This is a genomic window from Desulfurispora sp., from assembly GCF_052744395.1.
Genome location: NZ_JBRAJI010000007.1, coordinates 1 through 55,588, shown reverse-complemented (window position 1 = coordinate 55,588; position 55,588 = coordinate 1). Strand labels below are relative to the sequence as shown.

The following is a 55,588-nucleotide window of genomic DNA, read 5'->3' as shown; positions in this document are numbered from 1 at the left end:
ATCCACCCGGTCGCCCGGTCGGAGCAGGCCGGCCAGGCCGCTGACTTCATTGACCGGCACGGTGAGCGCCCTTTGTCCGGGCGGTATCTGCAGGGCCAGATCGCTGGACGGATCTTGCTCCCGGTACAGGCGGTCGGTCAGGATGGGCTCGCCCGGATACAGCTCGCTGCGGCACACCTTGCCCACCACTTCGCTTAGTTCCATGGCCGTACCGGGTTGAATCATTTCCACAGGGATGTCTTTGGTTTGTACCATCTGTTCGGTGATCATGGTGCGGGCGGCAATCACCTGCCGGGCCACCACCACCGGTTTGTAGTTGCCCGAAGCGCGGTAGCTTTCCTGCAGGTTTTGCAGGTACCGGTAAACGCCCAGCGCGGCCAGCAGGCCAAAAGCGATTGCCAGCAGGAATACCAGTTTGTTGCGCATTATTGCTCCTCCTGCGATAATCCTTATTCCATCAGTTTGACCGCCTGCAGTCCGTATGTTTTCTGGCCGGGCGTGATGCTGGCCTGGCATAGATCCGGGGGAAAGGACTGCAGAAAATAGCCATGCACATAGCTGCTCCGGCCCTGGCTATCCACTCCGGTAAGCAGGAACAGAGCAAAGCCCACAATGCGCACGGTATTGCGGCCCTGGTTCATGGTGGCCGGGTCGTACACCGGCACCACCACCACCCGGGGACAGTCTGCGCGATAGTTCTGCGGTGTGCAGTGGTGGGTATCCTGGCTGAGGCGGTAGGTAACTCCTTCCCAGGTGGGGCCTGATATATTGCCCGGCTCGGTTTCCACCTCGTCGCCCACCCCCAGACGGTAGGGGTAACCGTACATGATATTCTGGCGGTAGTTATCTGTGCCCCTTCCTCCCAGAGCCAGCGCGCCGTAGTTACCTTGCTCACCACTGCCGGCTCCCAGCTTGAGAGTATACTCTACGCCAAACCTGAGCTCCTGGTCGGGAATACTAAAGGGGACCACTCCGATGGCCGAGCTGACCCCGCCCGGGGCCGCTCCGGCACTGGCGGTGACCGTGGTGGAGTCAAAGCCCAGGGCCCGGGCGAAAATATAATCAACCCGGCGGCTGGCGCTGACCCGTAGCACGGAATAATTTCCCTGTGCGGTCACGGTTACCCCGGCCTGCCCGGCCGGCACGCCGTTGTATTCCAGATAATCCTGGGCGATCTGGATGGCCCGGCCGGTATCGGGCAGCGCACTGGCTCCGGCCAGAGCGGCGGCGTCGCAGGCACTGGCCAGCCGGCTTTTGGTCAGGATGACCATTCCCAGGTCGGTGACCAGGGCCAGGGTGCCCAGCAGGGCGGTCATGGCCAGTGATACCAGCACCAGGGCCAGGCCCTTTTCTTCACGGATAAATTTACCGGACGGCATGGTCGGTTACCTCACTCTATGCGCATGGTGGTCTGAGCAGTTACTGTAAAAGGGTTGGGCATAATCTGGCTGAACAGAGGCGTGTACAAGACGACCGGATAGGAAACCGTGATGGTGAGGGGCACCCCGCTGGTACGGCTATTTTCTGCGGCCGGACTGATCTCCACCGCCAGGTCCCGGGCGGTCAGCCAGGAAGCGGCGTCCTCTACCCTTTGCCGGATGGTGGAGTCGTCCTTTTGCGCGGAGATGACTGTGCTGCGGGCCGCTTCGCGCGCTGCGCTGGTCACCGACAGGTAGGTGAAAAAGATGCGCCCGAATTCAATGGTAGCCATGAGCAGCAAAATGAGCAGCGGCAGAATGATGGCTATTTCCACCAGGGTTTGTCCGCGCTGATTGGTCCCGAGTCGTTGGAAATGCCTGCGCAATTTATCCTCACCTCATCAGGTAGGTAGCCAGTGTGCCGGCGGCAATGGCCAGGCCATAGGGGAAGGTGTCTCCGGCCCGGGCGGTAGCCAGATCGCCCAGGGCGCCTTTTTTCGGGGTACCCGGGACGAACAGCAGCAGCACATACTGCAGCGTCAGCCAGAACCGCCGCTGTTTGGTCAGCTGGATGGCGGCAATGAGGCCACCCGCCAGAGCGGTGAGCAAAAAGCACAGCCAGACAAAATCCGCGCCCTGCCAGGCGCCAATTACCGCCAGCAGTTTAACATCGCCGGCCCCCATGCCGCCCAGCATAAAAGGAATGAGTAGCAGCGCCAGGCCCAGCACGGTCCCTTTGGTGCTGAACAAAAGTCCGCTTAAGCCGGCAGTAAAAGTGTGATAGAGCAGGGCGGCCGCCCAGGAGGGCAGGAGAACCGCGTTGTATATTTTGCGGTATTTCAGGTCGGTATATATGGAAATCAGGATGGTGGCCAGCAAAATGGTTGCGGGAAGCATTTGATCATCCCCCGTGGGCAATGGACCCTACTTAGCACACTAAGTAGGGTCCATTGCACTGAATAGAGTTTGCTGTACATTATTAAAGGAAGGGGTGCTGCTGCTGATTATTGCCCACCGCCACCACCGGCCGGAGTCAGGTTGTTGTTCACCTCATTAAACTTGTCCCGCAGTCCTCCACCCAGGGTGGTGAGGGCGAGGACACAGACCACGGCAATCAGGGCCAGAATCAAGCCGTATTCGGCCATGCCCTGGCCGCTTTCGTCCTTCAGCAAGTGCAGAAACATTTCTTTCATGTGTTTTATACCTCCTTAATTGGTTTGCTGTTTTTAGTGACTGCTCCTGATTTGTTCCGCAACGGGCAGGATGCCGGAGGGTATGTTGTAGACCATCAGTTTGAATGACACCAGGATAGAAACCACAATCAGGGCCAGGATGAGTCCGTACTCGGAAATGCTCTGGGCGCTGTCATTGGTCCACAGGTCGATTAACCCACTCAGTTCCAGCACCACCTCTCTTCAATTGTCCGGTCTGGCTAAACATTATTCTAGTAATTAATGGATTTTTTTACATGATACAACAGTCTCAGTTTTCCGGTCGCCCTGGTCGGGTTTTTTGGGGACCAAAGTCCAAGCAAAAGCCCCGTCCGGAGGACAGGGCTTTTAGAGGGCGACAAGTTTTTCTTTGATGGCATATAAGGCGGCCTGGGTGCGATCGCAGACCCCAATCTTTTGAAAGATGTTGGTCAGGTGATTTTTGACAGTTTTTTCGCTGATATATAGAGTTTGGGCGATCTCCTTGTTGCTTTTGCCCCGGGCCACCAGCTGCAGCACCTCCATTTCCCGCTCGGTCAGCACCTGCTGTTTTCTGGTGCTTAATGGGCTGGTGGACAGGCGGCTGAGTTCGGCCAGCACGCGGGCGGTCAGGGAAGGGGGAATAAATGACTGGCCCCGGGCCACGCCCAGAATGGTTTCAATCAGCCGGTCCGGATGGACATCTTTGAGCACATACCCGGAAATGCCGTGCTTAATCATCTCAAAAAGGTAGTCTTCCTGGTCGTGAATGGTCAGGGCGATGATCCCGATGTCCGGTTGCTCTTCCTTGATGATCCGGCAGGCCTCAATGCCGTTCATCACCGGCATATTAATATCCATGAGCACTATATCCACCTGGTGGTGCCGGCAAAAGTCAACCGCTTCCTGACCATTGACCACCTCTCCCACTATTTGGATGCGGGGTTCTATGGACAGGATTTTGCGCAAACCTTCTCTGATCAAAGCATGGTCGTCGGCAATGAGCAGTTTTATGGACATGCTCCTATCCTCCCAAGTTGTCATTAGCAGGCACCCAGAAGCTGAGTTCGGTTCCCTTCCCCGGGGCGGAATGTATGCTGATACCTCCATTTAGCAATTGCAGGCGCTCTCTGATGCCCCGCAGCCCAAAACCGCTGCCGTCCGGGCGGGGCAGTACTGTTTCCGGGGTAAAACCGCAGCCATTGTCTTTAACCGATACGTTGATTCTGGATTGGGCCAGCTCCAGCTTTACCAGCACAAAAGAGGCCCCGGCGTGCTTTTTGATATTGTTCAGGGCCTCCTGGATAATGCGGAAAACGGCCACTTCCAGTGTGGTTTCCAGGCGCCGTTCCTGGCCCCTGAGGACGAACTCGTAATTAATATTGTCCCGGGTTTTGAATTCTTCCAGGTACCTTTTTACGGCCGGCACTAGACCCAGATCATCCAGTACCATGGGGCGCAGGTCAAAGATAATTTTGCGCACATCCTGTAGACTTTGCCGGACCAGACTTTGCAGGGCGGTGAGTTCATTGCGCACCAGTTCGGGATTGAGTTCCAGCAATTTCAGACAAAATTCGGCCCGCATGACAATATTGGCCAGAGACTGGGCCGGTCCGTCGTGAATTTCTCTGGCCACCCTTTTGCGTTCTTCCTCCTGGGCCAGAATGATGGACAGGCCCAGCTGCTGTATATTAGATATATTTCCCAGTTTTTCGCTGAGTACGGTAAGATCATGGCGCAAAAGCTGCATGGCCATGCCCACCTGGGAAACCATCCTTTCCGCTCGCTCCACGGTTTCCTGCAGGCGCCTCAGGCTGAGCTCCAGGTGGTCTCTTTTGAAGCGCAGGGTTTTTTCTTTCTCCCGCAGCTTGATTAGCTCAATCTGGATGGACTGGGCGGTTTCGTAGGCGTTTTTGATGTCTTCTTCCGAATAGTGCTTAAAGTTGCGGCTCACTTCCATCAGCCGCAGCCGGGCCCTGCGCTCGGCTACTTCCAGCCGGTCCACTTCCTGAATGGTTATGCTTACTTCCTGGCGGATTTGCTCGATATCCTGGCGCACCCGCTGGTATTCCTGGCGGGCGTTTTCAGCAATATTGTAAATCTCTTCCTGGCTGTTTTCAATGATATTAATCAAGTTTTTGATTATTTTGTCCAGGGCGTTGATGTCAACTTTCATGGGTCTACCTTCCCTGAAAAATATCTTAAAAAAGTATTCTCATCAAATCACAAATATCCTTTTTGCGGATAAAAGGAAGTATGCCGTGGGTAACACTTCGGGATAAAGGAAAAGGCCCGCAGCAGTGCGAGCCTGGGAAAAATATTACAGTTGAGCCGGTGGATCAAAAATTTTCCCGGGGTTCAAGATCCAGTTGGGGTCCAGGGCTTTTTTGATGGATTGCAGTATCTTGAGTTGTACCGGATCGGCATATTTGCTCATGGCCTCCTTGCGCTTGGCGCCAATGCCGTGTTCGCCCGACAGATTGCCGCCCAGACGGTAAACCATGCTGTAGATTTCATCCAGGACTTTTTCTTTTAAATCGTGCCAGGTGGGTTCGTCCCGGTCTTCTTTCAGCAGGGTGCAGTGGATGTTACCATCGCCGGCATGGCCGCAACTGGGAATTTTAACCGCATATTTTTCCGCAATGCGCTCAATTTCCTTCAGGGCTTCGGGTATTTTACTGATGGGCACCACAATATCTTCCATGCAATAGACTGGACTGAGCATGCGCAGCGCTTCGGCATAGCATTTACGGGATTTCCAGATTTTTTCCTGGGCCGAAAGGTTGTCGGCTACAAATACTTCCAGTGCTCCGTTTTCCAGGCAGAGGCGGCCAATGGTTTCGTAGTCATCCTCAACTTGTTTTTCTGAAGATCCGTCAACTTCGATGATTACATAGGCTGCTGCATCGCTGTAAGGCAGCTGGCGGTTCAAGTACATTTCGGCCGCTTTGATAGAATATTTATCCATAAACTCCAGACAGGTGGGAATAATGCCGCCGTTGGCCATGATTTTGGGTACAACCTCGATGGCTTTTTCCATGCTGTCAAAGGGCACCAGCAGGTCGGCAGTGTATTTGGGCAAAGGCATTAGTTTTAAGTAGATCTTGGTAACTATACCCAGAGTGCCTTCCGATCCCACCATCAGGTGCACAATGTCATAGCCGGTGACGTCTTTTACGCACTTGCCGCCAAAAGTGGTGATTTCTCCCTGGGGGGTGACAATTTCCAGTCCATAGACGTGGCGGGAGGTGCAGCCGTATTTTACCGCTTTATTGCCACCGGCATTTTCAGCCACGTTGCCGCCGATAAAGGAACTGTCCGCACTGCAGGGGTCACCGGCGTATAACAGGCCGTGTTCCATAGCCGTTTTTTGAATTTCTCCGGTGGTCACCCCCGGTTCTACCACCATAAAAAGGTTTTCCCGGTCCAGTTCCAGGATTTTGTTCATTCTCTCCAGGGAGAGGAGAATGCCGCCCAGCATGGGCACGGCACCGGCCGAGAGCCCGGTACCGGCGCCCCGGGGAGTAACCGGGATTAATTCTTGATTGGCCAGACGCATGATCGCGGCAATTTGAGCAGCCGTTTCCGGCTTGACCACCACTTCGGGCATCTTTTGCCACATGGCTTCCGAGACCTCATCCCGGCTGTAAACTTCCATTTTTTCTTCATCCACAACCACGTTTTGCGGTCCTACGATTTCTTGCAGCTGCTGTAAAATTTCCCTGGTTACCGGATTGTATTTGTATGGATGGGCCATGGCCATTTCCTCCTTTAGCAGGCAGCTTTAGCTTTCTTCAGTTCCCTGATTAAGGCCGGCAGTACATCAAAAGCATCGGCTACAATGCCAATATCGGCTACTTTAAAAATTTGTGCCTCGGGGTCTTTGTTAATAGCGACAATAATTTCCGAGGTCTGCATACCAGCCAGGTGCTGAATTTTACCCGATATGCCCACGGCAATATACAGGCGGGGGGCTACCGTCTTGCCGCTCAGGCCGATCTGGTGGGGGTAGGATATCCAGCCCAGTTCTACGGCATCGCGGGTGGCGCCCACGCCGGCCCCCAGCACGGCGGCCAGTTCTTCCACCAGCTTGAAGCCTTCTCTGTTTTTCAGTCCCTTGCCGCCGGCCACAATAATGTCCGCTTCCTGGATATCCACTTCCCGGCTGAGATCGCGGATGAATTGTACAAACCTTTCCGGAGTGTTAAAAATAGCGTCTGCATAGCATTTTTCAATAATTTCCCCCGTCCGGCTTTCATCCCGGGCTGCCGGCGGGCAGGATTTGGGCCTTACAGTGGCCATTTGGGGTCTGGTGCAGGGAGTCTTGATGGTGGCCATGATATTGCCGCCAATGGCCGGGCGGGTTTGCAGGAGGATTTTTTCCTGCGGGTCAATATCCAGCACAGTGCAATCGGCTGTCAGCCCGGTGAGCAATTTGGCCGCTACCAGGGGCATTACGGTACGCCCGGTGGTGGAGGCGGCGGCCACGACAATGTCGGGTTTTTCTTCCAAAAACAGTTGGACCAGGGCATTGGTATAAGTGCCGGGCAAAAAGTTGGCTAAAGAGGGGTGTTTAATATAAAACACTTTGTCGGCTCCCCGGTAAAGCAATTCGGACAGGTTGCGCACCTCGTCTCCCAGGATCACACAGGCCAGGAATGTCCCCAGCCGGTCGGCCAGCGTCCGCCCCCGATTGAGCAGCTCGTAGGTAACGCTGCGGATCTGGCCATCTTTTTGTTCACCCAGTACAAAGACGCCGCTGTATGGACTGGTACTCATTATTCTGGCTACCTCCTTATGACTTGCATGTCGATTTAAATAATTTCTTTTTGGCGCAGATGGTCTAGCAATTGCTGAATACTGCTGCCGCTGCCATCCTCCCGCAGCATGGCTGTATCGCGGGCCAGCCTGGGACTGAAAATCTTCACCACCCGGGTGGGTGAGCCAGTGAGGCCCAGCTGGGACTTCTCCAAACCCAGGTCTTCCGGACCCCAGATGGGAATTTCGGTTTGCCGGGCCCGGATTTTACCATTTAGAGTGGGCAGACCGGGGATGTTAATATCTTTGACCACTGTGATCAGGGCCGGACAGGGTACACTGACCACTTCAAAACCACCCTCGACAATGCGCCTTACAGTTAACTGGTAACCATGACCGGTTTGGTCAAGATCAATTTTGCTGACATAGGTTTGCACAGGTATGTTCAGCATGGCTGCCACCATGGCGCCGGTCTGGCCGGTCTCGCCGTCTGTGGCCCGTTCACCGCACAGGACAAGATCTACCGGTCCGGCTTTGTGAATGGCCGCGCTGAGTACCCGGGCGGTAGCGATGGTGTCCGAGCCGGCAAAGGCCCGACCCGAGATCAGTACAGCCTGGTCGGCGCCCATGGCTATCGCTTCGCGCAGTGCCTTCAGGGCCGATTCCGGCCCCATGGAGATGGCGGTTATTTTGGTGCCGGGCAGGGCATGCTTTATGCGGATGGCTTCCTCCAGAGCGTTTTCATCCAGAGGGTTGATCACATTGTTTTTATTGGTGCGGATCATTACCCCGGTTTCCGGATCCATTTTGACATTGTCCGTGCCCGGAACTTGCTTGATCAGTACAGCAATGTGCATAGAAATTTACACCTCCAGAAGGTTAATCATGAGTTGTCTGTTTAATCAGGTATATAGATGTGATGGTCATACCACATGGCGGTAATATGCCGGTATTTTTCCCGGGTTCATGTTACAGGTCATGAGCGTATGAACGTACTATACTATGATTTTTATGCCGGGTGGCTGGTCAATCATCCGTACAGTCTTACTGGTTGCCTTGAAGAGCAGAAGCCAGGAGTTCTACAGTGTGCAGGATTTTGACCGGCATATTCTGCTGGGCCAGCCCATCAGCTATTTGCATCCGGCAGGCACCGCAGCCGGTGACTACGGCGTCAGCCTGGCTGGCGGCGATATTATTAATTTTTTGTTGCAAAATCTGTCGCGACAGCTCGTAATGGGTTAGGCTGAAGGAGCCGGCACCGCCGCAACAACGTTCTGCTTCCCGCAGGGGCACAAATTCCACGCCGGGAATTTGTTTAATCAACTCAATAGCCTGCTCTTTCACTCTCATTCCTCTGGTCAGGTGACAGGGGCTGTGATAGGTAACCTTGAGCTGGAGTGGCTTCAATTTCTGCCTGTCCAGGGGGGCCAGGGAACTAAAAAATTGACTGACATCACAGGTTTTGGCGGCCAGCTGCCGGGCATTTTCATATTCTGCCGGGCTGTCCTGTAAAAGTTCCGGGTAGTACCTGGTAAAGGCTTCACCACAGGTACCGCAAACAGTGACGATGGCGTCCAGATCACTTATCTGTGAAAAAATATCGATGTGCGAGCGGGCCATTTGTCGGGCCGTTTCCCGGTCACCGTGGATTAACAGCGGGGTACCGCAGCAATGTTGCTGTGGGGGTACAACCACCTCAATTTGGTGGCTTTGCATCAGCTCAAGCATAGCAGTGCCCACGCCGGGGTAGATGAAGTTGGTAACACATCCGGCAAAAAAGGCCACCCTCAGGCGGGATGGACTGACCTGCAGACATTCCGGGGCCTGTTTTAAAAAGGGGACGGCCGCCAGGGGAGGCAGCACTCTCCTAAAATCCAGGCCGCTGACAGGCAGAGGAAAGCGCGCCTTCATACCGCCAGGTACCTTTTTAAAGAAGAGTCCCTGGGCTTTACATAAGGTTCCTGCCGCCAGCTGTGCATACAGGGGATGAGATAATATTTGCATGGCAAACCTTTTCCCGGCGGGCAAACCTAGTTCCCTGACCAGAAAAGCTCTGGCGGCCAGGATGATCTGGTCGGCCTGGACACCACACGGGCAATTTTCACTGCAGGCCATGCAATTTAGACAGAGCTCAAAAAGACGTTGCATATTGCGGTTAAGTGCTTTCTGGTCTTTATTAAAGATTAATTGCGCCAGGTGGATTTTGCCTCTGGCTACCCCCATCTCATTTTGGACTGTCTTATAAATGGGGCAAACCGCCTGACAGTTGCCGCATTTCATACACCGGTGTGCTTCTTCTGTCAATAAAGCCAGGCTATGATCCTTAACCATATTTATATCCCTCATTGTAGATAGAAGGCGGGAAGATTTTGCCCGGGTTGAGCAAACCATCCGGATCCAGAGCTTTTTTTATACTGGCCATTACATCCAGCCCGTTTGGTCCCAGTTCGTTAATCATAAAGCGGGCTTTGGCCAGGCCAATACCATGCTCGCCCGAAAGGGTGCCCCCCAGGGCCAGTGCTTTTTGAAAGATTTCCTCAACTGCTTTGTGTACTCTGGGCATTTCTTCCTGGTTGCGGCTGTCGGTAAGAATAGTGGGATGCAGATTACCGTCTCCGGCATGACCAAAAGTACCAATGGTCAGGTTATACTTGCGGGCAATTTCTTCAACTGCCAGCAACATATCGGTAATTTTGCTGCGGGGTACGGTAGCATCTTCCAGAATGGTGGTTGGTTTAAGTTGGGCCAGGGCCGGCAGGGCGGCCCGGCGAGCAGCCCAGAGTTTATCCCTCTCCTGAGTGTTTTGGGCCAGAGTGACCTGGCCGTTGTTTTGTTTAATCACCTGCAGGACAATCTGTTCTTCCCGCTGGACTACCTCGGGCATACCATCAACTTCAATGAGCAGTACAGCTCGGGCTGCGGTAGGCAGCCCTACGCGGGCATAGCCTTCCACTGCGCGGATGGTGGTTTGATCCATAATTTCCATTGTAGCAGGAATTACCTTGTGCCGGATAATGTCCCGAATGGTATTGCCAGCGTCGCGCAGGTCGGCATAAACAGCCAGCATGGAACTGCGCGCCTCTGGTATGGGGATGAGCCGGACAATTATTTGGGTGATTATTCCTAAAGTGCCCTCCGAGCCAGTAAATAGCCGCACCATGTCGTAACCGGTAACGTTTTTTACAGTTTTGCCGCCGAAAAACACTGCCCGGCCATCGGCCAGCACTACTTCCAGGCCCATAACATAGTGCTTGGTAACACCGTACTTGAGCCCCCTTAAACCACCCGAGCATTCAGCAACGCTTCCCCCCATGGTCGCTGTGTTAACCGTACCCGGGTCGGGAGGGTACATCAGACCATGGGGTTGGGCGGCATTGTTTAAATCCTGAATGATCACCCCCGGCTGTACGGTTGCTACCAGGTTATCCGGGTCGATTTCCGGTATTTTATTCATCTTTATGGTAGATAAAACAATGCCACCATGTACAGGCACACAACCGCCGCTCAAATTGGTGCCCGCACCACGGGGGTATACAGGCATTTTATAGCGGCGGGCAATTTTGACTACATCGATCACTTGTGAGGTAGAGCCGGGTGTGACCACAACCTCAGGCAACCGAACCGGCAGGTCTGGAGTAGCATCGTAGGAGTAGCAAAGCAGGGTTTCATAAGAAGTATGCACATTTTCCTGCCCCAGAACTTTAACCAGTTCTAAAGTAGCTGCATCAATATTGGACAAGTTTATGCTCACCTGCCTTATATTTCAAATTAGGTAAAGTGTTTCGGTGGCATGTGATATGGTGGTCAGGCCACCTGGTATATAGAGGTATTCGGCACCCCCAGAAGAAATCCTGCAGGGTATTGGCGACTAATTCAAAAAAAATTTTGTATTATCTTTTGCTCAAACTGCAGGAAAATGTGAAAATTTATAGAATAACAAAAAGCGTGATGATATGGTGGTCATACCAAAATACCACATGGTCAATAGTTAATATGGTCGCCTGGCGTTAACTGCTGGTGGGTTTCGGTGGCAATTTAAAATATTGGGATTGCGAGGTGGTGTGTTACTAGATAGGCGCGTAAGCGCGTGAAAACATTGGGGGAAAAAGTAGATGCGGTTGGGGGAAAAGTTAGTGCCTTGATTTGTTAAAAAAGGAGGTTGTCTGGCAATGACCTGGGAAATGGTGACCAATCCACTGGGTAACATAGCTCTTTCGGCACTGGTGGATGCACTGCCCATCTTTTTCCTGTTTTTTGCCCTGGCCATCATGCGTATGAAAGGTCACTGGGCGGGTTTGATTACGGCACTTATTGCTATTGGCATAGCCATCATGGTACACCAGATGCCGGCCGGACTGGCCCTGGGCGCTGCAGCCTACGGGGCATTGTTTGGGCTCTGGCCGATCGGTTGGATTGTGATCACGGCAGTCTTTTTGTATAATTTGACGGTGAAAACCGGGCAGTTTGAAATCATTAAGGATTCCATTGCTTCAATTACTGATGACCGGCGTTTGCAGGCTCTGCTGATTGCTTTTTCCTTTGGAGCATTTTTAGAAGGGGCGGCCGGTTTTGGCACACCGGTGGCCATTTCTGCGGCCATGCTGGTCGGCCTGGGATTTAACCCGCTGTACGCTGCCGGGATTTGCCTGATTGCCAATACTGCTCCGGTGGCTTTTGGCGGTGTGGGCATTCCCATTATTACTGCCGGGGCGGTAACCGGTATTGAGGCCATGCAAATCAGCAAGATGGTGGGCCGCCAGCTGCCTTTTTTGACTGTGATGGTACCCTTCTGGCTGGTATTCATTATGGCCGGCTGGAGAAAGACCATAGAAGTATTGCCGGCCATTCTGGTTTCCGGGGTATCCTTTGCCCTGGGTCAGTGGTTTTCGGCCAACTATCTGAGCCCCATGTTGCCCGATATTATTGCCTCTCTGCTTTCCATCATTTCCCTGGTTCTGTTTCTGCGGGTTTGGAAACCCAGGAGCGTGTGGCGGTTTAAGGATGAGCCGCCGGCTACTTTGCAGGTAAAAAGACATAGTCCGGGAGTTATTTTCAAAGCCTGGTCGCCCTTTATTATACTGACCGTCCTGATTGGCGACTGGGGATTAAACAATGTCAAGGCTTTGCTGGATAAATATACCTTGAAATTCCCCATGGCCATAGACCAGTTGATCATTGCCGGGGGCAAGCCGGTGGCTGTAGTATTCAAGTTCAACTGGTTGCAGGCTACGGGAACCTCCATCCTGCTGGCAGCGGTTATTACCGCACTGATCTTGCGGATCAGTCCGGCTATGTTCTGTCGCACCTTCTGGGAGACCTTGAAGAGCCTGCGGTTTGCTCTGTTGACCATAGCCAGCGTGCTGGCCTTTGCCTATGTAGCTAACTGGTCGGGCATTACACCTACCCTGGGCCAGGCCTTTACTGTTACCGGCGCGCTGTTCCCCTTTATGTCCGCCTTTCTGGGCTGGCTGGGTGTTTTGATTACCGGCAGTGATACCTCGGCCAACGCACTGTTTGGCAATATGCAGAAGGTCACCGCCGAATCCATGGGCATTAACCCGGTGCTGGCAGTGGCTACCAACAGTTCGGGCGGTGTGGCCGGTAAGATGATTTCGCCCCAGAGTATTGCTGTGGGCTGCGCTTCCACCGGCCTGGTGGGTAAGGAAGGGGATTTGTTCCGTTTCACCATCGCCCACAGTATTTTGTTTACTACCTTTATTGGTATGCTGTCCATGCTGCAGGCGTATGTCTTCCCCGGCATAATTCCGGAAGCCATAGCCCAGGCCAAAGCGGCAGCGGCCACAGCCGCCCAGGGTGCGACCACAGTGTTGTTAATCACTGGAATAATTGTGGCGGTGCTGGCGGCAGTTGCTGCCCGGCAGTCTGAGCAAAGGGCATAAAGGGCATAAGGTATAATAAGCAACAAGCAACAAACCAGCCTCCGCCCAAACGGGGGCTGGTTTGCTGTTTGGTGGCACCAAAAGCAAATGGGCCACAAAGGAGGTATAAGAAGGTTTCGGGAGAAACCCTCTGGTTTTGGGCGGCAATTGGGCGGCAACCGGCCTCAAAGCAAAACAACAAGGCTTCCGGCTAATATTCCGGAAGCCTTGTGTTTCCTGGTGCCGAAGGTGGGAGTCGAACCCACACGGGGGGTGAGCCCCGGCGGATTTTGAGTCCGCTGCGTCTGCCAGTTCCGCCACTTCGGCATTTATATAAATTGGCTTAAAGCAATTCATAGTATAACAAGTAACCTTTTTACTTGTCAAGGTGGTTAATAATTTTCGTGGTGGTTAATAATTTTGCGCCCGGCAATCGCTGCCAATCGTGCTGCTTGTTGCTAGATCATGCCAGCAGGATAATTGTTTAGTATGTCGAATGTTTAAGTGCTAAACTAATTTTGTATAGATTGTCAACGCGGCGGCTGGTCCAGCGGTTTTTTCCAGTAGATAGAAAGGGGTGATGGTTAACTGTCACCTTTAGATAAATTGAGCGATCTCGAGCTGGTGAACAGGGCGAAAAAGGGAGACCATGCGGCATTTTCCGTCCTGGTGCAGCGTTACGAAAGTAAAATATACAATCTGGCCTACCGTTTTGTAGGTAACCATGCCGATGCTGGTGATTTGACCCAGGAGACCTTCATCAAACTGTATCAATCCGTACATACCTACCGGGGCGATGCCAGCTTTGCCACCTGGCTGTACCGGGTAGCCACCAATGTTTGTCGTGATGAACTGAGAAAGCAGCAAAGGCAAAAAAAAATATCGCTTGACGAAATGATCGAACAGCCCGGTTTCGCGCTTTCTTCCGACAACGAACAGGAGATGCCCGAAGAGGTGCTGGAAAAAAAAGAACTACAGGAACAAATGCAGAGCTTTTTGCTGGAACTGAGCGACGAATATAGAATAGTCTTGATCATGCGGGAAGTGCAGCAGCTATCTTATGAGGAAATTGCGGCGGCTCTGGATTGTTCGCTGGGCACGGTAAAATCTCGTTTAAACCGGGCCAGACAGGCGCTAAAACGAAAATTTCTTGGTCAAACCAGGGAACATTTAGCCGGGACTGCACGTCTAGCCAGGTAAAGGAGGGATGTGGTATGGACTGCAACCGGATCAGCGAATTGCTGTCCGAGTACATCGACCACCGGTTGCCCCCCTCCCTGGCTGCAACAGTTGAGGAACACCTGGCCCGCTGTCCGGGTTGTCGCAAAGAATACGGGGAATTGCGGCAGGTTGTGGATATGCTGCGCGATTTGCCCGTGATCATACCGCCGCCCGAATTCCATCACCGGCTGCATCAGGCCCTGCAGGCCCGGTATGCCATGACCGGTATCAATACCGCGTCTGGCTTTTGGAGCAGGGTGGCCCAGAGCAAGTGGTTTAAAACCGCAGCGGTGGCGGCGGTGGCTCTGTTATCCTTCGGCATGCTCAATCTGGCTGATTTCTGGCGGGAGCCCGCTTCCCGGCCGGCGCAGCATACTGTGGCGGTAAGTCCGGGCCAGGACGGGAGCAAGCAGCCGGCCGGGTCTGGTTCCGGCGCTGCGGTGCAGCAGCCTGCTGCTAAAGGAAACACTGTGCCGTCTGTCCAGGAGCCGGGGAAAGCCCCCGGGAAGAGCGAGAGCCGGAGTGTGGCTCTGCATCCCGGAACGGCTCAGGTGCAAAATGGGCAGCGAGAGAGTTCCACCGGCCATAAAACCGGCAGTGCGGCCGGTCCGCAAAGCGCTCCTGCCGGCCCGCAGACAGCGCCCGCACCGGAGGGTGCCCCGGCTAATCCGGCTGTGGTTGCGCCCAAGGTGATCCGGCAGGCGGTATTGAGCCTGGCGGTGAGTGATGTGGACGAAGTCACCGAGGCGGTTTCCGAGCTGGCCTGGCGCAACGGCGGTATGGTGGCGGTGCAGGGGGACAACGACAATGCCAGCATGGTGCTGAAAGTGCCTGTGAGCAAGTTTGACAAGGTGTACGGTGTGCTGCAGAATATGGGCATTGTCATGGACAAGAAAATGGTTGGTCAGGATGTGACAGCGGATTACTACCAGGCGGTGAACACCCTGCAGGAGCTGGAACAAAAACAGTCGTCCGGGCCGGGTGAGGCCCGGGTAGCCAGCGCGGCGCCGGAAAACCTGCAGCAGGAAAAGGCGCTGGCCGAGAATAAGCTGCGCAGTCTGGAAGATGCCGTGACCATGGCCACCATTCAGGTAAAGATCAATGAATAAGTTAACCCTGGAATAAGGTAACCCCGGCGGTGTTTTAAGCCGCCGGGGTTTTAATGTCATTCCAGGGTGGCGCAGTGCAGAGCCGCGCCCAGTGCCCCCACGATCTGGGGGGCAGGGGGTACATAGACGGTGGTTTCCAGCATTTCGGCGAGCAGTTGGACCAGACAGGGGTTCCGGGCCACCCCGCCGGTGAAAACCAGGGGGGGCGTAAAACCAATTTTTTTCAGCAGGGCGGCTGCCCGCTCGGCCACCGCGCGGTGCAGGGCCAGGGCGATGTCCTGGCGGGGTGTGCCCCGGTGCAGCAGGGAGATGGCTTCGGATTCCGCAAATACAGTGCACATATTGCTGATCTTGAGCCCGGGCTGGCCGGTGAGAGCAGCCGGGCCAATTTCCCCAATCGCAAAGCCCAGGGCCGCGGCCATCACTTCCAAAAATTTACCTGTGCCGGCCGAACATTTATCATTCATCACAAAGTCGACCACGGTTTTTTGGGGACTGAGCAGGATGGCTTTGGTATCCTGACCGCCGATGTCCAGGATGGTGCGCGCCTGGGGAAATAAATGGACCGCGCCCAGGGCATGGGCCTTGATTTCCGTAATGATCTCCCGGGCAAAGCTGGCCCGGGCGGCATGCCGTCCGTAGCCCGTGGCCACCACTGGCGCGTTGAAGGGGGCCAGCAGGGCGGCCGCGGTTTCATTGGGCTGGTACCCGGTATCCACCACCCGGGAATAGATGATTTGTTCGTTTTCCAGCACCACGATGGCGATAGTGCGTGAACCAATATCCACCCCTGCCCGGCGCATAAATATCCTCTCCTGCCTTTACTTCAAAATTTCCAGGAAAGCCTCAACTCTGGTTTTGAGTTGTTCCGTGTCTTCCTGGCCGTAGTCGGTTTCCAGTTTCAGCAAGGGTATGCCGGCCTGACGGCAGGCTTTTTCCACTCGGTTGGCTTCAATGCTGTAGGGGTCGCAGAAGGACAGGCTGACATGGATGACGCCATCGGCCTGATACTCCTGCACCAGTTCCATGATGCGCTGGGTGCGGTCGGTGTTGGGCGTGAAGACAGCGCAGTTGATGTTCAGGTATCTCCGGGCCAGGCCGGCGTAGGCTTCCTCCAGGCTGCTGGCATCTTCCGGTACCAGGCCTTCGAAATAGCGCAGGCCGGTGCACATTTCTTCCGCCACAATCACTGCTCCGGTGCTTTCAATAATGTGGGGCACCTTCCAGTTGGGAATGGCCATGGGAGTGCCGGAAACAATGAGGCGGGGCGCCTTTGCCGGAGCCACTCCGGTGCCGGCCTTAACTCTTTCTTCCAGCTCATCGCACAGCCGGTTGACCTGCTGGGTAAACCTGGCCACATCGTCGTACATGGCGATTTGCTCTATCAGCAGGCTGTCCTTGCCGCTGATGGGAGCGGGTCTGTGGCGGCGCAGGCCGGCCAGACGCAGCAGGGCCCGCCTTTTGGCATTGGTGTCGCTGATGCATTGTTTGAGACTGGCGGCCGTGATTTTCTGTCCGGTGATTTCTTCTATTTTCGCGGCAAATTCTTTGATTTCCTCGCGCCAGAATTGATAATCCCGTTCCCGCTTCATCTGGGGTGTTTCCATAACGTGCACCGGGATGTAATCGGCCAGCAGTTCAAACGCTTTCTTTTTGCCGTCACAGGTGGTTTCGCCCACTACCAGGTCGCAGGATTCAAAATAGGGGCATATTTTGCCCAGTTTAAAGCCCATGAAGGACCTGATTAACGGGCAGACCTGCCGGGGCAGCACTTTATCCACTTCCCCGCTGCCGGTCTCCAGGCCGGAGCACAAACCGATGCAGATGCCGCCGGCCGCGCGGATGATTTCTTCAGGCACGAAGACGCAAAAAGTGCCGATGACTTTGCCTCCCTGCTGTTTGTGCTGCTGCAGTTCCTGGATGCGCAACCCGTGAATCTCGTTGACCACAAAGTCGAAATATTCCATCCCCCGCGGGCGATGGGGCTGGGTCAGGTACACATCGTGGTAGGTTGGCGGCAGAGCCTCCAGCAGCCGGTCATGAGCTTCCAGATCCAGCCCCAGGTCGGCCCACATTTGTCTGTAGTCACTCAAGTTTAATTCCCTCCTGCTCTGGAGTATTCCTGCGAGTAGTATAGATATAAATATTTGATTAATCAAATAAAATACATTTATAATTAAGCCGGCAGGAATAAGAATGGGTTATGGTGGATATTTTCTATTATTTCTTTGATCTGCTCGACCTGCTAATTAATGGTTTGCCAGCCGGCGGCAAAGGGAGTAAAATAAACTGAGTATGCCGTTGGACTGCCTCTCACATAATGGTCTGTGAGTAGCGGTTATAATACTTTCAAGCACAGAAGGGAGGTAATTGTGGTGCGGGAAAAAGTGGAAGCTGCTCTGGCCAAAGTGCGTCCTTTTCTACAGCGCGACGGCGGCGATGTGGAACTGGTTAACGTCACCGATGACGGAGTGGTACAGGTCAAGCTGAAAGGCGCCTGCGGTGGGTGACCCGGCGCGACCTATACCCTGAAAATGGGGATTGAGCGGGTGCTCAAGCAGGAAGTGCCGGAAGTCAAAGAGGTTGTGGAAGTCAGGTAATATTGCCCTGATGGTGAGGCTGCTGACAGATTGTGTCAGCGGCCTTTTTACATTTACGGGGGGCCGGAGGGGAAAATAATCAAAAAGGGGGCAGAAAAGCAGATGAAAGCGGGGCAAGAGACCGTGGAAATTCCGGAGGGGCTGAAAAGGGAAATCGGCCTTTTGCCAGCCATAGCTACTGTGGTGGGTCTGGTGATCGGCTCGGGGGTTTTTTTTAAGCCAGGCAAAGTGTTTGCTTCTACGGGCGACCTGACCTGGGGCCTGCTGGCCTGGGTGCTGGGGGGAGCCATTACCCTGCTGGCCGGGCTGACCATTGCCGAACTGGCCGCATCCATTCCCCGCACCGGCGGGCTCTATGCCTGGCTGTACCGCATCTACGGCCGCCAGTGGTCTTTTTTGTATGGCTGGATTTATACCATGATTGTGGGCCCGGGCACCATAGCCGCTCTGGCGATCATTTTCGCCACCCAGGTGCAGGTGTTCTGGCCCATGTCCGATGTGCTGATGAAAGTGGTGGCCCTGCTCGTGCTGCTGGTGCTGACGGTATCCAACTATTTCGGGGCCCGGTATGGTGGTTATATCCAGACCGTATCCACCGCGGCCAAATTGCTGCCCATTTTGGCCATTATCGGGGTGGCTTTGGCCCGACCAGCCGGCAGCCCGGCCAGCCCCGCCGGGGCGGGATTTAGCGGGGCCGGCTTTTCTGCGGCGCTGATTGCCACGCTCTGGGCTTATGACGGCTGGATTACCATTGGCAATATCAGCGGGGAAATGAAAAAGCCCCGCCGCGATCTGCCTCTGGCCATCATTGGGGGCATCCTGCTGGTGGCGGCCGTGTACATAACGGTGAATCTGGCCATTGTGCGCACACTGCCCCTGGAGCAGATCGCTGCAGCGGGCACCCGGGCGATCAACCTGGTCAGCAGCGAGCTGTTTGGTTCTTTTGGGGCCACGCTGTTGGCCATTGGAATCATGATCTCTATTTTCGGCTGTCTGAACGGGCATGTGCTCACCGATCCGCGCATTCCCTACGCCATGGCTCAGGAAGGGGATTTTCCGCCATTTCTGACCAAACTGAGCCCTTACCAAACGCCCACCAACAGCTTTATTTTACAAACCGTGCTGGCCACTCTCTATATCATTACCGGCACTTTTGATGCGCTGACCAATCTGGTGGTCTTCACCATGTATATTTTTTTCGTCATGGGGATGGTGGGCGTGGTGCTCCTGCGCCGGCGGGAACCGGAACTGCCCCGGCCCTACAAAGTGCCGCTCTACCCGGTGGTGCCCGGCCTGGGCATACTGGGGGGCCTGTACATATTGTATGCCACCCTGAGCACCGATACGCTGAATGCCCTGTATGGAGTTGTCGTCACCATACTGGGCATTCCGGTGTATCACTGGCTGGCCCGCCGCAGGGCCGGCCCGGCCGTGCCCCGTCCCCGCCCGGAGGCGCCGGGATAAGCGCCCGGGCGTCGCATTAAGCTATGGTGATGGCCTGGCCGGCCGCGGTGAGCAGCTCTTTGATCTGCAGCATGTTGCCCACCTGTCCCACAGTCAGCTTTTCCTTCAGTTTGTAATAGTCCAGGCAGGTACCGCAGGAGATGATGGTGGTGCCTTTTTGCTGAATTTTTTCCAGCTGCTCCAGCACGGGCGAACCCTGGCAGGTGAGAAACACCCCGCTGTTTAAGAAAAGCAACGCCCGGGGAGCGGGATCGCTTTCCGCCAGGGTGACCAGCAGGCTTTTCATCAGGGTTTGACCCAGGTCGGGCGCCCCCTGTCCCAGCGTACTGGTGGTGATCAGATAGGCGGGGGCGCTGGCGCTGCCGCCGGCCGGCTGTTCAGCCGGTGCGGGAGCGGCAGACTGGCTGTTCCGGGTCACCGTGATATAGTACAGCCCGTCTTTTTCCGCACAGGTATATTTTTCGCCCGCATTGTTCAGGAACATGGACACATTTTCTCTGGCCACAGCGTTATCCACAATAATTTCCACAGTGCTTTCCCCGGCATTTTGCAGGGCGCTGCGGGTTTCCAGCACCGGCCGGGGACAGGCCAGGCCCCGGCAGTCCACGATACGTTTGGACATCAGCCCATCCTCCTATATGACCGAGATCAATTTATTTCTGCGGGGCGTGACCTCGCCGATCACGGCCGCCAGGTCGCCGTTTTCCTGCAGTTTTTCCTGTAGGCGGGCGAGATGGGCGGGGGAAACCGCAATCAGCAGGCCGCCCGAGGTTTGCGGGTCGTAGAGCAGAGCCTGTTCGGCCGGACCCGGTTGGGCGGAGAAATCCACTTCCTCCTGCAAATACTCCCGGTTGGCATAAGCGCCGGCTGGAATAAGCCCCATGCGGGCCATTTCCAGCGCTCCGGGCAGCAGGGGTACGGCGCTGAACTGCATCGTGATGGACACCTGGCTGGCCCGGGCCATTTCCGCGGTATGACCCAAAAGGCCAAAACCGGTAATGTCGGTCAATGCGGTAGCCGTATCCCGGCAGGCCGCTGCCGCGTGTTTGTTCAAGCGGCTCATCCAGTGCCAGGCCCGGCGCAGGTGCTCTTCCGCCACCAGATCGCCCCGGGCGGCTGTATTGATGATCCCGCTGCCCACCGGCTTGGTCAGCACCAGCAGATCGCCCGGCCGGGCGGTGGAATTGCTGATCAGGCGGTCGGGATGGACAATGCCGGTAACGGCCAGGCCGTATTTGGGCTCGTTGTCCTGGATGGTGTGGCCGCCGCCCACGATGGCTCCCGCTTCCTGCACCTTGTCGGCGCCGCCCTGCAGCATTGCGGCCAGCGCTTCCACGGGCAGGCAGCCGGGAAAACAGACAATGTTCAGCGCCAGCAGCGGCTCACCGCCCATGGCATAAATATCGCTTAAAGCATTGGCGGCGGCTATTTGCCCAAAGAGATACGGGTCATCCACCACCGGGGTGAAAAAGTCCACCGTGTGGATGATGGCCAGGTCGTCGCTCAACTTGTATACAGCAGCGTCATCGCTGGTTTCCGGACCTACCAGCAGCCGGGGGTTGTGAGCGGCAGGTAAATGGCGCAGCACCTGCGCCAGGGTGGCCGGTCCCACCTTGGCCGCTCAGCCGGCCGTGCTGGTTAAACTGGTCAATTTAATATCGGCCATGATGGCCACCCCCTGTGCACCGGACTGTTCATGGTCTATCATACCACTGCGCTTATTTTTGATTAACAAAAATATTGATACTCATGATATAAAAAATTTATCGCTGCAGGTGTATTGATAAAACATCTTAATGGATTCCCGGGTTGCCTGCACCAGTCCCGGATCGGTTGCGGTTATCTTGTCCCCTCCCGTTTCATATACATGAAACGGGAGGGGTTTTTTATGGCCTGGAACAGGTGGCAGAGCATAAAAAAACACATGGTGGAATGGATGGAACTGCCCGGTGATGTTTTGATGGATCTGCCCCGCATTGTGGCGGTGGGCAACCTGCAGGTCAGTGTGGAAAACCACCGCGGCATAGTGGAATATACCGGGGACAGGGTGCGCATCAGTACAGGTTCCGGTCAGGTGATCATCACGGGCAGCGACCTGCTTTTGCGCAATATTCTCCCCGATGAAATCTGTGTGGAAGGAAACGTGAGGAGCATTGAATATCAGCTGTAGGGGGTGGAGTTGTGTTTCTGTTCCGACTGCTGTCCTTTCTGACGGGCTTTGTCACTATCGAGGTGATTGGCCATAATATGGAAAAATACATTAACAAGGCCGCCAGCCGGGGCATTTTGCTGTGGAACATTCGGCGTCTGGACGAAAATAGACTGCATTTTCAAACGCGCCTCAGCGCGGTGCATCCTTTAAGGCATCTGGCCAGACAGCACGGCTGCCGGTTAAAGTTTGGCCCCCGGGGAGGCTGGCCCTTTATCTGGAGCCGGATGCGGCGGCGCAAAGTGCTGCTGTTGGGCATGGCGGTTTTTTTTCTGGGTTTGTATATTCTGTCCGGTTTTGTCTGGTGGATCGAGGTGCAGGGCAATGAGCAGATCTCCAGCCGGGTGGTGCGGGAGCTGGCCGGACAAGCCGGTTTAAGGCCCGGCGTTTGGCGCCGGACGCTGGATACGGGAAAAATGGAAAAGGCCTTGAAGGAACAGCTGCCCCAGGTGTCCTGGGTGGCAGTGCGCATCAGCGGCATCAGAGCATATATTCTAGTAGCGGAAAGAAAATTGCCGCCGGCCACCGCCGCCGGTCCGGCGCACGTGGTGGCCGTCAAGGCCGGTTTGGTGCAAGAGGTGCTGGTGATCAGCGGCAACCCGGTGGTGGCCGAGGGCGAGGCGGTGACGGCCGGCCAGGTGCTCATCTCGGGGATTGTGCCGCCGGCCGCAGCGGGGCCGGATGTCCCGTCCGGCGAGGTTAGCGCGCTGCCGGCCTATGTGCACGCCCGGGGCATTGTGCGGGCCCGGGTCTGGTACGAGGCGTACGGGGAAGCGCCGCTGCGGGAGAGTGTCACGGCGGAAACCGGGCGGCAGTACCGGCGCTATAGTATTAAAATGGGCCGCAGGGTTATAATGTTAGCGGGGCAGGAAAATATCCCCTTTCGCCATTTTCGCTGTGCCGAAGAGGTAAAAACGCTGTCCGGAAGGAATATCAAGCTACCCGTCGAAATAATATCACAGCGTTACCTTGAACTGGAAAACAGGGTGATCACGCGTACACACGCCCAGGCTCTCTCACTGGCCCAGAAGCGGGCCATGGATGACCTGTACAAACAATTGCCGCCACAGGTGCAGCCGCAGGCGCTGGATGTCCAGGAGGTAAAGGGCAAAAATCCAGAGGCTGTGGTGAGAGTGCATATTACAGCCGAAACCTGTGAAGATATTGGCCTGGAAAAAGCGTTTGTACCATGATCACAGTTGTGCAGGGGGCGAAAATTCTTTTGACTGAACATATTGAAGCCAGACTGAAAGTGTCGGACATTGGAGCGGTGGCGGAAATTTTCGGCCGGCAGGATGAAAACATTGCCTTGATTGAGAGAAACCTGCAGGTAAAAATAGTGGCCCGCGGGGAAGAGCTGGTGATCATCGGCAGCTCGCAGGGCGTGGAGCAGGCCCGGCAGATCTTCCATGAACTGCAGAACTATTATGCCGCCGGGAACCGAATTACGCTGCACGAAATCAATTATGTGCTGCGGGCGGTGCGCAGCGGGCAAAAAAACATCCTGCTCGATCTGGCCAGCGATGTGGCCCTGGTGACAGCCCGGGGCAAGGCCGTAAAACCCAGGACTATTGGCCAGCAAAAATATATTGCCGCCCTGCGCCAGAACGATATTGTTTTTGCCATTGGTCCCGCCGGTACGGGCAAGACCTATCTGGCGGTGGTCATGGCCATCAAGGCGCTGCGCAACAAGGAGGTGCACCGGTTGGTGCTCACCCGGCCGGCGGTGGAGGCGGGGGAAAAGCTGGGTTTTTTGCCGGGCGATCTGCAGGAAAAGGTGAATCCTTACCTGCGCCCGTTATACGACAGCCTGTATGATGTGCTGGGTTTTGAAGTGACCCAGAAGTACCTGGAGAAAAATATTATTGAAATCGCCCCCCTGGCCTATATGCGGGGACGTACTCTGGATGACGCCTATATTATTCTGGATGAAGCCCAGAACACTACCACCGAACAGATGAAAATGTTCCTCACCCGTCTGGGCTTCGGCTCCCGGGCCGTGATCACCGGCGACATTACGCAGATTGATCTGCCCAGAGGGCAGCTTTCCGGTCTGGTGCACGCCCGCCAGGTGCTGGCCAGAGTGTCCGGTATATCTTTCCAGTATCTTTCTTCTGCGGACATTGTCCGCCATCCTCTGGTACAGGAAATTGTTAAAGCGTATGACGCGGTGGAGAGCGCCGCAGACAGATGAGGTGGTGTGTGTGTCGCTGCGCCTTTTTATAAAGCTCTGGTCTGCGGTGCTGTTTTTATTCAGGCAACGCCGGTTCCGCCGCTGGCTGGCGGCGGGTCTGTTCTTTCTCTTGATCACTTTGCTGATCTCGGTCAATTACTTGCCCCGGCAGGTTAACCTGAAGGTGGGGGAAGTGGCCCGGGATGATGTCATTGCGCCGCACAGCGTGGTTTTTGAAGACAAGATCAAAACCGAAGAAAGCCGCGAGCGGGCGGCGGCCGGGGTGCCCCTGCAGTACGATCTGGACGAGCAGGTCCAGGGCGTGCTGATTAAGAACATCTCCACGCTGATTGACAATATGCGCCGCATCAAGGAAGCCCATACGGGCGACCGGGCGGAGCAGCTCAAAGCGGTGCTGCCTTTTAAACTGGAGGAAACCGCCCTGCAAAACCTCCTGGGGGTGGAGAGCCGGTATTACCAGGCCCTGAGCAATGAGCTGGTCAAACAGGTCACCCTGTATACCAACAGCGGCATCAGTGAGGACGAACTGGACCGGGTGAAGGAACGCATCGGCCAGCAGCTGGCCCTGACCGGCCTGCCGGCCCCCGTGGTGCAGCTGGGCCGGGAAATAGTCAATTATTACCTGCGCCCGAACAAATTCTACAATGAGGCCCGCACCCGCACCCTGCGGCAGGCGGCCCGCGACGCTGTGCCCCCGGTCATGATCACGATCAAGCAAAACCAGAAAATCATCCGGGCCGGCGACGTGGTCACCGCCGAGCAAATGCAGATGCTGGCCGCCCTGGGCCTTTCCCGGCAGTATTTCCCCTGGCGGCAGGTGCTGGGCAGTGGTCTTTTGGTGGCCATGCTCATGGTGCTGGTTCTGGTGTACATTCAGCAGCAGAACCGGGATATCTACCGGCGGCCCGGGCATATTTACCTGCTGGGCATAGTTACCGTGGTCATACTGAGCGTGGCCCGGGGCATTATTGCCATCAATATCTCCCAGTGGCCCGAGCTCAGTGCGCTGTTCGGGTACATGGTGCCTCTGTCCGCGGCCGGCATGTTGATTGCCATTTTGCTGGACATCCGCCTGGCCGTGCTGGTGGTGGCCATTTTAAGTTTTCTGCTGTCCTGGATGGCCGATGGACAGGTCCATTTCGGTTTTGTGGGACTGGTGGGCGGCCTGACCGGTGTGCTGGTGGTCAGCCGCCTGAAGCAGCGGGGCGACCTGTTCCGGGCCGGTTTTTACATCAGCGCGGCCAATGTGGTTTCCATCATGGTCTGCGGCATTCTTTCGGATATTTCGGCCGGGCTGGTTTTCAGTTCGGCCATGCTGCTGGGGGTGACCAACGGCATTCTTTCGGCCGTGCTGACCATTGGCACGCTGCCCTATCTGGAAAACACCTTCGGGATCACCTCCTCGGTCAGACTGCTGGAACTGTCGCATCCCAGCCAGCCTTTGCTGCGGCGCTTGCTCACCGAGGCACCGGGAACCTACCACCACAGCATTATGGTGGCCAATCTGGCCGAGGCGGCGGCCGAGGCGGTGGGTGCGGAGAGCCTGCTGGCCCGGGTGGGGGCGTATTATCACGATATTGGCAAAATGAAGCGGCCGGTGTTTTTTATTGAAAACCAGCTGGCTCAGGAAAACCCGCACGACAAGATTGCCCCCACTTTGAGCACATTAATTCTAACCGCCCATGTCAAGGACGGTCTGGAGCTGGCCCGGGAATACAAACTGCCGGAAAGCATCAGCCAGATTATTGCCCAGCATCACGGCACCAGCCTGGTGAGCTATTTTTACCACAAGGCTCTGGAAGGGAACAGCAGCGTGAATGAAGATGAGTTCCGCTATGAAGGTCCCCGACCCCAGAGCAAGGAAGCGGCCATTGTCATGCTGGCCGATGCCGTGGAGGCCGCCGTGCGTTCCATGCAAAACCGCACCCCCAACCGGGTGGAGGCCCTGGTGCGCAAAATTATTCGGGACAAGCTGCTGGACAGCCAGCTGGATGAATGTGCCCTGACCTTTAAAGACCTGGATACGATTGCAGCAGCCTTTTTACAGATCCTGGGCGGTATTTTCCATTCCCGCATTGAGTATCCCGATGTAGCCCGAGAAGTGGAAAGGAGAAAAAAGCACAATGCCGGTTTACGTCGACAACCTGCAGACGGCAGTGCCAGTGGATGAAAAAACAATTGCGCTGGTGCGGCGGGTGGTAGAAAAGGCCCTGGAGCTGGAAATTCCGGGGGAAGAGGCCGAGGTGAGTGTGGTTTTAGTGGATGATCAGTACATCCGGGAACTGAATCACCGCTACCGGCAGATCGATGCGCCCACCGATGTGCTGTCCTTTGCCCTGGAAGAAGGCGAGGAACTGGCCGATGCCGGGGAGGAACGCGTGCTGGGCGATATTGTGATCTCGCTGCCGGCGGCCATCCGGCAGGCGGCCGAGTACGGGCACAGCCTGGAGCGCGAACTGGGCTTTCTGGCCGTGCACGGTGCGCTGCACCTGCTGGGGTATGACCACGGCGAGCCCGCCGGGGAGCAGGAGATGCTGGCGCGCAGCGAGGCCGTCCTGTCCGCCCTGGGCCTGGCCCGGGCCTGAGGCAAGCGATGCTGGGCCGGTTCTGGCGCAGCCTGCGCTGCGCCCTGCGGGGAGCCGGGGTGGCTCTGGCCACCCAGCGGCACATGCGCTTTCATCTGGGGGCGGCCCTGCTGGTGCTGGCGGTGGCCCGCTGGCTGGAGATCCGGGGTTTGTCCCTGGCCATCCTGCTGCTGGTTATCTTTGCTGTGCTGAGCGCCGAGCTATTTAATACGGCGGTGGAACGGGTGGTGGATCTGGCCAGCCCCGGCTATCACCCTCTGGCCCGGGAGGCCAAGGATATGGCAGCGGGGGCGGTGCTGCTGCTGGCTGTGCTGGCCGTGCTGGTGGGTATAATAATTCTGGGTCCGCCCCTGTGGGGGAAACTGATCCGGATGATCGCTTAGCCGGGCCGAGGGCTGGTTTTAAAGGGGGAAACATTTTGTTATCGGCCAAAGAGATTGAGCTGCTGATTGAGGCCGCCCGCCGGGTGCGGGACCAGGCCTACGCTCCCTACTCCGGGTTTCTGGTGGGGGCGGCGCTGTTGACGGCGGACGGGCAGGTGTATACCGGCTGCAATGTGGAAAATGCCTCGTACGGGCTGACCTGCTGCGCCGAACGGGTGGCCATCTACAAAGCGGTCAGCGAGGGACACCGGCAGTTTGTGGCCCTGGCGGTGATTGCCGGTACCGAGGATTACTGCAGACCCTGCGGGGCCTGCCGCCAGGTGCTGGTGGAATTTGCCCCGGCGCTGACCGTGCTGATGTGCAACCAGCACGGGCAATATGAGCAGTGTCTGGCCGGTGAACTGCTGCCCGGCTATTTTGCGCTGTAAATATTCTCTGCCGGCCGTGGAGCGATTTTTTAGCACATTTTTGGGGAGGAGTGAGCGGCTGTCCTATGCAATCTGAAGGCTACAAGTCGGGATTTGTGGCCATTGTGGGCCGGCCCAATGTGGGCAAATCCACACTGCTCAACCGCCTGGTGGGGCAGAAAGTGGCCATCATGTCGGATAAACCCCAGACCACCCGCCACCGCATTCACTCGGTGATTACCCGGCCGGATGCCCAGATCGTGCTGATGGATACGCCGGGGATTCACAAGCCCAAGCACAAGCTGGGCCAATATATGGTGGACGTGGCCCTGAACACCCTGCGGGAAGTGGATGTGGTGCTGTTCCTGGTGGAGGCCGAGCGGCCCGGTCCGGGGGACCAGTACATCATAGAGCAGCTCCGGCAGATCAAAACGCCCATCATCCTGGTGATCAACAAAATCGACCTGGTGTCCCGCCAGGATCTGCTGCCGCTCATCGAAGCTTTTCGCACCACCCTGGATTACCGGGAGATCGTGCCTTTATCTGCTCTGACCGGGGAAAATGTCGCCACGCTGCCCGATTTGCTGGTGCGGTATCTGCCGGAAGGGCCCAAATATTATCCCGATGACATGATCACCGACCGCCCCGAGCGCTTTATCATGGCCGAGCTGATCCGGGAAAAGGTGCTGCACCTGACCTTCCAGGAAGTGCCGCACAGCGTGGCCGTGGTGGTGGAAAATGTGGAGCGGCGGCGGGACGACCTGGTGGCCGTGGATGCCGTGATCTATACCGAACGGGACTCCCAGAAAGCCATCCTGATTGGCAAGGGGGGCCAGATGCTGAAAAAAATCGGTCAGCTGGCGCGGGAGGAGATGGAGGCCCTTTTTGGCAACAAGTTTTTCCTGCAGCTGTGGGTCAAGGTGAAGGAGGACTGGCGCAACCGGGAGAATATTATTCGCCAGTTCGGTTATACACCGTAAGCCGCTTGTCAGGCGCCGGAAAATGTGCTATTTTTACTGGGGATAAAGAATTAAAATTTTAGAGAATTCTTCGTTAGGTGAGGCTTCTGTATAGACACATGCCGCTGCCCGGAACCGTCGAGAGACGATAACGGGTCAACAGGTATTACCGGCTTAAGGTTTTACCTAATGCGGCTGGGCCGCCAGGCTCTAGCTATGCAGTGCCAAAGCTTGTACGAGTGGAGAAGGCGTGATCCTGTCTTTTGGGGTGAGGTAGCCTTCGCACATGGGGTGGTGAAGGTTTTTTATTTTGGCCGAAAAGGGGTGAAGGGATTGATCAAGACATACTTTTACGATGCCGATGAAAAGCGCATTGTGCACGATGTGGACCTGCGCCGGCCGGACCTGCTGGCCAATGCCCGCAGTTTGCTCTGGGTGGATCTGTACGACTTCAGCGAAGCGGAAATAAACCAGGTGGCCAGCATTTTCGGATTCCACAGCCTGTCTGTGGAGGACTGCCTGCACTACAGTCCCCGGGCCAAAGTGGATGACTATGAAGACTATTACTTTTTTTTGCTGCACGCCATCCGCTATGAAGAGGACAAGGAAGAAGAGGTTTCCCTGGAACAGCTCAATGTCTACCTGGGGAGCAATTTTATCGTCACCCTGCACCGCCGCACGCTGCGCACCCTGGGCCGGCTGGCCCGGGAATGCTTGAGTAACCAGGCCCTGTTCATGCAAAAGGGTCCCGACTTTTTTCTCTACACCATTTTGGACGGACTGACCGACCATTACTTTCCGGTGCTGGAGCGGATCAATGCCCGGATTGACGAACTGGAAGACGACCTGTATGTCGAGCCCAGCCAGGAAATCACCGAGGAGTTCTTGAGCTTAAAGCGCACCATCCTGTCCATGCGGCGGGCCATTATGCCCCAAAAGCGCATTTTCACCATGAGCAACGGCCAGTACAGCTTTGCCGTATCCGAGGAAAATGCGCCCTACTACCTGGACCTGCTGGACCACATCGAGCGCATCATTGACTCCATCGACGGTTTTGCCGCGCTGGTGGACAACGCCATGGCCACCTACTATTCGATCATCAGCGCCCGCACCAACGAAACCATGCGCGTGCTCACCGTGATCTCCACCATCTTCATGCCTTTGACTTTTGTGACGGGGTTTTTCGGCATGAATGTGCCGCTGCCGGCCCAGGAAAGTGTGCTTTCCACCATTGCGATTACACTGGGTTTACTGGGGGTTTCACTGTGGATGTACCTGATCTTCCGGGTAAAAAAATGGATTTAGGTTTGCCGCCAGCGCTTAACCTGCGTATTTTCCAGACCCAGCATGTCCAGCACCCGCCCGGTGGTCTGGGTGATCAGGTCGCTGATGCTGGTCGGGCGGTGATAAAAGGAAGGGACCGGGGGCATGATGATTACGCCCAGCCGGGCCAGCCGGAGCATATTTTCCAGATGGATGGCACTTAGGGGCGTCTCTCTGACCAGCAGGATCAGGGGACGTTTTTCTTTTATGCACACGTCGGCACTGCGGCTGATCAGGTTGTCGGCCAGGCCGTGGGCAATGGCGGCCAGGGTTTTCATGCTGCAGGGCGCCACCACCATGCCGTGGTGCACAAAGGAGCCGCTGGAGGGCCCGGCCGCCAGATCGGTGACGGCATAATAATGGTCGGCCATTTGTTTGACCTGCTCCAGGGAATGGCCGGTTTCTTCCGCGATGGTCACTTCGGCCCACTGGCTGACCATGAGGTGGGTTTCCACCCCGGCCCGGCGCAGGGCCTGGAGCAGCTTAAGGCCGTAGATGGCGCCCGTGGCGCCAGTAATTGCCAGAACAATTCTTTTCTGGGGGGACATGATTGTTCTCCTTGCAGTAAATACTTTAAATGAAATAATACCACAGATAAAGCGAGGTGAAAAATTTGTCCGGTAAAAAAATCTGGATGGTGCGGTGGGGCCAGATTGGCTTGCTCGTCCTGCTGGTCCTGCTGGTGGTGGGATGTCAGCCCCAGCGCAAGCCCGCCCCCGCGACCGATAATACCGGGCGGCTGGTTCCGGCCCCGGGTGCCACCCAAACCCTGCCGGTCAATCCGGCGGAAGCCAGTGCGCTGGCCCGGCGGCTGGCGGCGCGGGCGGCGCAGGTGGACGGCGTGAACAGGGCCACGGTAGTGCTCAGCGGCAATACGGCCATGGTGGGGCTGGATATTAAGGCCAAGCTGCCCAAAAGCAGGATTGACGCCATCAAGAAAGAAGTGGCCGCGGTAATCAAAAAAGAGGATACCCGCATCCGCGATGTGCTGGTTTCCACCGACGCCGACATGGTTACGAGGCTGAAGAAGATTGCCAGCGGCATCAATGAGGGCCGGCCGGTCAGCAGTTTCCGGGACGAAATCAACGACATCATGCGCCGCCTCTCCCCGGTAGCCCGCTAGCAGCCCGGGGCGGCCAAACCATTAAGACAAATGGAGGGGGCTGCCCCCCTCCCTGTCTTTTGGGCCTGTGTCTTTTGGGCCTGTCCGAGGCTCATACTGGCCCAATTTGTTCTTTTGCGGTCAGCTGACAGGGCAGGCAGTCAATCAGGGCATGTTTTTTGCTGCGGCCGCCCGGCATATAATGTAAAGAACGGGCCGGTACTTTGTGCAAAGCGGGTGAGCCGGAAATGCCCAGAGAATTTTTCACCTTTCGGGAGTACATGAAAAATGATCATACTCTGCTGACCGCTGCCATGGAGGATTATCTGGAAATGATTTACCGCCTGTCCCGGCAGCAGGGCTTTACCAGGATTAACGATCTGGCCGCAGCCCTCAATGTGCAGCCGCCTTCGGCCACCCGGATGGTGCAAAAGCTGGCCGATGTAGGCGTGGTGAACTATGAAAAGTACGGCCTGATTGTGCTCAGCCCGAAAGGGGAGGAGATGGGCCGGGTTTTGCTAAAGCGGCACCAGATCATCGAGGACTTTTTAAACCTGCTGGGCATCTCCGGAGATGTGCTGGAGGAAACCGAAAAAATAGAACATACCATCAGTGCCCGGACGCTGGAGGGGCTGGCCGATTTTGTGGCCTTTATGAAAAGCCGGCCGGAATTTGTGCAGGAGTTTCACCGGTATCGCCAGGCCCGCGGGGAGGCCTGAAGGGGCGCACGCGGGCCTGGCGTACACTTTAACCCAGGCCGAGCCATTTTGCGGTTTGGGCCACAATCAGACAGACCGTGACGGCCACGGCCAGGGGGATAGCCGCCGCCAGGACGGTCCACTTGACGCTGCCCGATTCCTGCTTGATCGTCCACAGGGTGGTGGCACAGGGGTAATGCAGCAGGGAAAACAGCATGGTGCAAAGCGCGGTTACCCCGGTCCAGCCGTGTTCCACCAGCAGCCGGTGCAGGTCTGCCAGGCTGCTCAGCTCGGTGAGGGAACCGGTGGCCAGGTAGCTCATGATCAGGATGGGCAGGACAATTTCATTGGCCGGCAGCCCCAGGATAAAGGCCATCAGGATGCAGCCGTCCAGGCCCAGCAGTTGACCGGCGGGATCCAGCCAGCGGGCACCAATGGCCAGCAGGCTGTCCTGCCCCACCCGGAGATTGGCCAGCAGCCAGATCACGGCTCCGGCCGGTCCGGCCACCAGTACCGCACGGCGCAGCACAAAAATAGTTCGGTCGAAAATGGACCGCACTATAATGCTGCCCACCCGGGGTTTGCGGTAGGGCGGCAGCTCCAGGGTGAAGGAAGAAGGGATCCCCCGGAGCAGGGTGCGGGACAGGCCCCAGGACACCGCCAGGGTGGCCGCGATGCCCAAAAGCACGCTGCCCACCACAATTAAAGTGGCGCCCAGGGAGCTGGCTGTTCCCATTACCAGCAGGCCGGCCAGCGTGATCAGGGTGGGGAAACGCCCGTTGCAGGGCACAAAATTATTGGTGAGCATGGCAATCAGCCGTTCCCGGGGCGATTCGATAATGCGGCAGGCCACCACTCCGGCGGCGTTGCAGCCGAAGCCCATGCTCATGGTCAAAGACTGTTTGCCGTGGGTGCCCGCTTTTTTAAAAAAGTTATCCAGATTGAAAGCAATTCTGGGCAGGTAGCCCACATCCTCCAGCAGGGTAAAGCAGGGAAAGAAGATGGCCATGGGCGGCAGCATCACCGACACCACCCAGGCCAGGCAGCGGTAGATTCCTTCGACCAGAAGTCCGTTCACCCAGGCCGGGGCCTTGAGCCCGCTCAGCAGACCGGTAAGCCACTCCTGTCCCCGGAAGAGGACCGACGCCAGCAGCTCCGAGGGATAGTTGGCCCCGACCAGGGTAACCCAGAAGACCATAAACAGCAGCAGGAGCATGGAGGGAAATCCAAAAACGCGCGAGGTGAGAATGTCGTCCAGTTTCTGGTCCCAATCAGGGGCCGGTTTTTGGGGCCCGCGCACCACTTTACTGGCGATTTCTCCGGCCCGGCCGTAGATGGCGCTGACAATGGCATCATTGTAAGCGAGGGGATCGGCCGGCCGCAGCCGGCCGGCTTCCTGCAACAGCTCATGTAAACTGACCTGGCTCATAGCAGAACTACCTCTTTCAGCCCGGCCGGCGCTGGATCGGGGCGGGCCAGGCCCTTTTCCAGAGCGGCGATCACCGATGGATCTTGATCCAGCAGCCGCAGGGCCAGCCAGCGGGCCGGGAAACCATCGCCCAGCAGGCTTTTGATCCGGGGTTCCAGTTTGCCGATGGCTTTTTCGATGGCGGCGCTGTAGCGGACCAGCCGGGGCCTGGTGGCTATGCGCCCGGCGGCCACACCGGCAATGGTTTGCCGGAGCTCATCCAGACCCCATCCGCTGCGGGCGGCGGTGGGCACCACCGGTACCCCCAGTTCGCCGGCCAGCGCGGCATAATCAATGCTGATCCCTTTGCGGGCGGCTTCATCAATCAGATTGACGCAGACCACCACCCGGGAGGTTATTTCCAGCACCTGCAGGGCCAGGTTCAGGTTTCTCTCCAGACAGGTGGCATCCAGGACCACCACGGTGGCCGCCGGGCGGCCAAAACAGAGGTAATCTCTGGCCACCTGTTCTTCGGGCGAACTGGCCAGCAGCGAGTAAGTGCCGGGTAAATCAATCAGTTGGAAAACCAGCCCCTGGTAAGTGTAATTGCCTGTCGCCCGCAGCACGGTTTTGCCGGGCCAGTTGCCGGTATGCTGGTTCAGCCCGGTGAGCGCGTTAAAAACAGTGCTTTTCCCGGTGTTGGGATTGCCGGCCAGGGCGATCACATAATCCGCCCGGGCCAATCTTTTCCCGCGGGCAGCTGCTTTGCTGGCGCTGCTGCCGCAGGACTGCTGTGTTAACCCCATCTTTTACTCTCCTTAAAAACTGATCTGGATTTGCCGGGCTTCTTCTTTGCGGAAGGCAATGACGGTGCCGCGGATCCGGTAAGCCCTGGGATCGCCGGCCGGGCTGACCCGCAGTGCTTCCACCCGGGTTCCGGGGACCAGCCCCAGATCCAGCATTCTCCTTCTGGTGAGGCCGCGGGCCTGGATGGAGTGGACAGTGGCCGACTTTCCCACCGGCAGCTCATACAGGCTGAGCACGGTACCGGCCGGGCAATCCGTCGGGCCGTTCCTCCTGTTCCCGGTTGTCATACTCTTTTCCTCCCTTGCGCGCCGTTTTCTTTTGATTAACTAATTTAGCGGCGGCTAAAAATTGGTCAATAAAAACCGGAGTTGCTGCCCCGGATAACTGTGGCTGACCCCGATGCTATATCTTACGCCGGGCCTTGATTCCTGGTTACAGGGCACCGGCTGGTAGTTGCCTGGATGACTGGTTATTGGGGATGCAGAAAAAGAGCTCCCCTGCGGGCGGTCAGCCCGGGTGAAAATAGTTTTTAATCCCCCGCACAATGCTTTCGGCCAGCGCCTGCTGATACCGGTCGGCCGTGAGCTGTTTGAGCTCCTCCGGGTTGGTCATAAAGCCGGCTTCCACAATGACTGCCGGCACCGCGGTCAGGCGCAGCAGGGCATAATCGCCCGGCTTGACCGTGCGCTGGCGCATGCCGGGTATCTGGATCAGTTCACTCTGGATGCAGCTGGCCAGGCGGGCCCCTTCCCGGGACTGGTAGTGGTGATAAACCTCCGCCCCCCGGCAGTAGCGCAGGCTGATGCTGTTCATGTGAATGCTGACGAAAATGTCGGCCGATTTTTCTCTGGCCAGGGCGGCCCGCTGGCTCAGGTCGGCCTGGTGGGCGGCGCGGCCGTGCAGTCCCACCGGCGCCAGATTGTAATCCCGGTCGCGGGTCAGATATACGGTAGCCCCTTCTTTTTTCAGCCGGTCGGCAATTTTCCGGCTGAGGGCCAGGTTTAAATCTTTTTCGCGGATGTCGCCGCTCACCGCCCCGGGATCAAAGCCGCCGTGGCCGGGGTCCAGGATAATCACTTTGTTTTTTAAGGCCGGTGGGGGATTGGCCCCGGCCGGTGTTGTCAGAGGGAAAGTTAGACCGCATAATAAGATCGAAAGTATTACCAGGATATTGCTCATGCGCTGTCCCTCCCGCGGGGAAAGTTCAAAAGTATTCTGCACAGCCGGAAAAGCGGCTATCCTGGTATTATCTGGAGTGACAGGCCGGGAGAGGCAGGTGGGGATGTTGCGCTTGTATACGCTGGAAGGGCTGCTGCTGAAGAGCGTGCCCTGGGGAGAAGGCCACCGCTTGCTCACCTTTTTCAGTCTGGAGGAGGGCAAAAAACAGGCGCTGGCCTATGGCGTGGAGAAAACGCACAGCAAAAAGCGGGGCAGTGTGCAGCCGTACAGCCGGGCGGTGCTGCAATTGCGCCGGGGCCGGGAGCTGGATACCGTGGTGCAGGCCGGGCCTGTGTGCCTGTACCCGGCCCTGCACAGCAGCCTGGAAGGGCTGACGGCGGCCGCCTATGTGGCCGAGCTGGTGGATGCCTTCACCATGCCGGAGGAACCTTTTCCCCGCCTGTTCCGGTTGATTGATACAACCTGGCAGGGGATGGGCCGGGGTTATGACCGGGTGCTGCTGCGGGCCTTTGAAATGCGCCTGCTCACGGTGATCGGTTACCGGCCGCACCTGCAAACCTGTCTGGAGTGCGGCAGCGACCTGCAGCAGGCCACCGCTTTTTTTGTTGCGGCCCAGGGCGGCCTGCTCTGCCGGGATTGCACAGAGCAGGCGGGTCTGTCCGGGGTGCGGCTGGGGCCGCCGGAACATCTGGCCCTGCTCCAGCTGCTGTACCGGCCGGCGGAGCAACTGCCCGCAATTAGCTGGCCCGAGCCGGTAGCCCGTAAAGTCAAGCATATTTTACGCGATTTCATGTTATATCATTTGGAAAAAAAATTGCCGGCCATGCAGTTTTTGGACTGGCTGGACGGTATGGACCTGCGCTAAAGTGGAAAAGATTATTCCAGAATGATCTGTGAATAATCGACAGGATGGTGAAAGGTTCATGGATGAATTGCAAAAAATTGATGCCATTCGTTCCCGCACCGGGGTCAGTTACCGTCAGGCCCGGGAGGCGCTGGCGGCGGTGGGCGGAGATGTGGTGCAGGCGCTGATATACCTGGAAGAAAACCGCATTGAACCGGAGGGGGAAGCGGAATCCGAGCTGCGCAGCCGGGGCCGGGAGCTGGCCGAAAAGGTGCAGCAGCGCAGCCAGGAGCTGGTGGGGCAACTGAAAGGGATGGTGGCCCGCAGTCAGGAGACTAAAATCAAAATCAAACAGGGCGATAAAACCGTGCTGGAGGTTCCGGCAGCGGTGGGCGCGTTGGGGGTGCTGGGGGCGCTGGCCAGCAGCGAGCTGGCCATTTTAGCCGCGCTGGGGGGTATGACGGCGCTGGCCAAAAAGTACAGCCTGGAAATAGACCGCCCCGGGGAGAAAAATGATTTGGTGTCGGGTCAGGATGATTTTTGAAGTTGCTTGACTTCGGGTGGTAATTCTGGTAAATTGAATGAGACAGTGCACCTATAGCTATTTGCCTCTCGTCGCGTGATATTTTTCTATCAGGACGGGAGGTTTATGTTTTTAAAATGCCGGTGGATTATTTGTGAGGAGGGAAACAGGTCAGCGTATGAATTTTCAAGAGATCATCCTGGCCCTGAACAAATTCTGGGCCGGACAGAACTGTCTCATCCAGCAGCCCTATGATATAGAAAAGGGGGCCGGTACCATGCACCCGGCCACTTTTTTGCGGGCCCTCGGCCCGGAACCCTGGCGGGTGGCCTATGTGGAGCCCTCCCGGCGTCCCACCGATGGGCGTTACGGCGAAAACCCCAACCGGTTGCAGCACTATTACCAGTATCAGGTCATTCTGAAGCCTTCGCCCGATGATGTGCTGGAAGTCTATCTGGAGAGCCTGCGGGCCCTGGGCATTGACCCGCAAAAACACGACATCCGCTTTGTGGAGGACAACTGGGAATCTCCCACCCTGGGGGCCTGGGGGCTGGGCTGGGAAGTGTGGCTGGACGGCATGGAGATCACCCAGTTCACCTACTTCCAGCAGTGCGGCGGGATCGACTGCCACCCGGTGTGCGCCGAGATCACCTACGGCCTGGAACGTCTGGCCATGTTCATCCAGGGCAAGGACAGTGTCTTTGACATCATCTGGGTGGGCGATGTGACATACGGCGATGTGCACCACCAGGGCGAAGTGGAGTATTCCCACTACAATTTTACCGCCGCCGATGTGGACATGCTGCAGAAAATGTTTGAAATGTTTGAAGCCGAAGCGCTGCGCCTGGTGGAAAAGCAGCTGGTGCTGCCGGCCTACGATTATGTGCTGAAATGCTCACATACGTTCAACTTGCTGGATGCCCGGGGGGCCATCAGTGTGACCGAGCGCACCGGTTACATTCACCGGGTGCGCAACCTGGCCCGCAGCTGTGCCCAGGCTTATGTGCAGCAGCGGGAGGAAATGGGTTATCCGCTGCTGAAAAAATCCTGGGGAGGCAGGGAATAGGATGATGGAGAAAACATTTTTGCTGGAAATAGGTATGGAGGAAATGCCGGCCCGCTTTGTTTCCCCGGCCCGGCAGCAGCTGGCCGAACAGGCGGCCGGGCTGCTGGAGCAGGAGCGGCTGCCGTTCGGCCGCATCCGGACCATGGCCACGCCGCGCCGGCTGGCCCTGCTGGTGGAGGGGCTGGCGGAAAAGCAGGAAGCCCGGGTGGTGGAAGCCAAAGGCCCGGCCGTGAAAGTGGCTTTTGACCAGGACGGCCGGCCGACCCGGGCGGCGGAAGGCTTTGCCCGCAGCCAGGGTGTGGCCGTGACCGATCTGGTGGTGCGCCCGGTGGGCCCCGTGGAGTATGTGTTTGCCGTCAAGCAGGAAGAGAGCCTGCCGGCGGTGCAGGTGCTGCAGCATATTCTGCCCCGCCTGCTGGCCGGACTGCATTTCCCCAAACCCATGCGCTGGGGCAGCCAGGAGGTGCGCTTTATCCGGCCGGTGCGCTGGCTGGTGGCTCTCTACGGCAGCCAGGTGGTGCCCTTCAGCTTTGCCGGCTGCCAGTCGGGCAACGTGACCACGGGGCACCGCTTTCTGGCGCCCCGGCCGCTGGTGGTGGAGAGTCCGGAACAGTATGTCGAGCTGCTGCGCCAGGCTTTTGTGATTGTCGATCCCGCCGAGCGGCAGAAAATAATCTGGCAGCAGATCCAGCAGGTGGCCGCCGCCGCGGGCGGGCGGGTGGAGCCCGATCCCGAGCTGCTGGAAGAAGTGACTAACCTGCTGGAGTACCCGACCGCTTTTCTGGGCAGTTTTAGTGAAACTTACTTGAGTATGCCCCGCGAAGTGCTGGTCACCCCCATGCGCGAGCACCAGCGCTATTTCCCGGTGCTGGACCGGGCGGGTAACCTGCTGCCCCACTTTGTGGGAGTGCGCAACGGCACCGCCGAGCACCTGGACACGGTGCGGGCCGGCAATGAGAAAGTGCTGCGGGCCCGCCTGGCCGATGCCGCCTTTTTCTGGCAGGAAGACCTGAGAACCAGCCTGGCCGACCGGGTGGCGGCACTGGCCCGGGTGACCTGGCAGGAAGCCCTGGGCACCATGCTGGACAAGGTGGAACGCCTGAAAAAGATCGCCGCGTTTTTAGCCGGTCAGCTGGGGGTGGACAACGCCCAGGCCGCAACAGCAGTGCGGGCGGCCCACCTGTGCAAGGCCGACCTGGTTACCAGCATGGTTTACGAGTTTCCCGAACTGCAGGGCATTATGGGCCGGGAATACGCCCGGCGGCAGGGCGAAGCGCCGGAGGTGGCGCAGGCCATCTATGAGCATTATCTGCCGCGGTTTGCCGGTGACGAGCTCCCCGGTACCCTGCCCGGACAGATCCTCTCCCTGGCGGAAAAAATAGACAACCTGGTGGGCTGCTTCGCCATCGGCCTCATCCCCACCGGTTCCCAGGACCCCTATGCCCTGCGCCGGCAGGCCCTGGGCATCTGCCATATTGTCCTGGCGGGGAAACTGACCTTTTCCCTGTCCCGCTTGATTGAGGAAACCTATCAGGCCTATGCCGGGATTAACCTGCAGGCGGACTGCCGCAAGGTGCAGGACGAACTGCAGGAGTTTATCGCCCAGCGGATGAAAGGGCTGCTCCTGGAGAGCGGTTACACCTACGATACGGTGGACGCCGTGCTGGCGGCCGGCGTGGATGACCTGCTGGCCGTGCGGGAGCGCTGTGCCGCACTGCAGGAAGTGCGCCAGGATGCCGCTTTTGCGGCCGCGCTGACCGCTTTCACCCGCGCAGCCAACCTGGTGAAAAAATATGCGGGGGCGGCGCTGCATCCAGACCTGCTGCACCATCAGGCCGAAAAGGACCTCTACCGGGCGCTGCAGGATGTGCAGGCTCGGGTAGCCGGGCACCTGGCTGCCGGCCGGTACGCGGCGGCCTTTACCAGCCTGGCCAGGCTGAAAGAGCCTGTGGACAGCTTTTTTGATCAGGTCATGGTCATGGTGGAGGATGCCGCGGTGCGGCAGACCCGCCTGGCCCTGCTCCAAATGGTCACCGACCTGACCCGCCCGCTGGCCGATCTGTCCAAACTGGTGGTGTAAAAATTACCCGTGCCCCGTATAGCGGGCACGGGATTTTTAATAAAATTTCGCGGGCACTGGTACTGGAAATGGCAGCAGTTAGCATATATAATATAATCCATAAGGTAATTAGTATAGCATATTTACTCGCAAGGGGCGATGTAATTTGCAGCTCACCGAGCGGCAGGCAGCCATACTGGAAATAGTCAAGAGAAACGGCCCGATTACTGGTGAGCAAATTGCCGAAAAGCTGTCGCTGACCAGGGCCACTTTGCGTCCTGATATGGCTATCCTGACCATGGCCGGTTTGATTGAGGCCCGGCCGCGGGTCGGTTACTTTTACAGTGGCAGAAGCTTGAGCCGGCTGGCGGCAGAGAAGCTGCACCAGATGACGGTGGGCGAGGTGAAATCGGTTCCGACCGTGGTGCCCGAGCAGTGTTCGGTTTATGACGCGGTGGTGACCATGTTCATTGAGGATGTCGGGACCCTGTTTGTGGTGAAGGAAAACGGGCTGCTGGAAGGCGTAGTGTCGCGCAAAGACTTTTTAAAAATAACCATTGGCGGACACGATATCCACAAACTGCCCGTGGGCGTGATTATGACCCGCATGCCCAATGTGGTTACGGCCACGGTGGACGAAACCGTCTGGTCGGCAGCCCGCAAGCTGATCACGCATGAGGTGGATGCTCTGCCGGTAGTCCGGCCGGTGGAAGGCGTGAAAGGTGCTCTGGAGGTAATTGGCCGGTTCAGCAAGACCACTGCTACCAGAATTCTGGTGGAAATGGGAGAAGAAAGCTAGGAGGGGTTGGCCATTAGCGCTCTTTTGGATAAACCCGTTATTTATATTATTTCCGACTCCATCGGCGAGACGGCCGAACTGGTGGCCAGGGCCGCGGCCAGCCAGTTTGAGGGCGGACTGGTTGATGTGCGGCGCGTTCCCTACGTGAACGATCCCGAGGAGATCCCCGATATTGTGGAAGAAGCCGCGGCTTTTAACAGCGTGATTGCCTACACCCTGGTGCTGCCCCAGCTGCGGGAAGCGCTGGTTCGGGAGGCGGCGCGGCTCGGGGTGCCGGCCGTGGACATTATTACGCCCATGCTGGACGCGCTGGAAAAGGCTACCGGACGGCCGCCCCGCCTGGAGCCCGGCCTGGTGCGCAAAATGGACGAGGAATACTTCCGGCGGGTGGAGGCCATTGAATTTGCCGTGAAATACGATGACGGCAAGGACCCGCGGGGGATTCTGCGGGCCGACCTGGTGGTGCTGGGGGTAAGCCGCACTTCCAAGACGCCCCTGTGCATGTACCTGGCCCACAAGCGGATCAAGGCGGCCAATGTACCGCTGGTGCCCGAGGTGGCGCCTCCGGAAGAAATTTTCAGCCTGCCGCCCCACAAAGTGGTGGGATTGACCATCAAGCCGTCCCAGCTCAATGAAATCCGCCGGGAGCGGCTGAAAACCCTGGGCCTGACTTCCAACGCCGACTATGCCAGCATGGAGCGCATTTTGCGCGAGCTGGAATATGCCCAGGAAATCATGCGCCGGGTGGGTTGCCCGGTGATTGACGTGACCAACAAGGCTGTGGAGGAAACCGCCAGCAAGGTTCTGGAATTATATTACAGGGGGGAAAGATATGTCCGTTAAGAAGTATGTCTATCTGTTTGCAGAGGGCAGCGCCGACATGAAAAACCTGCTGGGTGGCAAGGGCGCCAACCTGGCCGAAATGACCAACATCGGCCTGCCGGTGCCGCCCGGCCTGGTCATTACCACCGAGGCCTGCAAGGAATTTTACGCCTGCGACAGAAATTTCCCGCCCGGCATGGAGGAGCAGGTGCGGGAATACATAAAAGTGCTGGAAGACAAGACGGGCAAGCGTTTTGGTGACCCGCAAAATCCGCTGCTGGTGAGCGTGCGCTCCGGCGCGCCCATCTCCATGCCCGGCATGATGGATACCGTGCTCAACCTGGGCCTGAATGATCAGACGGTGCAGGGTCTGGCGGCTACGGCCGGCGACGAGCGCTTTGCCCTGGACTGCTACCGGCGCTTCCTGAACATGTTTGGCGATGTGGTGCTGGGCATTGAGCACCACAAGTTTGAGCGGGTGCTGGAGCACGCCAAACAGCGCCGGCAGGTGGAGTTCGACAACCAGTTGACTGCCGAAGACTGGCGGGGCGTGGTGGAGGAGTACAAGAAAATTATTGAGCGGGAAACCGGCGCACCCTTCCCCCAGGACCCCGTGGAGCAGCTTTTCCGGGCCATCTACGCCGTTTTCAATTCCTGGAACAATGACCGGGCCATCGTCTACCGCAAGATCAACAAGATACCAGATGATTTGGGCACGGCGGTCAATGTGCAGGTGATGGTTTTCGGCAACCTGGGCAACGACTGCGGCACGGGTGTGGCCTTTACGCGCAACCCGTCCACCGGGGAAAATGTGCTGTACGGCGAGTATTTGATCAACGCCCAGGGCGAAGATGTGGTGGCCGGCATTCGCACCCCGCAGCCCATTGCCACCCTGCAGCAGGAGATGCCCGATGTGTATGCACAGTTTGTGCGCACCTGCCAGCTGCTGGAAAAACACTACCGCAATATGCAGGATATCGAGTTCACCATTGAGCGGGGCAAACTCTACATGCTGCAGACCCGCACCGGGAAACGCACTGCCCAGGCGGCCATCAAGATTGCCGTGGACATGGTGCAGGAAGGCCTGATTACCAAAGAGGAGGCCGTGTTAAGAGTGGAGCCGGCCCAGCTGGATCAGCTGCTGCACCGGCGGATTGATCCCTCGGCCCAACTGGAAGTGATCGCCCGGGGGCTGCCGGCATCGCCGGGAGCGGCTTCCGGCCAGGTGGTCTTCGACGCCGATGAGGCCGAGCGGCTGGGCAAGCAGGGCGAAAAGCTGATCCTGGTGCGTATGGAAACCACACCGGATGATATTCACGGCATTGTGGCGGCCCAGGGCATTCTCACCTCCCGGGGGGGCATGACCAGCCACGCCGCCGTGGTGGCCCGGGGCATGGGCAAGCCCTGCGTGTGCGGCTGTGAGGCGCTGCGCATCGACTATGAGCGGGAAGAGTTCACCGTGGGACAGCTGGTGATCAAAAAGGGCGACCTGATTTCCATTGACGGGGCCACCGGACAGGTCATGCTGGGGCAGGTGCCCATGATTGACCCGGAAATTTCGCCGGAATTCCAGCAGCTGCTCACCTGGGCCGATGAGATCAGGGCCATGGGCGTGCGGGCCAACGCCGACACGCCCGAAGATGCGGCCAAGGCCCGCGAGTTCGGGGCGGAAGGAATTGGCCTTACCCGTACCGAGCACATGTTTATGGCGCAGGACCGCCTGCCCATTGTGCAGCGCATGATCCTGGCCGCGGGGCCCGAAGAAAGGGCCGCGGCGCTGGAGCAGCTCTTGCCCATGCAGGAAGGCGATTTCTACGGCATTTTAAAGGCCATGGCCGGCCTGCCGGTGACCATCCGCCTGCTGGATCCGCCCCTGCACGAGTTTTTGCCCAATGCCGAGGAGCTGGCGGTGGAAATTACCCGCCTGCGCCTGACCGGCGGCAGCGCAAAAGAAGTGCGGGAAAAGGAAGACCTGCTGCGCAAGGTGCGGGCCCTTTCCGAGTTCAACCCCATGCTGGGCCACCGCGGCTGCCGCCTGGGGATCACCTTCCCCGAGGCTTACGCCATGCAGGCCCGGGCCATTTTCCGCGCTGCCGCCCGGCTGGTGCAGGAAGGCGTGGAAGTGATTCCCGAGGTGGAAATACCGCTGGTCATTGATGTAAACGAGCTGCGCCTGCTCAAGGAAATGGTGCACCAGGTGGCCGGCGAAGTGATGCAGCAGTTCGGCGTGCACTTTGAGTACACGGTGGGCACCATGATTGAAGTGCCGCGGGCTGCGCTGCTGGCCGATGAAATCGCCCGGGAAGCCGAGTTCTTCTCCTTCGGCACCAACGACCTGACCCAGACCACCCTGGGCTTCTCCCGGGACGATGCTGAAGGCAAATTTATGAGCGAATATCTGGACAAAAAGATTCTGCCCGAAAACCCCTTTGTGGTTTTAGACCGCAAGGGCGTGGGCAAACTGATGCGTCTGGCCGTGGAGCTGGGCCGGCAAACCCGTCCCGGTTTGCTGGTGGGTATCTGCGGCGAGCACGGCGGCGAGCCTTCTTCGGTGGAGTTCTGCTATGAAATTGGCCTGGACTATGTCAGCTGCTCGCCCTTCCGGGTGCCCATCGCCCGCCTGGCCGCTGCCCAGGCCACGGTGAAACACGGCCGGCGCCAGCGCAGCTAGCTGATTGAATCATGGACCTGCTGGGGGGCCCGGAACATGCTCCGGGCCCTCCTTTTTTACTTAAAAAAAAGTGCGGGTTATTTGCTGCGGAAAAGGAAATAGAGAACCAAAAGCGAAATATTTTGTAGCGATTTCCTCTGTCAGGCGTTTTATGGTAACAGAAAGGGGCATGGGCTGTGGGTGGTTTGACCGATCCGGATATTAATCGAATGCTGCACCAGGTGCTGGAACTCCTGCCTTACGGTGTGCTCTGTTTGAACCGGGAGGGCATTACGGTTTATTTGAACCAGGTGATGGCCAGATATCTGGGAGAAGAAAAAGCCGCTTTAATCGGCCGTCCCTTCCCGGAAAAGCGGGCCGAAGGGCAATGGCTGGATCACAAAGGCAGACCGCGCTATCCCCTGCTCTTTACCTTGCAGACCGGTAAAGAGCTGACCAAGCAGCCCTGTCTGGTGAGCAGCCAAAACAGCAGCCTGCCCCGGTCTTTTACGGTAACGACCCATTTGCTGCGCGATGAGGAAAATAAAATCATTGGGGTTTGCGGCTTTTACCATCCGGCCGCCCAGCAGTGGAAGCTGGTCGGGGAGCGAGAGAGCAGCACCATTGCGCCCAGTGAGCATGTGGAAACCGTTTTTGCTTTTGCCGAGGCCATTGGCGCCCGGGACTATTACACCATGGGCCACTCCGAGAAAGTGGCCGAGTATGCCCGCATGCTGGCCGAATACATGGGCCTGGACGAGAAAATGGTGGAAATGGCCTACCTGTGTGGCATTGTGCACGATGTGGGCAAAATAGGAATACCGGAAGACATCCTGAACAAACCGGGCCGCTTAACCGAGGAAGAGTACGAAATAATTAAAAAACACGTGGAAAAGGGCATAGATATCCTGGCCTGCATCAGCTGGCTGGAGGAAATCATCCCCGTGATCCGGGCGCATCACGAGCGCTATGACGGCACGGGTTATCCCGAGCAGCTGCAGGGGGAAGAAATCCCGCTGCTGGGCAGAATAATTGCGGTGGCCGATGCCTTTGATGCCATGACTTCCAACCGGAGTTACCGCAGGGCGCTGCCTCTGGAAGTGGCGGTGGAAGAACTGGAAAAGAATGCCGGACGGCAGTTTGATCCCGCTGTGGTGCGGGCCTTTATCCAGATGCTGAGGGAGTTGTCTTGATGCCTGCTCAAAAGCGCCTTTTCTGGGCCATTGATCTGCCGGAGGAAATCATCCGGCGGGCCGGCCGGTTTCAGCAGCAGCTGGTGCCTCTGGCGCCCCGCGCCGGCTGGGTGAAGCCGCAAAACATGCACATCACCCTGGTTTTCTGGGGCGAGCAGGAGACTGGCCTGATCGCGCCCGCTGTGGCCGCGGTGCGGGAGGCCCTGCAGGGGGCGCGTCCTTTTACCCTGAAAATTGGCCGGCCGGGATATTTTGGCCGGAGGAGTTCCCCGGCGGTGCTCTGGCTGGGCCTGGACGGCGAGCTGACAGCGCTGCACGCTGTCCAGAAAGCGCTGGAAGAAGCCCTGACCGGGTTTAATCACCGGCCGGAAAACCGCTTTCATCCCCACCTCACCCTGGCCAGACTGAAAAAAACCCAGCCTGCCGCCGCCTTACTGTCCAAAGTGGAGGAGCTGGCCGGTTCGGTGGAAAAATGGCCGGATTTTACCATCGACCGGGTGCAGCTGGTGGAAAGTGTGCTGCGGCCCGGCGGGCCGGTGTATACCGTTCTGGAAAAAATTATGCTGACATAGAGGAAGGTGTAACAGGTGCTCATTGTCTTGCTCAACGGCAGTCCCAACAAAAACGGCAACACTGCCGCCATGCTGCAGGTGGCGGAAAGCGAATTACGCGGTCACTGCGAAGTGGTCACCCTGCAGGCGGCGGAGATTTTGTCCTCGCTCAAACAGCCTTTTTGCGCCGCCTGTGCGGCCGATTGTCAGGGGAAATGTTACCGGGGAACCGCTATGGAAACGGCGGCGCAAACGCTGCGGCGCGCCGATGGCCTGATCATGGGCAGTCCGGTGTACTTCTGCACGGTCAGTGCCCAGCTCAAGGCCTTCTGGGACAAACTGCGGCCCCTGCGCAAGGAGAGAGCGCTGATCAATGTGGTTGGGGGAGCGCTGGCCGTGGGTGCGGCCCGCTTCGGAGGGCAGGAGACCACGCTGCGGGCCCTGCAGGACATGATGCTCTGTCAGGGGATGACCGTGGTTGGCGACGGCTTTGCGGCGGATGATGCCGGCCATCAGGGCGCCTGCGCCCAGCGCCCGGCGGCGGAAGACCAGGACGGGCTGCAAAGAGTGCGCGTCCTGGCCCGGCGGGTGCTGGAGGTGGCCGGGGCCACCGCGGCGCTGCGTCAAAAAAAGAGCCTGCCCTGAGCATCTCCCCCGGTAGGAAATTCCAGAATTGCCGGGGGTGTCTTTTTAAGCCACCAGGCAGGGGGGATCATATGCACTGGCGTGCGGTGACTGAAGAGCGGGAAGAAAAACTGCTAAGCACCCGGGCCTGTCTGAGCCGGCAGAGCCGGGGCCGGGCGGTGCCGGAGGAGCCCTGCCCGGTGCGCACCTGTTTTCAGCGCGACCGGGACCGGATTATCCACGCCAAGAGCTTTCGGCGGCTGAAGCACAAGACCCAGGTATTTATTATCCCGGAAGGCGACCACATCAGAACCAGGCTGACCCACACCCTGGAAGTGGCCCAGATCTCCCGCACGGTGGCCCGGGCGCTTTCCCTCAATGAGGATCTCACCGAGGCCATCGCCCTGGGGCACGACCTGGGCCACACTCCCTTCGGCCACGCCGGGGAAGAAGTCTTGAGCCGCATCCACCCCGGCGGTTTCAAGCACAATGAGCAGAGTCTGCGGGTGGTGGATATACTGGAAGGAAAGCAGGGCCTCAATCTGACCTGGGAAGTGCGCGATGGCATTCTCAACCACACCGGACCGCACCTGCCCGCCACCCTGGAAGGACAAATTGTGCGCATCTGCGACCGGATCGCCTACATCAACCACGATATTGACGACGCGCTGCGGGCCGGCATTCTGACCTCCGCTCAGCTGCCCGCCGACTGCCTGGCCGTGCTGGGACAGACCCACCGCGAGCGCATCAACAACATGGTCATGGACTTGATCAGCTACAACCAGGACACGGCGCAGATTGCCCTGAGCCCGCCTTTTCAGCAGGCGGCGGACCGGCTGCGCCAGTTCATGTTCGAGCATGTTTACATCGGTTCGGAAGCCAAGCGGGAAGAGCGCAAGGCCATGCATGTGGTGGAATTTTTATATAAATACTTCATCTCTCACCCCGCGCTGCTGCCGGACGAGTACCGCCAGCGGAGCGAGGCCATGGGGCTGGACCGGGTGGTTTGTGACTATATTGCCGGCATGACCGACCGTTACGCCATCAGCATGTTCAGCGACCTGTTCATACCGCGCGCTTTCAGCAATATAGCCCTGGAAGCAGGAAAATGAGAAAAAGCAGCGAATATTCATAGTGCCAGCGAATAATCCGGGAAGGTAAATTTCTTTTAAGTAAATATTCTGGTCGCTGCTGGCAGGATTTAAGCGATAATTGTAGAACTTAAGCATTTGCACGGTTGTATAGAGAATCAGGTGAAGGAAATGGGGCGAATACCTGCTGAAATCATTGACCAGGTGCGCATTGCCAGCGATATAGTCAGTTTGGTCAGTGAATATGTGCGGTTGACCAAAAAAGGGCGCAACTTTGTGGGTAATTGCCCTTTTCACCAGGAACGCGATCCTTCATTCACAGTTTCTCCGGATAAGCAGATATTCTATTGTTTTGGCTGCCACGCCGGCGGGAATGTTTTCAAGTTTTTAATGCTGGCGGAAAACATCGACTTCCAGGATGCCGTGCGCCGGCTGGCCGACCGGGCGGGCATTAGAATACCGCCAACCGGTGACCCGGCCGCCGCCCGGCGGGCCGCGGAAGAAGAACGCGTCTGGAAGATCAACCAGCTGGCCGCGGCCTATTACCACCGCCAGCTGCTGGAAGCGCCGGGCGCTCAGGAAGCCCGCCGCTACCTCCAGGAGCGAGGTTTGAGCGAACAGACGGTGCAAACCTTTCAGCTGGGGTATGCCCCGGCAGCCTGGGACGGGCTGCTGAAGTACCTGCAGAGCCAGCAGGTGGAACCGGCCGAGGCGGTGCGGGCGGGTCTTTTGGTGGCCAGTGAGCGGGGAGGTTACTACGACCGCTTTCGCCACCGGATCATCTTTCCCATTCACGATCAGGCGGGCCATGTGGTGGGCTTCGGCGGGCGGGTGCTGGACGACAGCCAGCCCAAGTACCTGAACACACCCGAGACCAGTTTTTTCAATAAAGGCCGCCTGCTGTACGGCCTGCACCTGGCCAGGCGGTCCATTCAGCAGCTCAATCAGGCCGTGCTGGTGGAAGGCTATATGGATGTGATTGCCGCCCACCAGGCCGGAGCCACCAGCGCGGTGGCCACGCTGGGAACCGCGCTGACCGAACGGCAGGGCAAGCTGCTTTTGCGCTACACCGACACGGTGTATATAGCCTACGATGCCGATAACGCCGGACAGCAGGCCACCTGGCGGGGGCTTGATGTGCTGCAGTCCCTGGGTCTCAACCTGTATGTGGTGGAGCTGCCCGACGGCAAGGACCCGGATGAGTATTTCCGCCGGCACAGTCTGGCCGACTGGCAGCAGTTGCTGCGCCGTTCGCGTTCCCTGCTGGAATATAAAATAAATATTCTTAATAAGAATAACAGTGCAGCCCGGGCGCTGCAGGAAATATTGCCCGGTCTGGCCGCCATCACCAGCCCGGCCCGGCAGGAGGAAGGCGTGCGCTTGGTGGCGGCAGCGCTGGGGCTGAGCTGGGAAACAGTAAGGGAAGAATTAAAGCGCTATGCGGCTTTACCGGAAAAAAAAGAGCCAGAAACGGATAAAATTGTTAAAAACAAACATAATATAATAAAAGATAGTAAAATTGTCCCGGCCTGGCAGCGGGCCGAACAATATTTGCTGCGCCTTTTGATAGAGCATCCGCAGTATCTGCCGGTTGTGCAGTCCCGCCTGGGCGATGCTTTCTGGCAGGAGCCGCTGCACCGGGAGATTTACCAGGTATGCTGTGCCGCCTGGCAGCAGGGAGGCCGGGTGGATCTGCCGGCCCGGCTGGACAGCCTGGCGCCGGAGGCGGCCAGGATTGCGGCGCGGCTGCTGCTGGAAGATGTGCCGGTGCCGGATGGGCAGCGTCTGCTGGATGATTGCCTGGCGGTGATCCAGAAAAACCTAGACCGCCAGAAAAAAAATATGCTCATCAGCGCCATCCAGGCTGCCGAGAAAAACGGTGACTGGGTGACCGTGCATCAATATATCAAACAGCTACAGAGTTTGCAGTGACCATGGCATGGCCCGGGAAAGGGGGAGTGGAAAAGTGAGCGAAGAGCAAAAGGTCAGCGGCGTCAAGGAGCTGATCGAAAAAGGGAAAAAACGGGGCATGTTGGCTTACAGCGAAATTATGGACAGCCTGCAGGGGCAGGACATGACGCCGGACCAGATGGATGAGATTTATGAAAAGCTCGCCGGCCTGGGTATAGAGGTGGTTTCCGAACTGCCCGAATTGCCTGAACTGGAATCCCTGGACGGGCCAGGTTTAGATACACAGCCGGAAGAAGTGGATCTGGATCTCAGTATACCCGAGGGTATTGGCATTGATGACCCGGTACGCATGTACCTGAAAGAGATCGGCCGCGTTCCCCTGCTGACGCCGGAAGAAGAAGTGGAGCTGGCCAGGCGCATGGAGCAGGGCGATGAAGAGGCCAAGCGCCGGCTGGCCGAAGCCAACCTGCGCCTGGTGGTGAGCATTGCCAAGCGTTATGTGGGGCGGGGGATGCTCTTTCTGGACCTGATCCAGGAAGGCAACCTGGGCCTGATCAAGGCGGTGGAAAAGTTCGACTACCGCAAAGGATACAAGTTCAGCACCTATGCCACCTGGTGGATCAGGCAGGCCATCACCCGGGCCATTGCCGACCAGGCCCGCACCATTCGCATTCCGGTGCACATGGTGGAGACCATCAACAAGCTGATCCGGGTCTCCCGGCAGCTCTTGCAGGAGCTGGGGCGGGAGCCCCTGCCGGAAGAAATAGCCCGGGAAATGGGCATCTCCGAAGAAAAAGTGCGCGAGATCATGAAGATTGCCCAGGAGCCGGTATCGCTGGAAACCCCCATAGGCGAGGAAGAGGACTCGCACCTGGGCGACTTCATCGAAGATGCCGATGCCCGGGCGCCGGCCGAGGAGGCTTCCTACACCCTACTGCGGGAGCAGCTGGATGAAGTGCTGAAAACCCTGACCGATCGGGAACAAAAGGTGCTGCGCCTGCGTTTCGGGCTGGACGACGGCCGGGCCCGCACTCTGGAGGAAGTTGGTCAGAAGTTTGGCGTGACCAGGGAGCGCATTCGCCAGATTGAAGCCAAAACGCTGCGCAAACTGCGTCACCCCAGCCGGAGCAAGAAGCTGAAGGATTATCTGGATTAATCCCCCCGGGGTGCGGTGCCTTTTCGCTGCCGCGCCCCGATTTGCTTTCTGAACCGGCCAGCGGGCCGGCATCCGTCCCGGACGGCTTTCGGGCGGGGCAAATTCTAATTTCCGAAAAAAAATGCCCCGCACCCTATTGACGCAGTCCGGGGCAATATGTATAATAACTATTGCACCGTTCCCCGATAGCTCAACGGTAGAGCAACCGGCTGTTAACCGGTAGGTTGCAGGTTCGAATCCTGCTCGGGGAGCCACTTTATCCGGGCCTATAGCTCAACGGTAGAGCATCCGGCTCATAACCGGCTGGTTCCAGGTTCGAATCCTGGTGGGCCCACCAGCAGTGATCCGGCCCCTTGGTCAAGTGGTCTAAGACACCGCCCTTTCACGGCGGTAACACGGGTTCGAATCCCGTAGGGGTCACCATTCATGGGCGATTAGCTCAGCTGGGAGAGCACATGCCTTACAAGCATGGGGTCGGCGGTTCAAGCCACCCAAAATGCGTTTCCCTGCGGGCTCAGAGCCCTACTTGGGAGCATAGCTCAGCTGGGAGAGCGCCTGCCTTACAAGCAGGAGGTCACAGGTTCGAACCCTGTTGCTCCCACCAAAGCAAATATCAGAAAAAGAGAGTAGCACCGGAGTTAACCTTCGGTGTTATTTCTTTTTTCACCCCAAAGAAATCCACCACCACCCGGTCCGGGTAGACGTCAATCCGCTTGATCACCTGCCGCAACGCCAGCTTTTTCTCCCCGTCGGTCATGTTTTCCCAGTCCTGCCGCAGTGCGGCGGCCGTGGATGCCATCAACTCTGCGTTGGCCAGCGTCTGTTCCGCTGCAGCCGCCTCCAGCTGCTCCAGCTTATCCACAAGCATTTTCTCCTTTTCCAGATACTCCCCATTCTTTTGCGCGAACTGCTCCCGGGTGATCAGCCGGTGGTCGTAGTAATCCGCAAACAGCTCCCGCATCACTGCCCGCAGCCTGTCTAGCTCCGCTTTGATCTGCTCCACCGTTGCGGTGTCTTCCCGGGTGGCTATCGCCTCGGACAGCGCCCGCCGGGCCTCGGCCAGGAGAGTAGCGTCATCCGCCAGACAGAAGACCAGCTCGATAATTTTATCCTCCAGGCTGTACTTGTCCAGCAGCCGGGTGGCGCAGGCCGCAGCGTTCATCTCCCGCCTGGTCCGGCACATGTAGCGCAGCACCCTGCCGTGCCAGTTGCCGCTACTGTCGTAATACACCCGCCCGTTTTTCACAATGGCCCAGCCGCTGTGCCCACAGTGTGTGCAGTAGAGCAGGCCGCTGAGTAGGTGGGGCGACTGCTGGGCACGATTGGGAATCTGTCGGGGGGCCTGGGCGCGGTGCCACAGTTCGGCCTCTACAATGGCCGGAACCGCTCCGGGAATCGCAATGCCATCATACTCCAGCACGCCCATATACACCGGGTTACCGATGATGTACTTTACGCTGTCCTCCGACCAGTGCAGACCCCGGCGGGTACCGTGCCGCGGCGCAAAACCCCGGGCCGTCAGCTCTTTGGCAATTTTTAAATACCCATTACCGGCTGCGCGCATTTCAAAAGCTAAAACAATGGCCGGTGCCTCCTGCGGATTGATCACCAACTGTTTGTCCTGCAATTCATACCCATACGGTATATGCCCACCATTCCACCGGCCCCGGCGAGCGGCCGCCAGCTTGTTATCCCGCACCCTTTCGGCAATCATCTCACTTTCAAACTGGGCGAAGTCGGCCAGAATATTGCGCAAAAGACGACCCACCGGCGTGCTGGTGTCAATGTTCTGGCTGATGGAGACCAGGCTGCAGTCGTGGCTTTCCAGCACCTCCACATAGTGGTGAAAATCCTTTACATTGCGGCAGAAGCGGTCCAGCTTGTAAACCATACAGATATCGTACAGCCCTGCTTTGATGTCGCTGATCATTTCTTGAAAACCGGGGCGGCGGTCAGAGCGGCCGGAAATATCAATATCCTGGTAGATGCGCAACAAATCCAGCCCCATCAGGCGGGCTTGCAGCTCGGCCTTTTCTTTTTGCTGCTCCGGGGAGATGCCATCCTCCCGTTCCCGGGATACCCGAATATAAGTGCAGGCGCGGCGCAGTTTGCTCATTTCCATCCCCCGTCTTTGTACAGAACCTCCGGCAAACTCAGCCGGAATCTGACCAGGTCTTCGGTCACTTCAAAATGCCCTGCCAGCTCCCAACATTCGACAATCCCCTGGCGGAAGGCCTGCATTAACCTGTCCATTGGGATTAAATGTCGGGCTGCCCAGCGCAGTGCCAGATATTCGGCCCGACTGATTTCAATGCGTTGGCGGTAGTGGAAAAAAGTATGCGGCAAAAAGTTGCCCGCGGTGGTGAAGTGGTGGCCGATTTCTTCTGCCAGCACACAGCGCAGGTAGGCACGGGGCGCCTGTCGCAGGGAAGTGGCCAGGCCAATCACCGGGGGCATCCCGGCCATGGCCAGGTAGACCGCTTCCAGGGGTGGCTGGAAATCCCACCATTCAATCACAATCCCCTCTTTTTCGGCAAGCTCGAACAGATTTGTCGGTATAAAATCACCTGCCCGGAATTGACGAATAATGTCGAAGATCCCTTGTAAATCAAAACCTGCTATTCCACCTCTGGATAGCAGGTTTTTTAGTCTTTCTTGACGCCATATTTGCGCAGTATGTATTCTTGGAATTCCTGCAGGCTTCTCTTGGCCTCCTCGGGAAGCTCTTGCAAGGGATCATCGGTGCGGTGGGCGGCAAGAGTGGCGCTTTCGTATGCCGTTTCACCTGGCCCGTCGACAAGGTAGTCTACCGAAACGTGCAGTATTTCGGCCAGTTTGCTCAGCATTTCCGGGGTTGGCTTGCGTTGCCCGCGCTCGTATCTGTTGATCGTAGCGTCGGACACATTAACCATTTTGCCCAGCTGGATCTGGGTAAGGCCCCTGCTCTCGCGCGCTTTCTTCAATCTTTCCCCCAGGCTCATTCAACCATCACCACCTTACCATACTGGTAATTGTATTCTACCACATCAGCAGGGAAAAAGGAATCGTATTTACCAACATGGTAATAAAACCATTGACATTACCATTATGGTAGGATATAATCGAGGGCAGGAGCTACCATATTGGTAGGATGGAGGGGTGGCACAGCAAATGAAGCGGCGCGTGGACTTCGCCAAGATCAGAGCAGTAAGAAAACAAAAGGGCCTTACCCAGGAGCAGATGGCGCGGGCCATAGGTTATAGATCCGCCGCAGCAGATAAATTCAGGCATTGAACACCACCAGCAAACAGACCCACTCCCCGCCCCCCTTCCGGGCCGGCCCGTGCCGCCGTCCCAACCGGAGGCCGCAGCCGCCGCACGAGTGCAGGAAGCCCTGCAGCAGGCCGGTATCCTGGCCCCCTCCCCGGTGCAGGTGCAAAAACTCACCGCCTGGCTTACGGCCGGGCTGGAACTGGAGGTGGTGCTGTGGGCCATTGAAAAGGCCGCCCTGGCCAATGTGCGGCGGGTGGACTACATCGACGCCATCTGCCGGAATCTCTACAATGCCGGTGTGCGCACCCTGGACCAGGCCCGGGATGAATCCTCCCGCCACGCAGCCGCCCGGCAGCGTCCGGGCAGCCGGTGGCAGTCCAGAGCCGCCCCACCGCCCGGTGATGCGCCTGCCGAAGACCCGGAGCAGGCCGCGGCCAGGGAGAAAAAGCGCCGCCTGATTGAAAGCCTGTACTGCAACTGAAAGCCTGTACTGCAGTTAAAAAGCCGTATTGCAATTGAAAAGCTGCGCTGCAGCTGAACGATGGGAGGTACGCCATATGAGCAAAGCCGATTTCACCGCCCGGATCAAGAAGATTGAGATCCTCAACAAGTACACAGCCGAAAGCTGGAAACAGAGCATCCGGGTGATCCTGGATGAAATAGAACTGAGCAACGAAAACCTGTTGGAGCTGCGCCAGTTCAGCCCCAATGAAGAAGTGCTGGTGGTGCTGAGCAGCGTCCAGCGCGGGCTGTTCGACCACCTGGCCGGCGGGAAGATGGCTGGAAAAACCACCGAGTCTCCGGCAACTGTCTCGTCCGGCCCGGCGTATGAGGCGCCGCCGGCAGGGGACGGGCGGGGCAGTGGGGAGGGGAAAGCCCCGCTGCCAGCCGAGGAGCTGGTGCAGGGTGAGGAGGAGGGCGGCGCCTTTGTCACCGTGCAGGAAGAACCCTTCATCCCGGCTGAAGCTGCCCTGCATAGCTGGAGCTTTGAGCCGGAGCCAGGCTACAGTGCCGGCGATGCCCGGCCCGGCTGGAGTCCGGCCGGCCAGGAAGTAGAGCGCAGCGAGCTGGCGGCACCCCGGATCAGCCACGGCAGGTGAGGTGGCCACATGCAGCGAATTACTATCACGGTGCCCGGCCGCCCGGTGCCCAAACAACGCCCGCGCCTGGGCCGCAACGGGTACGTCTACACACCGGAAAGAAGCCACGACTATGAAAAGCACATCCACTGGCTAGCCAGAAAGTACTGCCGCCGACCCTGCCGTGGGCCGGTCAGCCTGAGCCTGACCGTGTACCTGGCCAGCCCCGGCGGAGACCTGGACAACTATGTGAAGGCGGTCTGCGACGGGCTGAACCGGGCCGCCTATGTGGACGACAGGCAGGTGCGGCACATTCAGGCCAGCCTGGTCATTGCGCCGGATGTGGAGGAGCGGGCGGAAATTATTTTGGAGTGTGAGGAGGAGGAGTATGCTTAAACTGAGCAGTGAGGAAGTCTGCAGCATTGTCAATGCCATGAACGTGGCCATGGGATTCTACGAAATCACCGGCCGCCAGAAAGAATACAGCCTGGCCCGGCAGCTCTTTGAGCTGGTCAGGTACTGCGACATCTACCTAGACACCGGCCTGGTGCCGACGGAAAAGCTGGGCGAACTGCTGGAGAAAAGGCAGGCCATGCTGCGGGGCAATGTGGTTATTGAATTCCCACTGCCCGTAGACGAAGACGATTCAAACGAATTGAGCGCCCGGGCCAAGTTTGCCGGCGTGGCTAGGAAGATTGGGCAGCTGGAAAAAGAAAAGCAAAACTAACAGCCACCCCCCGTGCTTTTGTGCAAGCCGCGAAAAGCGCGGGGGGTGGTTTTTGCGCTTAAGCGCCGGCCCCGGAGCGCCATGCGCGCAGGGGCCGCAGGGGCGGCACTCCCCGGTCGGTATAGGCGGGCCCCGGGTACTGCAGAGGAAATGCCCCAGGCCCGGGGCGCAGCACCACCGGTGGCCGGTCCGTCGCCGGTGGCCGGTCCGTCGCTGGTAGCGCGGGTCCGCTCCCGTGCGGGCCCCGGGCTGCCTTCCGGCCGCCCGGGGCTTTATCCACGCCACGCCCAGGCGGCCCGCTTCCGTCCACCCGGCAGCCGGCCGGGTGGCTCTCACAGGCCGGGCAAC

At 57.8% G+C, this 55,588-nt stretch carries 59 protein-coding genes, 5 tRNA genes and 1 riboswitch (1 of these 65 cut by a window edge); of the genes, 38 read left to right on the top strand and 26 right to left on the bottom strand.

The annotated features are described in order from the left end of the window. The 13 genes from cpaB to ACUVTU_RS03175 all read right to left on the bottom strand — a co-directional run. On the bottom strand, positions 1–426 hold the 5' portion of the coding sequence (gene cpaB, locus ACUVTU_RS03235) for a Flp pilus assembly protein CpaB (RefSeq protein ID WP_445888528.1). The gene continues 279 nt to the left of window position 1, outside the view; 426 of the gene's 705 nt are visible here — the first part of the coding sequence; the start codon lies at positions 424–426; its stop codon lies off the left edge, out of view. Positions 427–449: 23 nt separating this feature from the next. Then, a complete protein-coding gene (locus tag ACUVTU_RS03230) occupies positions 450–1,379 on the bottom strand; it encodes a pilus assembly protein TadG-related protein (RefSeq protein WP_445888527.1) in 930 nt (309 codons plus the stop codon). Positions 1,380–1,390: 11 nt separating this feature from the next. Then, positions 1,391–1,804 carry a TadE/TadG family type IV pilus assembly protein gene (locus ACUVTU_RS03225; RefSeq protein WP_445888526.1) on the bottom strand — a complete coding sequence of 138 codons (414 nt, stop codon included), beginning with the start codon at positions 1,802–1,804 and terminating at the stop codon, positions 1,391–1,393. 7 nt (positions 1,805–1,811) lie between these two features. After that, positions 1,812–2,315, bottom strand: a complete 504-nt coding sequence (locus ACUVTU_RS03220) for an A24 family peptidase (RefSeq protein ID WP_445888525.1) — start codon at positions 2,313–2,315, stop codon at positions 1,812–1,814. 107 nt (positions 2,316–2,422) lie between these two features. After that, on the bottom strand, positions 2,423–2,611 hold the full coding sequence (locus tag ACUVTU_RS03215; protein ID WP_445888524.1) for a Flp family type IVb pilin: 189 nt from the start codon (positions 2,609–2,611) through the stop codon (positions 2,423–2,425). A 33-nt stretch (positions 2,612–2,644) separates the two neighbouring features. Further along, complete coding sequence (locus ACUVTU_RS03210; RefSeq protein ID WP_445888523.1) at positions 2,645–2,824, bottom strand: hypothetical protein; 180 nt, start codon at positions 2,822–2,824, stop codon at positions 2,645–2,647. 153 nt (positions 2,825–2,977) lie between these two features. Further along, positions 2,978–3,628 (bottom strand): response regulator, encoded by a 651-nt coding sequence (locus ACUVTU_RS03205; RefSeq protein WP_445888522.1) that lies wholly within the window; start codon positions 3,626–3,628, stop codon positions 2,978–2,980. 4 nt (positions 3,629–3,632) lie between these two features. Next, entirely contained in the window at positions 3,633–4,784 is a 1,152-nt protein-coding gene (locus tag ACUVTU_RS03200; RefSeq protein WP_445888521.1) for a sensor histidine kinase, read from the bottom strand. Between the two features lie 144 nt (positions 4,785–4,928). Beyond that, positions 4,929–6,365, bottom strand: coding sequence for an FAD-binding oxidoreductase (locus ACUVTU_RS03195; RefSeq protein ID WP_445888520.1), 1,437 nt, complete (start codon positions 6,363–6,365; stop codon positions 4,929–4,931). Between the two features lie 14 nt (positions 6,366–6,379). Next, the gene (locus ACUVTU_RS03190; RefSeq protein WP_445888519.1) at positions 6,380–7,387 is read right to left on the bottom strand and encodes an electron transfer flavoprotein subunit alpha/FixB family protein; all 1,008 of its coding nucleotides are present in this window, start codon (positions 7,385–7,387) and stop codon (positions 6,380–6,382) included. A gap of 35 nt (positions 7,388–7,422) precedes the next feature. Further along, positions 7,423–8,223, bottom strand: coding sequence for an electron transfer flavoprotein subunit beta/FixA family protein (locus ACUVTU_RS03185; RefSeq protein WP_445888518.1), 801 nt, complete (start codon positions 8,221–8,223; stop codon positions 7,423–7,425). 187 nt (positions 8,224–8,410) lie between these two features. Further along, entirely contained in the window at positions 8,411–9,697 is a 1,287-nt protein-coding gene (locus ACUVTU_RS03180; protein ID WP_445888517.1) for a (Fe-S)-binding protein, read from the bottom strand. Beyond that, a complete protein-coding gene (locus ACUVTU_RS03175; protein WP_445888548.1) occupies positions 9,690–11,096 on the bottom strand; it encodes an FAD-binding oxidoreductase in 1,407 nt (468 codons plus the stop codon). The genes ACUVTU_RS03180 and ACUVTU_RS03175 overlap by 8 nt, the downstream gene beginning before the upstream one ends. A gap of 439 nt (positions 11,097–11,535) precedes the next feature. On the opposite strand from ACUVTU_RS03175, the gene ACUVTU_RS03170 reads away from it, so the two are divergent. Continuing rightward, positions 11,536–13,266: an L-lactate permease gene (locus ACUVTU_RS03170; RefSeq protein WP_445888516.1), complete on the top strand. Its 1,731-nt coding sequence runs from the start codon at positions 11,536–11,538 to the stop codon at positions 13,264–13,266. A gap of 217 nt (positions 13,267–13,483) precedes the next feature. Here ACUVTU_RS03170 and ACUVTU_RS03165 read toward each other — a convergent pair. Then, positions 13,484–13,572 (bottom strand) — tRNA-Leu (locus ACUVTU_RS03165). 297 nt (positions 13,573–13,869) lie between these two features. On the opposite strand from ACUVTU_RS03165, the gene ACUVTU_RS03160 reads away from it, so the two are divergent. Together ACUVTU_RS03160 and ACUVTU_RS03155 are read left to right on the top strand one after the other, a co-directional pair. Continuing rightward, positions 13,870–14,445 (top strand): sigma-70 family RNA polymerase sigma factor, encoded by a 576-nt coding sequence (locus ACUVTU_RS03160; RefSeq protein ID WP_445888515.1) that lies wholly within the window; start codon positions 13,870–13,872, stop codon positions 14,443–14,445. A 14-nt stretch (positions 14,446–14,459) separates the two neighbouring features. After that, complete coding sequence (locus tag ACUVTU_RS03155) at positions 14,460–15,575, top strand: DUF4349 domain-containing protein (protein WP_445888514.1); 1,116 nt, start codon at positions 14,460–14,462, stop codon at positions 15,573–15,575. A 56-nt stretch (positions 15,576–15,631) separates the two neighbouring features. Here the strand turns inward: ACUVTU_RS03155 and ACUVTU_RS03150 are convergent, their stop codons facing one another. Next, positions 15,632–16,378: an acyl-CoA dehydratase activase gene (locus tag ACUVTU_RS03150; protein WP_445888513.1), complete on the bottom strand. Its 747-nt coding sequence runs from the start codon at positions 16,376–16,378 to the stop codon at positions 15,632–15,634. 18 nt (positions 16,379–16,396) lie between these two features. Continuing rightward, entirely contained in the window at positions 16,397–17,668 is a 1,272-nt protein-coding gene (locus tag ACUVTU_RS03145) for a double-cubane-cluster-containing anaerobic reductase (protein WP_445888512.1), read from the bottom strand. A gap of 282 nt (positions 17,669–17,950) precedes the next feature. Between ACUVTU_RS03145 and ACUVTU_RS03140 the strand changes: the two genes are divergently transcribed. Next, positions 17,951–18,175 (top strand): NifU family protein, encoded by a 225-nt coding sequence (locus tag ACUVTU_RS03140; RefSeq protein WP_445888511.1) that lies wholly within the window; start codon positions 17,951–17,953, stop codon positions 18,173–18,175. A gap of 102 nt (positions 18,176–18,277) precedes the next feature. Then, a complete protein-coding gene (locus ACUVTU_RS03135; RefSeq protein WP_445888510.1) occupies positions 18,278–19,639 on the top strand; it encodes an APC family permease in 1,362 nt (453 codons plus the stop codon). 16 nt (positions 19,640–19,655) lie between these two features. Here ACUVTU_RS03135 and yedF read toward each other — a convergent pair whose 3' ends face one another. After that, the gene (gene yedF / locus ACUVTU_RS03130; protein WP_445888509.1) at positions 19,656–20,261 is read right to left on the bottom strand and encodes a sulfurtransferase-like selenium metabolism protein YedF; all 606 of its coding nucleotides are present in this window, start codon (positions 20,259–20,261) and stop codon (positions 19,656–19,658) included. A gap of 12 nt (positions 20,262–20,273) precedes the next feature. Continuing rightward, positions 20,274–21,305 carry a selenide, water dikinase SelD gene (gene selD, locus ACUVTU_RS03125; RefSeq protein WP_445888508.1) on the bottom strand — a complete coding sequence of 344 codons (1,032 nt, stop codon included), beginning with the start codon at positions 21,303–21,305 and terminating at the stop codon, positions 20,274–20,276. A gap of 222 nt (positions 21,306–21,527) precedes the next feature. On the opposite strand from selD, the gene yqfC reads away from it, so the two are divergent. From yqfC to corA, 9 genes are all read left to right on the top strand, one after another. Beyond that, complete coding sequence (gene yqfC / locus ACUVTU_RS03120; protein WP_445888507.1) at positions 21,528–21,809, top strand: sporulation protein YqfC; 282 nt, start codon at positions 21,528–21,530, stop codon at positions 21,807–21,809. 11 nt (positions 21,810–21,820) lie between these two features. Further along, positions 21,821–23,041 carry a sporulation protein YqfD gene (gene yqfD, locus ACUVTU_RS03115; RefSeq protein WP_445888506.1) on the top strand — a complete coding sequence of 407 codons (1,221 nt, stop codon included), beginning with the start codon at positions 21,821–21,823 and terminating at the stop codon, positions 23,039–23,041. Between the two features lie 29 nt (positions 23,042–23,070). Continuing rightward, positions 23,071–24,042 carry a PhoH family protein gene (locus tag ACUVTU_RS03110; protein WP_445888505.1) on the top strand — a complete coding sequence of 324 codons (972 nt, stop codon included), beginning with the start codon at positions 23,071–23,073 and terminating at the stop codon, positions 24,040–24,042. Positions 24,043–24,052: 10 nt separating this feature from the next. Next, positions 24,053–26,212 carry an HD family phosphohydrolase gene (locus tag ACUVTU_RS03105; protein WP_445888504.1) on the top strand — a complete coding sequence of 720 codons (2,160 nt, stop codon included), beginning with the start codon at positions 24,053–24,055 and terminating at the stop codon, positions 26,210–26,212. Beyond that, positions 26,166–26,627: an rRNA maturation RNase YbeY gene (gene ybeY, locus ACUVTU_RS03100; protein WP_445888503.1), complete on the top strand. Its 462-nt coding sequence runs from the start codon at positions 26,166–26,168 to the stop codon at positions 26,625–26,627. The genes ACUVTU_RS03105 and ybeY overlap by 47 nt, the downstream gene beginning before the upstream one ends. 8 nt (positions 26,628–26,635) lie before the next feature. Further along, on the top strand, positions 26,636–27,010 hold the full coding sequence (locus ACUVTU_RS03095) for a diacylglycerol kinase family protein (protein ID WP_445888502.1): 375 nt from the start codon (positions 26,636–26,638) through the stop codon (positions 27,008–27,010). Between the two features lie 35 nt (positions 27,011–27,045). Then, the gene (locus ACUVTU_RS03090) at positions 27,046–27,438 is read left to right on the top strand and encodes a cytidine deaminase (RefSeq protein ID WP_445888501.1); all 393 of its coding nucleotides are present in this window, start codon (positions 27,046–27,048) and stop codon (positions 27,436–27,438) included. Positions 27,439–27,503: 65 nt separating this feature from the next. Then, complete coding sequence (gene era / locus ACUVTU_RS03085) at positions 27,504–28,397, top strand: GTPase Era (protein ID WP_445888500.1); 894 nt, start codon at positions 27,504–27,506, stop codon at positions 28,395–28,397. A gap of 62 nt (positions 28,398–28,459) precedes the next feature. Next, positions 28,460–28,627, top strand: a riboswitch (M-box (ykoK) riboswitch). 82 nt (positions 28,628–28,709) lie between these two features. Beyond that, a complete protein-coding gene (gene corA, locus ACUVTU_RS03080; protein WP_445888499.1) occupies positions 28,710–29,681 on the top strand; it encodes a magnesium/cobalt transporter CorA in 972 nt (323 codons plus the stop codon). Here the strand turns inward: corA and ACUVTU_RS03075 are convergent. Continuing rightward, positions 29,678–30,247 (bottom strand): UbiX family flavin prenyltransferase, encoded by a 570-nt coding sequence (locus ACUVTU_RS03075; RefSeq protein WP_445888498.1) that lies wholly within the window; start codon positions 30,245–30,247, stop codon positions 29,678–29,680. The two genes, corA and ACUVTU_RS03075, sit on opposite strands and share 4 nt — an antisense overlap. A 65-nt stretch (positions 30,248–30,312) precedes the next feature. Between ACUVTU_RS03075 and ACUVTU_RS03070 the strand changes: the two genes are divergently transcribed. After that, a complete protein-coding gene (locus tag ACUVTU_RS03070; protein ID WP_445888497.1) occupies positions 30,313–30,822 on the top strand; it encodes a YhcN/YlaJ family sporulation lipoprotein in 510 nt (169 codons plus the stop codon). A 227-nt stretch (positions 30,823–31,049) separates the two neighbouring features. Continuing rightward, positions 31,050–31,520 carry a metal-dependent transcriptional regulator gene (locus ACUVTU_RS03065; protein ID WP_445888496.1) on the top strand — a complete coding sequence of 157 codons (471 nt, stop codon included), beginning with the start codon at positions 31,050–31,052 and terminating at the stop codon, positions 31,518–31,520. 28 nt (positions 31,521–31,548) lie between these two features. Here the strand turns inward: ACUVTU_RS03065 and ACUVTU_RS03060 are convergent, their stop codons facing one another. The 4 genes from ACUVTU_RS03060 to ACUVTU_RS03045 all read right to left on the bottom strand — a co-directional run bounded on the left by ACUVTU_RS03060 (position 31,549) and on the right by ACUVTU_RS03045 (position 34,893). Beyond that, positions 31,549–32,928: a nucleoside recognition domain-containing protein gene (locus ACUVTU_RS03060; protein WP_445888495.1), complete on the bottom strand. Its 1,380-nt coding sequence runs from the start codon at positions 32,926–32,928 to the stop codon at positions 31,549–31,551. Continuing rightward, positions 32,925–33,713: a FeoB small GTPase domain-containing protein gene (locus ACUVTU_RS03055; protein WP_445888494.1), complete on the bottom strand. Its 789-nt coding sequence runs from the start codon at positions 33,711–33,713 to the stop codon at positions 32,925–32,927. Before ACUVTU_RS03055 ends, ACUVTU_RS03060 begins: the two co-directional genes overlap by 4 nt. 12 nt (positions 33,714–33,725) lie before the next feature. Then, entirely contained in the window at positions 33,726–34,001 is a 276-nt protein-coding gene (locus ACUVTU_RS03050; protein ID WP_445888493.1) for a FeoA family protein, read from the bottom strand. Between the two features lie 220 nt (positions 34,002–34,221). After that, positions 34,222–34,893 carry an N-acetylmuramoyl-L-alanine amidase family protein gene (locus tag ACUVTU_RS03045; RefSeq protein WP_445888492.1) on the bottom strand — a complete coding sequence of 224 codons (672 nt, stop codon included), beginning with the start codon at positions 34,891–34,893 and terminating at the stop codon, positions 34,222–34,224. Positions 34,894–34,996: 103 nt separating this feature from the next. On the opposite strand from ACUVTU_RS03045, the gene recO reads away from it, so the two are divergent. From recO to ACUVTU_RS02960, 17 genes are all read left to right on the top strand, one after another. Beyond that, on the top strand, positions 34,997–35,758 hold the full coding sequence (gene recO / locus ACUVTU_RS03040; protein ID WP_445888491.1) for a DNA repair protein RecO: 762 nt from the start codon (positions 34,997–34,999) through the stop codon (positions 35,756–35,758). A 58-nt stretch (positions 35,759–35,816) separates the two neighbouring features. Then, entirely contained in the window at positions 35,817–36,281 is a 465-nt protein-coding gene (locus ACUVTU_RS03035) for a DUF4342 domain-containing protein (RefSeq protein WP_445888490.1), read from the top strand. Positions 36,282–36,438: 157 nt separating this feature from the next. After that, positions 36,439–37,326, top strand: a complete 888-nt coding sequence (glyQ, locus tag ACUVTU_RS03030) for a glycine--tRNA ligase subunit alpha (RefSeq protein ID WP_445888489.1) — start codon at positions 36,439–36,441, stop codon at positions 37,324–37,326. 4 nt (positions 37,327–37,330) lie between these two features. Beyond that, positions 37,331–39,406 carry a glycine--tRNA ligase subunit beta gene (glyS, locus tag ACUVTU_RS03025; RefSeq protein WP_445888547.1) on the top strand — a complete coding sequence of 692 codons (2,076 nt, stop codon included), beginning with the start codon at positions 37,331–37,333 and terminating at the stop codon, positions 39,404–39,406. A 145-nt stretch (positions 39,407–39,551) separates the two neighbouring features. After that, positions 39,552–40,184: a helix-turn-helix transcriptional regulator gene (locus ACUVTU_RS03020; protein ID WP_445888488.1), complete on the top strand. Its 633-nt coding sequence runs from the start codon at positions 39,552–39,554 to the stop codon at positions 40,182–40,184. Between the two features lie 6 nt (positions 40,185–40,190). Next, positions 40,191–41,027, top strand: a complete 837-nt coding sequence (locus tag ACUVTU_RS03015; protein ID WP_445888487.1) for a pyruvate, water dikinase regulatory protein — start codon at positions 40,191–40,193, stop codon at positions 41,025–41,027. Beyond that, positions 41,017–43,677 (top strand): pyruvate, phosphate dikinase, encoded by a 2,661-nt coding sequence (gene ppdK / locus ACUVTU_RS03010; protein ID WP_445888486.1) that lies wholly within the window; start codon positions 41,017–41,019, stop codon positions 43,675–43,677. Before ACUVTU_RS03015 ends, ppdK begins: the two co-directional genes overlap by 11 nt. 176 nt (positions 43,678–43,853) lie before the next feature. Then, entirely contained in the window at positions 43,854–44,849 is a 996-nt protein-coding gene (locus ACUVTU_RS03005; protein WP_445888485.1) for an HD domain-containing phosphohydrolase, read from the top strand. After that, positions 44,849–45,421 carry an RNA 2',3'-cyclic phosphodiesterase gene (thpR, locus tag ACUVTU_RS03000; RefSeq protein WP_445888484.1) on the top strand — a complete coding sequence of 191 codons (573 nt, stop codon included), beginning with the start codon at positions 44,849–44,851 and terminating at the stop codon, positions 45,419–45,421. The genes ACUVTU_RS03005 and thpR overlap by 1 nt, the downstream gene beginning before the upstream one ends. Before the next feature lie 15 nt (positions 45,422–45,436). Further along, complete coding sequence (locus ACUVTU_RS02995; protein WP_445888483.1) at positions 45,437–46,045, top strand: flavodoxin family protein; 609 nt, start codon at positions 45,437–45,439, stop codon at positions 46,043–46,045. A 71-nt stretch (positions 46,046–46,116) separates the two neighbouring features. Beyond that, the gene (locus ACUVTU_RS02990; RefSeq protein WP_445888482.1) at positions 46,117–47,136 is read left to right on the top strand and encodes a deoxyguanosinetriphosphate triphosphohydrolase; all 1,020 of its coding nucleotides are present in this window, start codon (positions 46,117–46,119) and stop codon (positions 47,134–47,136) included. A 150-nt stretch (positions 47,137–47,286) separates the two neighbouring features. Further along, complete coding sequence (gene dnaG, locus ACUVTU_RS02985; protein WP_445888481.1) at positions 47,287–49,047, top strand: DNA primase; 1,761 nt, start codon at positions 47,287–47,289, stop codon at positions 49,045–49,047. A 34-nt stretch (positions 49,048–49,081) separates the two neighbouring features. Then, the gene (rpoD, locus tag ACUVTU_RS02980; protein WP_445888480.1) at positions 49,082–50,182 is read left to right on the top strand and encodes an RNA polymerase sigma factor RpoD; all 1,101 of its coding nucleotides are present in this window, start codon (positions 49,082–49,084) and stop codon (positions 50,180–50,182) included. Positions 50,183–50,361: 179 nt separating this feature from the next. Next, a tRNA-Asn gene (locus ACUVTU_RS02975) sits at positions 50,362–50,436 on the top strand. An 8-nt stretch (positions 50,437–50,444) separates the two neighbouring features. Beyond that, a tRNA-Ile gene (locus ACUVTU_RS02970) sits at positions 50,445–50,519 on the top strand. A 10-nt stretch (positions 50,520–50,529) separates the two neighbouring features. Continuing rightward, positions 50,530–50,605: transfer RNA gene (locus tag ACUVTU_RS02965), tRNA-Glu, on the top strand. A gap of 105 nt (positions 50,606–50,710) precedes the next feature. After that, positions 50,711–50,786 (top strand) — tRNA-Val (locus tag ACUVTU_RS02960). 9 nt (positions 50,787–50,795) lie between these two features. On the opposite strand, the gene ACUVTU_RS02955 is transcribed toward ACUVTU_RS02960, so the two are convergent. The 3 genes from ACUVTU_RS02955 to ACUVTU_RS02945 all read right to left on the bottom strand — a co-directional run bounded on the left by ACUVTU_RS02955 (position 50,796) and on the right by ACUVTU_RS02945 (position 53,163). Further along, entirely contained in the window at positions 50,796–52,298 is a 1,503-nt protein-coding gene (locus tag ACUVTU_RS02955) for a recombinase family protein (protein ID WP_445888479.1), read from the bottom strand. Then, on the bottom strand, positions 52,295–52,729 hold the full coding sequence (locus ACUVTU_RS02950) for an ImmA/IrrE family metallo-endopeptidase (RefSeq protein WP_445888546.1): 435 nt from the start codon (positions 52,727–52,729) through the stop codon (positions 52,295–52,297). The genes ACUVTU_RS02955 and ACUVTU_RS02950 overlap by 4 nt, the downstream gene beginning before the upstream one ends. Before the next feature lie 98 nt (positions 52,730–52,827). After that, positions 52,828–53,163 carry a helix-turn-helix domain-containing protein gene (locus ACUVTU_RS02945; protein ID WP_445888478.1) on the bottom strand — a complete coding sequence of 112 codons (336 nt, stop codon included), beginning with the start codon at positions 53,161–53,163 and terminating at the stop codon, positions 52,828–52,830. Between the two features lie 169 nt (positions 53,164–53,332). Between ACUVTU_RS02945 and ACUVTU_RS02940 the strand changes: the two genes are divergently transcribed. The 5 genes from ACUVTU_RS02940 (at position 53,333) to ACUVTU_RS02920 (ending at position 55,240) form a co-directional block, all read left to right on the top strand. Beyond that, on the top strand, positions 53,333–53,455 hold the full coding sequence (locus ACUVTU_RS02940) for a helix-turn-helix domain-containing protein (RefSeq protein WP_445888477.1): 123 nt from the start codon (positions 53,333–53,335) through the stop codon (positions 53,453–53,455). Positions 53,456–53,504: 49 nt separating this feature from the next. Then, positions 53,505–53,915, top strand: a complete 411-nt coding sequence (locus tag ACUVTU_RS02935) for a DnaD domain-containing protein (protein WP_445888476.1) — start codon at positions 53,505–53,507, stop codon at positions 53,913–53,915. 76 nt (positions 53,916–53,991) lie between these two features. Beyond that, entirely contained in the window at positions 53,992–54,534 is a 543-nt protein-coding gene (locus ACUVTU_RS02930) for a hypothetical protein (protein WP_445888475.1), read from the top strand. 9 nt (positions 54,535–54,543) lie between these two features. Then, positions 54,544–54,909, top strand: a complete 366-nt coding sequence (locus ACUVTU_RS02925) for a RusA family crossover junction endodeoxyribonuclease (protein ID WP_445888474.1) — start codon at positions 54,544–54,546, stop codon at positions 54,907–54,909. Continuing rightward, a complete protein-coding gene (locus tag ACUVTU_RS02920) occupies positions 54,902–55,240 on the top strand; it encodes a hypothetical protein (RefSeq protein ID WP_445888473.1) in 339 nt (112 codons plus the stop codon). The genes ACUVTU_RS02925 and ACUVTU_RS02920 overlap by 8 nt, the downstream gene beginning before the upstream one ends. Positions 55,241–55,588: the final 348 nt, after the last annotated feature.

Bases quoted from the DNA above. Each gene is read 5' to 3' on its own strand.
- ACUVTU_RS02925 (WP_445888474.1), top strand. From the start codon at position 54,544: ATGCAGCGAATTACTATCACGGTGCCCGGCCGCCCGGTGCCCAAACAA.
- ACUVTU_RS03230 (WP_445888527.1), bottom strand. From the start codon at position 1,379: ATGCCGTCCGGTAAATTTATCCGTGAAGAAAAGGGCCTGGCCCTGGTG.
- ACUVTU_RS03220 (WP_445888525.1), bottom strand. From the start codon at position 2,315: ATGCTTCCCGCAACCATTTTGCTGGCCACCATCCTGATTTCCATATAT.
- ACUVTU_RS03035 (WP_445888490.1), top strand. From the start codon at position 35,817: ATGGATGAATTGCAAAAAATTGATGCCATTCGTTCCCGCACCGGGGTC.
- recO (WP_445888491.1), top strand. From the start codon at position 34,997: ATGTTGCGCTTGTATACGCTGGAAGGGCTGCTGCTGAAGAGCGTGCCC.
- ACUVTU_RS03050 (WP_445888493.1), bottom strand. From the start codon at position 34,001: ATGACAACCGGGAACAGGAGGAACGGCCCGACGGATTGCCCGGCCGGT.
- ACUVTU_RS03065 (WP_445888496.1), top strand. From the start codon at position 31,050: ATGCCCAGAGAATTTTTCACCTTTCGGGAGTACATGAAAAATGATCAT.
- ACUVTU_RS03150 (WP_445888513.1), bottom strand. From the start codon at position 16,378: ATGCGCCGGGCAGGGGTGGATATTGGTTCACGCACTATCGCCATCGTG.
- glyQ (WP_445888489.1), top strand. From the start codon at position 36,439: ATGAATTTTCAAGAGATCATCCTGGCCCTGAACAAATTCTGGGCCGGA.
- yedF (WP_445888509.1), bottom strand. From the start codon at position 20,261: ATGTCCAAACGTATCGTGGACTGCCGGGGCCTGGCCTGTCCCCGGCCG.
- ACUVTU_RS03045 (WP_445888492.1), bottom strand. From the start codon at position 34,893: ATGAGCAATATCCTGGTAATACTTTCGATCTTATTATGCGGTCTAACT.
- ACUVTU_RS03185 (WP_445888518.1), bottom strand. From the start codon at position 8,223: ATGCACATTGCTGTACTGATCAAGCAAGTTCCGGGCACGGACAATGTC.
- ACUVTU_RS03200 (WP_445888521.1), bottom strand. From the start codon at position 4,784: ATGAAAGTTGACATCAACGCCCTGGACAAAATAATCAAAAACTTGATT.
- ACUVTU_RS03205 (WP_445888522.1), bottom strand. From the start codon at position 3,628: ATGTCCATAAAACTGCTCATTGCCGACGACCATGCTTTGATCAGAGAA.
- ACUVTU_RS03155 (WP_445888514.1), top strand. From the start codon at position 14,460: ATGGACTGCAACCGGATCAGCGAATTGCTGTCCGAGTACATCGACCAC.
- ACUVTU_RS02940 (WP_445888477.1), top strand. From the start codon at position 53,333: ATGAAGCGGCGCGTGGACTTCGCCAAGATCAGAGCAGTAAGAAAACAA.
- yqfC (WP_445888507.1), top strand. From the start codon at position 21,528: ATGGCCTGGAACAGGTGGCAGAGCATAAAAAAACACATGGTGGAATGG.
- dnaG (WP_445888481.1), top strand. From the start codon at position 47,287: ATGGGGCGAATACCTGCTGAAATCATTGACCAGGTGCGCATTGCCAGC.
- ACUVTU_RS03075 (WP_445888498.1), bottom strand. From the start codon at position 30,247: ATGTCCCCCCAGAAAAGAATTGTTCTGGCAATTACTGGCGCCACGGGC.
- ACUVTU_RS03135 (WP_445888510.1), top strand. From the start codon at position 18,278: ATGAAAGCGGGGCAAGAGACCGTGGAAATTCCGGAGGGGCTGAAAAGG.
- ACUVTU_RS03095 (WP_445888502.1), top strand. From the start codon at position 26,636: ATGCTGGGCCGGTTCTGGCGCAGCCTGCGCTGCGCCCTGCGGGGAGCC.
- ACUVTU_RS02920 (WP_445888473.1), top strand. From the start codon at position 54,902: ATGCTTAAACTGAGCAGTGAGGAAGTCTGCAGCATTGTCAATGCCATG.
- thpR (WP_445888484.1), top strand. From the start codon at position 44,849: ATGCCTGCTCAAAAGCGCCTTTTCTGGGCCATTGATCTGCCGGAGGAA.
- ACUVTU_RS02930 (WP_445888475.1), top strand. From the start codon at position 53,992: ATGAGCAAAGCCGATTTCACCGCCCGGATCAAGAAGATTGAGATCCTC.
- ybeY (WP_445888503.1), top strand. From the start codon at position 26,166: ATGCCGGTTTACGTCGACAACCTGCAGACGGCAGTGCCAGTGGATGAA.
- era (WP_445888500.1), top strand. From the start codon at position 27,504: ATGCAATCTGAAGGCTACAAGTCGGGATTTGTGGCCATTGTGGGCCGG.
- ACUVTU_RS03055 (WP_445888494.1), bottom strand. From the start codon at position 33,713: ATGGGGTTAACACAGCAGTCCTGCGGCAGCAGCGCCAGCAAAGCAGCT.
- ACUVTU_RS03215 (WP_445888524.1), bottom strand. From the start codon at position 2,611: ATGAAAGAAATGTTTCTGCACTTGCTGAAGGACGAAAGCGGCCAGGGC.
- ACUVTU_RS02945 (WP_445888478.1), bottom strand. From the start codon at position 53,163: ATGAGCCTGGGGGAAAGATTGAAGAAAGCGCGCGAGAGCAGGGGCCTT.
- glyS (WP_445888547.1), top strand. From the start codon at position 37,331: ATGGAGAAAACATTTTTGCTGGAAATAGGTATGGAGGAAATGCCGGCC.
- ACUVTU_RS03180 (WP_445888517.1), bottom strand. From the start codon at position 9,697: ATGGTTAAGGATCATAGCCTGGCTTTATTGACAGAAGAAGCACACCGG.
- ppdK (WP_445888486.1), top strand. From the start codon at position 41,017: ATGTCCGTTAAGAAGTATGTCTATCTGTTTGCAGAGGGCAGCGCCGAC.
- ACUVTU_RS03170 (WP_445888516.1), top strand. From the start codon at position 11,536: ATGACCTGGGAAATGGTGACCAATCCACTGGGTAACATAGCTCTTTCG.
- ACUVTU_RS03190 (WP_445888519.1), bottom strand. From the start codon at position 7,387: ATGAGTACCAGTCCATACAGCGGCGTCTTTGTACTGGGTGAACAAAAA.
- ACUVTU_RS03060 (WP_445888495.1), bottom strand. From the start codon at position 32,928: ATGAGCCAGGTCAGTTTACATGAGCTGTTGCAGGAAGCCGGCCGGCTG.
- ACUVTU_RS02955 (WP_445888479.1), bottom strand. From the start codon at position 52,298: ATGAGCAAACTGCGCCGCGCCTGCACTTATATTCGGGTATCCCGGGAA.
- ACUVTU_RS03195 (WP_445888520.1), bottom strand. From the start codon at position 6,365: ATGGCCCATCCATACAAATACAATCCGGTAACCAGGGAAATTTTACAG.
- ACUVTU_RS02990 (WP_445888482.1), top strand. From the start codon at position 46,117: ATGCACTGGCGTGCGGTGACTGAAGAGCGGGAAGAAAAACTGCTAAGC.